The sequence below is a fragment of the Pelagibius sp. CAU 1746 genome (genome assembly GCF_039839785.1).
In the GTDB taxonomy this organism is placed as follows: domain Bacteria; phylum Pseudomonadota; class Alphaproteobacteria; order Kiloniellales; family Kiloniellaceae; genus Pelagibius.
Genome location: NZ_JBDOQT010000001.1, coordinates 1,172,476 through 1,227,597, shown reverse-complemented (window position 1 = coordinate 1,227,597; position 55,122 = coordinate 1,172,476). Strand labels below are relative to the sequence as shown.

54 protein-coding genes and 1 riboswitch (1 of these 55 only partly in view) are annotated in these 55,122 nt (G+C 67.4%); of the genes, 28 read left to right on the top strand and 26 right to left on the bottom strand.

Features of this window, described 5'->3' with window-relative positions; genetic code table 11:
• From AAFN88_RS05890 to AAFN88_RS05865, 6 genes are all read left to right on the top strand, one after another.
• Positions 1-970 carry the 3' portion of an SPFH domain-containing protein gene (locus tag AAFN88_RS05890; protein ID WP_347518974.1) on the top strand. Its footprint begins 86 nt before the window's first position, so only the last 970 of its 1,056 coding nucleotides appear in the window; its start codon lies off the left edge, out of view; its stop codon occupies positions 968-970.
• A complete protein-coding gene (locus tag AAFN88_RS05885; protein ID WP_347518972.1) occupies positions 967-1,413 on the top strand; it encodes an NfeD family protein in 447 nt (148 codons plus the stop codon). The genes AAFN88_RS05890 and AAFN88_RS05885 overlap by 4 nt, the downstream gene beginning before the upstream one ends.
• The gene (locus AAFN88_RS05880; RefSeq protein ID WP_347518971.1) at positions 1,413-2,927 is read left to right on the top strand and encodes a UbiD family decarboxylase; all 1,515 of its coding nucleotides are present in this window, start codon (positions 1,413-1,415) and stop codon (positions 2,925-2,927) included. The genes AAFN88_RS05885 and AAFN88_RS05880 overlap by 1 nt, the downstream gene beginning before the upstream one ends.
• 235 nt (positions 2,928-3,162) lie before the next feature.
• On the top strand, positions 3,163-3,639 hold the full coding sequence (locus AAFN88_RS05875) for a PAS domain-containing protein (protein ID WP_347518970.1): 477 nt from the start codon (positions 3,163-3,165) through the stop codon (positions 3,637-3,639).
• A gap of 469 nt (positions 3,640-4,108) precedes the next feature.
• Positions 4,109-5,827, top strand: coding sequence for a 2-isopropylmalate synthase (gene leuA, locus AAFN88_RS05870; protein ID WP_347518969.1), 1,719 nt, complete (start codon positions 4,109-4,111; stop codon positions 5,825-5,827).
• 271 nt (positions 5,828-6,098) lie between these two features.
• On the top strand, positions 6,099-6,680 hold the full coding sequence (locus tag AAFN88_RS05865; RefSeq protein ID WP_347518968.1) for a GNAT family N-acetyltransferase: 582 nt from the start codon (positions 6,099-6,101) through the stop codon (positions 6,678-6,680).
• A gap of 49 nt (positions 6,681-6,729) precedes the next feature.
• Here AAFN88_RS05865 and AAFN88_RS05860 read toward each other — a convergent pair whose 3' ends face one another.
• On the bottom strand, positions 6,730-8,115 hold the full coding sequence (locus tag AAFN88_RS05860) for a hypothetical protein (RefSeq protein ID WP_347518966.1): 1,386 nt from the start codon (positions 8,113-8,115) through the stop codon (positions 6,730-6,732).
• 80 nt (positions 8,116-8,195) lie between these two features.
• Positions 8,196-9,524, bottom strand: coding sequence for a DUF4365 domain-containing protein (locus AAFN88_RS05855; protein ID WP_347518965.1), 1,329 nt, complete (start codon positions 9,522-9,524; stop codon positions 8,196-8,198).
• A 301-nt stretch (positions 9,525-9,825) separates the two neighbouring features.
• Here AAFN88_RS05855 and AAFN88_RS05850 point away from each other — a divergent pair, with 301 nt between their 5' ends.
• From AAFN88_RS05850 to AAFN88_RS05830, 5 genes are all read left to right on the top strand, one after another.
• Entirely contained in the window at positions 9,826-11,169 is a 1,344-nt protein-coding gene (locus AAFN88_RS05850; RefSeq protein WP_347518963.1) for a TldD/PmbA family protein, read from the top strand.
• A 140-nt stretch (positions 11,170-11,309) separates the two neighbouring features.
• Positions 11,310-11,777: a GNAT family N-acetyltransferase gene (locus AAFN88_RS05845; RefSeq protein WP_347518962.1), complete on the top strand. Its 468-nt coding sequence runs from the start codon at positions 11,310-11,312 to the stop codon at positions 11,775-11,777.
• Positions 11,778-11,805: 28 nt separating this feature from the next.
• The gene (locus AAFN88_RS05840; protein ID WP_347518960.1) at positions 11,806-13,269 is read left to right on the top strand and encodes a RimK family protein; all 1,464 of its coding nucleotides are present in this window, start codon (positions 11,806-11,808) and stop codon (positions 13,267-13,269) included.
• Positions 13,270-13,398: 129 nt separating this feature from the next.
• The gene (locus AAFN88_RS05835) at positions 13,399-13,992 is read left to right on the top strand and encodes a DUF2239 family protein (RefSeq protein WP_347518959.1); all 594 of its coding nucleotides are present in this window, start codon (positions 13,399-13,401) and stop codon (positions 13,990-13,992) included.
• A gap of 184 nt (positions 13,993-14,176) precedes the next feature.
• Positions 14,177-14,692 (top strand): PAS domain-containing protein, encoded by a 516-nt coding sequence (locus AAFN88_RS05830; protein ID WP_347518956.1) that lies wholly within the window; start codon positions 14,177-14,179, stop codon positions 14,690-14,692.
• 37 nt (positions 14,693-14,729) lie between these two features.
• Here the strand turns inward: AAFN88_RS05830 and AAFN88_RS05825 are convergent, their stop codons facing one another.
• Positions 14,730-15,794, bottom strand: coding sequence for a hypothetical protein (locus AAFN88_RS05825; protein ID WP_347518953.1), 1,065 nt, complete (start codon positions 15,792-15,794; stop codon positions 14,730-14,732).
• A gap of 131 nt (positions 15,795-15,925) precedes the next feature.
• Positions 15,926-16,924: a diacylglycerol kinase family protein gene (locus tag AAFN88_RS05820; protein ID WP_347518952.1), complete on the bottom strand. Its 999-nt coding sequence runs from the start codon at positions 16,922-16,924 to the stop codon at positions 15,926-15,928.
• A gap of 182 nt (positions 16,925-17,106) precedes the next feature.
• Here AAFN88_RS05820 and AAFN88_RS05815 point away from each other — a divergent pair, with 182 nt between their 5' ends.
• Genes AAFN88_RS05815 through AAFN88_RS05800 form a run of 4 tightly spaced genes read left to right on the top strand, consistent with a single transcriptional unit; the run spans position 17,107 to position 21,595 of the window.
• Complete coding sequence (locus AAFN88_RS05815; protein WP_347518950.1) at positions 17,107-18,909, top strand: ABC transporter ATP-binding protein; 1,803 nt, start codon at positions 17,107-17,109, stop codon at positions 18,907-18,909.
• Between the two features lie 37 nt (positions 18,910-18,946).
• A complete protein-coding gene (locus tag AAFN88_RS05810) occupies positions 18,947-19,690 on the top strand; it encodes a lysophospholipid acyltransferase family protein (RefSeq protein WP_347518947.1) in 744 nt (247 codons plus the stop codon).
• Entirely contained in the window at positions 19,677-20,678 is a 1,002-nt protein-coding gene (gene lpxK, locus AAFN88_RS05805; RefSeq protein ID WP_347518945.1) for a tetraacyldisaccharide 4'-kinase, read from the top strand. The genes AAFN88_RS05810 and lpxK overlap by 14 nt, the downstream gene beginning before the upstream one ends.
• The gene (locus AAFN88_RS05800; RefSeq protein WP_347518943.1) at positions 20,675-21,595 is read left to right on the top strand and encodes a lauroyl acyltransferase; all 921 of its coding nucleotides are present in this window, start codon (positions 20,675-20,677) and stop codon (positions 21,593-21,595) included. The genes lpxK and AAFN88_RS05800 overlap by 4 nt, the downstream gene beginning before the upstream one ends.
• A gap of 127 nt (positions 21,596-21,722) precedes the next feature.
• Here AAFN88_RS05800 and AAFN88_RS05795 read toward each other — a convergent pair whose 3' ends face one another.
• Positions 21,723-22,544 (bottom strand): M23 family metallopeptidase, encoded by an 822-nt coding sequence (locus AAFN88_RS05795; RefSeq protein ID WP_347518942.1) that lies wholly within the window; start codon positions 22,542-22,544, stop codon positions 21,723-21,725.
• Entirely contained in the window at positions 22,541-24,067 is a 1,527-nt protein-coding gene (gene xseA, locus AAFN88_RS05790) for an exodeoxyribonuclease VII large subunit (protein ID WP_347518941.1), read from the bottom strand. Before xseA ends, AAFN88_RS05795 begins: the two co-directional genes overlap by 4 nt.
• A gap of 82 nt (positions 24,068-24,149) precedes the next feature.
• On the opposite strand from xseA, the gene purD reads away from it, so the two are divergent.
• From purD to AAFN88_RS05775, 3 genes are read left to right on the top strand one after another with little or no spacing between them, the layout of a single operon-like run.
• Positions 24,150-25,430 carry a phosphoribosylamine--glycine ligase gene (gene purD, locus AAFN88_RS05785; RefSeq protein ID WP_347518939.1) on the top strand — a complete coding sequence of 427 codons (1,281 nt, stop codon included), beginning with the start codon at positions 24,150-24,152 and terminating at the stop codon, positions 25,428-25,430.
• A gap of 10 nt (positions 25,431-25,440) precedes the next feature.
• Positions 25,441-26,076: a class I SAM-dependent methyltransferase gene (locus AAFN88_RS05780; protein ID WP_347518937.1), complete on the top strand. Its 636-nt coding sequence runs from the start codon at positions 25,441-25,443 to the stop codon at positions 26,074-26,076.
• A gap of 7 nt (positions 26,077-26,083) precedes the next feature.
• On the top strand, positions 26,084-26,620 hold the full coding sequence (locus AAFN88_RS05775) for a GNAT family N-acetyltransferase (protein ID WP_347518936.1): 537 nt from the start codon (positions 26,084-26,086) through the stop codon (positions 26,618-26,620).
• Positions 26,621-26,749: 129 nt separating this feature from the next.
• On the opposite strand, the gene speE is transcribed toward AAFN88_RS05775, so the two are convergent.
• Together speE and speD are read right to left on the bottom strand one after the other, a co-directional pair.
• A complete protein-coding gene (speE, locus tag AAFN88_RS05770; protein ID WP_347518934.1) occupies positions 26,750-27,598 on the bottom strand; it encodes a polyamine aminopropyltransferase in 849 nt (282 codons plus the stop codon).
• Entirely contained in the window at positions 27,595-28,083 is a 489-nt protein-coding gene (gene speD / locus AAFN88_RS05765; protein ID WP_347518933.1) for an adenosylmethionine decarboxylase, read from the bottom strand. Before speD ends, speE begins: the two co-directional genes overlap by 4 nt.
• A 194-nt stretch (positions 28,084-28,277) precedes the next feature.
• Positions 28,278-28,390, top strand: a riboswitch (yybP-ykoY riboswitch).
• 90 nt (positions 28,391-28,480) lie between these two features.
• Between speD and AAFN88_RS05760 the strand changes: the two genes are divergently transcribed.
• Positions 28,481-28,768 (top strand): TMEM165/GDT1 family protein, encoded by a 288-nt coding sequence (locus AAFN88_RS05760; protein ID WP_347518932.1) that lies wholly within the window; start codon positions 28,481-28,483, stop codon positions 28,766-28,768.
• Positions 28,769-28,896: 128 nt separating this feature from the next.
• Here the strand turns inward: AAFN88_RS05760 and AAFN88_RS05755 are convergent, their stop codons facing one another.
• The gene (locus AAFN88_RS05755) at positions 28,897-29,241 is read right to left on the bottom strand and encodes a DOPA 4,5-dioxygenase family protein (protein ID WP_347518931.1); all 345 of its coding nucleotides are present in this window, start codon (positions 29,239-29,241) and stop codon (positions 28,897-28,899) included.
• Between the two features lie 59 nt (positions 29,242-29,300).
• On the bottom strand, positions 29,301-29,771 hold the full coding sequence (locus AAFN88_RS05750; RefSeq protein WP_347518930.1) for a nucleoside deaminase: 471 nt from the start codon (positions 29,769-29,771) through the stop codon (positions 29,301-29,303).
• A gap of 169 nt (positions 29,772-29,940) precedes the next feature.
• On the opposite strand from AAFN88_RS05750, the gene AAFN88_RS05745 reads away from it, so the two are divergent.
• From AAFN88_RS05745 to rsmD, 4 genes are all read left to right on the top strand, one after another.
• Positions 29,941-30,384, top strand: coding sequence for a DUF3775 domain-containing protein (locus AAFN88_RS05745; RefSeq protein ID WP_347518928.1), 444 nt, complete (start codon positions 29,941-29,943; stop codon positions 30,382-30,384).
• Between the two features lie 75 nt (positions 30,385-30,459).
• Complete coding sequence (locus tag AAFN88_RS05740; protein WP_347518926.1) at positions 30,460-31,185, top strand: gamma-glutamyl-gamma-aminobutyrate hydrolase family protein; 726 nt, start codon at positions 30,460-30,462, stop codon at positions 31,183-31,185.
• 13 nt (positions 31,186-31,198) lie between these two features.
• Positions 31,199-32,368 (top strand): pseudouridine synthase, encoded by a 1,170-nt coding sequence (locus tag AAFN88_RS05735; protein ID WP_347518924.1) that lies wholly within the window; start codon positions 31,199-31,201, stop codon positions 32,366-32,368.
• A complete protein-coding gene (rsmD, locus tag AAFN88_RS05730; protein WP_347518922.1) occupies positions 32,343-32,909 on the top strand; it encodes a 16S rRNA (guanine(966)-N(2))-methyltransferase RsmD in 567 nt (188 codons plus the stop codon). Before AAFN88_RS05735 ends, rsmD begins: the two co-directional genes overlap by 26 nt.
• A 34-nt stretch (positions 32,910-32,943) precedes the next feature.
• On the opposite strand, the gene AAFN88_RS05725 is transcribed toward rsmD, so the two are convergent.
• Complete coding sequence (locus AAFN88_RS05725; RefSeq protein ID WP_347518920.1) at positions 32,944-33,150, bottom strand: hypothetical protein; 207 nt, start codon at positions 33,148-33,150, stop codon at positions 32,944-32,946.
• Between the two features lie 253 nt (positions 33,151-33,403).
• On the opposite strand from AAFN88_RS05725, the gene AAFN88_RS05720 reads away from it, so the two are divergent.
• The gene (locus tag AAFN88_RS05720; protein WP_347518918.1) at positions 33,404-33,871 is read left to right on the top strand and encodes an NUDIX domain-containing protein; all 468 of its coding nucleotides are present in this window, start codon (positions 33,404-33,406) and stop codon (positions 33,869-33,871) included.
• Here the strand turns inward: AAFN88_RS05720 and AAFN88_RS05715 are convergent.
• Positions 33,810-35,303 carry an inorganic phosphate transporter gene (locus AAFN88_RS05715; RefSeq protein ID WP_347518917.1) on the bottom strand — a complete coding sequence of 498 codons (1,494 nt, stop codon included), beginning with the start codon at positions 35,301-35,303 and terminating at the stop codon, positions 33,810-33,812. The two genes, AAFN88_RS05720 and AAFN88_RS05715, sit on opposite strands and share 62 nt — an antisense overlap.
• A gap of 438 nt (positions 35,304-35,741) precedes the next feature.
• Between AAFN88_RS05715 and AAFN88_RS05710 the strand changes: the two genes are divergently transcribed.
• Positions 35,742-36,035: a hypothetical protein gene (locus tag AAFN88_RS05710; protein WP_347518916.1), complete on the top strand. Its 294-nt coding sequence runs from the start codon at positions 35,742-35,744 to the stop codon at positions 36,033-36,035.
• A 93-nt stretch (positions 36,036-36,128) separates the two neighbouring features.
• On the opposite strand, the gene mutL is transcribed toward AAFN88_RS05710, so the two are convergent.
• Positions 36,129-37,967 (bottom strand): DNA mismatch repair endonuclease MutL, encoded by a 1,839-nt coding sequence (gene mutL / locus AAFN88_RS05705; protein ID WP_347518914.1) that lies wholly within the window; start codon positions 37,965-37,967, stop codon positions 36,129-36,131.
• 99 nt (positions 37,968-38,066) lie between these two features.
• On the opposite strand from mutL, the gene AAFN88_RS05700 reads away from it, so the two are divergent.
• Entirely contained in the window at positions 38,067-38,435 is a 369-nt protein-coding gene (locus tag AAFN88_RS05700; protein WP_347518912.1) for a VOC family protein, read from the top strand.
• A gap of 4 nt (positions 38,436-38,439) precedes the next feature.
• On the opposite strand, the gene AAFN88_RS05695 is transcribed toward AAFN88_RS05700, so the two are convergent.
• The 10 genes from AAFN88_RS05695 to AAFN88_RS05650 form a co-directional block, all read right to left on the bottom strand.
• Entirely contained in the window at positions 38,440-38,952 is a 513-nt protein-coding gene (locus tag AAFN88_RS05695; protein ID WP_347518911.1) for a hypothetical protein, read from the bottom strand.
• A gap of 443 nt (positions 38,953-39,395) precedes the next feature.
• On the bottom strand, positions 39,396-40,775 hold the full coding sequence (locus AAFN88_RS05690; RefSeq protein ID WP_347518909.1) for a pitrilysin family protein: 1,380 nt from the start codon (positions 40,773-40,775) through the stop codon (positions 39,396-39,398).
• Positions 40,776-40,836: 61 nt separating this feature from the next.
• A complete protein-coding gene (locus AAFN88_RS05685; RefSeq protein ID WP_347518907.1) occupies positions 40,837-42,219 on the bottom strand; it encodes a pitrilysin family protein in 1,383 nt (460 codons plus the stop codon).
• Positions 42,220-42,405: 186 nt separating this feature from the next.
• Positions 42,406-42,978: a DUF3035 domain-containing protein gene (locus AAFN88_RS05680; RefSeq protein ID WP_347518906.1), complete on the bottom strand. Its 573-nt coding sequence runs from the start codon at positions 42,976-42,978 to the stop codon at positions 42,406-42,408.
• 4 nt (positions 42,979-42,982) lie between these two features.
• Complete coding sequence (gene lspA, locus AAFN88_RS05675; RefSeq protein ID WP_347518905.1) at positions 42,983-43,486, bottom strand: signal peptidase II; 504 nt, start codon at positions 43,484-43,486, stop codon at positions 42,983-42,985.
• A gap of 17 nt (positions 43,487-43,503) precedes the next feature.
• A complete protein-coding gene (gene ileS / locus AAFN88_RS05670; RefSeq protein ID WP_347518903.1) occupies positions 43,504-46,359 on the bottom strand; it encodes an isoleucine--tRNA ligase in 2,856 nt (951 codons plus the stop codon).
• A gap of 13 nt (positions 46,360-46,372) precedes the next feature.
• The gene (locus tag AAFN88_RS05665; RefSeq protein ID WP_347518901.1) at positions 46,373-47,335 is read right to left on the bottom strand and encodes a bifunctional riboflavin kinase/FAD synthetase; all 963 of its coding nucleotides are present in this window, start codon (positions 47,333-47,335) and stop codon (positions 46,373-46,375) included.
• Positions 47,336-47,641: 306 nt separating this feature from the next.
• On the bottom strand, positions 47,642-48,133 hold the full coding sequence (locus AAFN88_RS05660) for a MaoC family dehydratase (protein WP_347518899.1): 492 nt from the start codon (positions 48,131-48,133) through the stop codon (positions 47,642-47,644).
• Between the two features lie 232 nt (positions 48,134-48,365).
• On the bottom strand, positions 48,366-49,649 hold the full coding sequence (locus AAFN88_RS05655) for an MFS transporter (protein ID WP_347518897.1): 1,284 nt from the start codon (positions 49,647-49,649) through the stop codon (positions 48,366-48,368).
• 151 nt (positions 49,650-49,800) lie between these two features.
• The gene (locus AAFN88_RS05650; protein ID WP_347518895.1) at positions 49,801-50,157 is read right to left on the bottom strand and encodes an ArsC/Spx/MgsR family protein; all 357 of its coding nucleotides are present in this window, start codon (positions 50,155-50,157) and stop codon (positions 49,801-49,803) included.
• 203 nt (positions 50,158-50,360) lie between these two features.
• Between AAFN88_RS05650 and AAFN88_RS05645 the strand changes: the two genes are divergently transcribed.
• Positions 50,361-50,774, top strand: coding sequence for a response regulator (locus AAFN88_RS05645; RefSeq protein ID WP_347518893.1), 414 nt, complete (start codon positions 50,361-50,363; stop codon positions 50,772-50,774).
• A 376-nt stretch (positions 50,775-51,150) separates the two neighbouring features.
• On the top strand, positions 51,151-51,831 hold the full coding sequence (locus AAFN88_RS05640; RefSeq protein ID WP_347518892.1) for a response regulator transcription factor: 681 nt from the start codon (positions 51,151-51,153) through the stop codon (positions 51,829-51,831).
• A gap of 106 nt (positions 51,832-51,937) precedes the next feature.
• On the opposite strand, the gene AAFN88_RS05635 is transcribed toward AAFN88_RS05640, so the two are convergent.
• From AAFN88_RS05635 to AAFN88_RS05625, 3 genes are all read right to left on the bottom strand, one after another.
• Positions 51,938-53,071, bottom strand: a complete 1,134-nt coding sequence (locus AAFN88_RS05635) for an ATP-binding protein (RefSeq protein ID WP_347518889.1) — start codon at positions 53,069-53,071, stop codon at positions 51,938-51,940.
• Positions 53,072-53,191: 120 nt separating this feature from the next.
• A complete protein-coding gene (locus tag AAFN88_RS05630; RefSeq protein WP_347518887.1) occupies positions 53,192-53,650 on the bottom strand; it encodes a hypothetical protein in 459 nt (152 codons plus the stop codon).
• Positions 53,651-53,992: 342 nt separating this feature from the next.
• Entirely contained in the window at positions 53,993-54,766 is a 774-nt protein-coding gene (locus AAFN88_RS05625) for an SDR family oxidoreductase (RefSeq protein WP_347518886.1), read from the bottom strand.
• Positions 54,767-55,122 lie beyond the last annotated feature (356 nt).

The window sequence follows — 55,122 nt, the reverse complement described above, 5'->3', positions numbered from 1 at the left end:
CGTGCCCCAGGGCTATGAGTATACGGTGGAACGTTTCGGGCGCTACACCAAGACCCTCGGCCCCGGCCTGGGCATGATCTTCCCCATCGTCGACCGCATCGGCGCGAAGATGAACATGATGGAAACGGTGCTCGACGTGCCCTCCCAGGAGGTCATCACCCGCGACAACGCCCTGGTGCAGGTCGACGGCGTGATCTTCTATCAGGTGCTCGAGGCCGCCGCCGCGGCCTACGAGGTGCGCGACCTGCAGCGGGCGATCCTAAACCTGACCATGACCAACATCCGTACCGTCATGGGATCGATGGACCTGGACGAGCTGCTGTCGCGGCGCGACGACATCAACACCCGCCTGCTGCAGGTCGTCGACGACGCCACCGAGCCCTGGGGCATCAAGGCGACCCGCATCGAGATCCTGGACATCACCCCGCCGGCCGACCTGGTGGACTCCATGGCCCGCCAGATGAAGGCCGAGCGCGACAAGCGCGCCACGGTGCTGGTCGCCGAGGGCGACCGCCAGGCCCAGGTGCTGCGCGCCGAAGGCGAGAAGCAGGCGCAGATCCTGGCCGCCGAGGGCCGCCGCGAGGCCGCTTTCCGCGACGCCGAGGCGCGCGAGCGCGAGGCGGAAGCGGAGGCCAAGGCGACCGCCATGGTGTCGGAAGCCATCGCCCGCGGCGACGTCAACGCGGTGAACTACTTCGTGGCGCAGCGCTACGTCGACGCTCTGGGTAAGTTCGCCGACTCGACCAACCAGAAGACCTTCTTCCTGCCGGTCGACGCCGCCGGGATCATCGGGGCGATCGGCGGCATCGCCGAGATCGCCCGCGATTCCATGGAGCAGCGGCAGGCCGCCAGAGGCCCCTGGGACGGCGGCGGCGGCACGCCCGGCGGCGGCGGCAGCGCGGGCGGCAGCACCGCCGGCGGCAGCACGGCCGGCGGCAGCTCCGCAGGCGATGGAGGCAGGCGCCCATGATCAGCTTCGAACAGATCGAATTCTGGAACTGGTGGGTCGTCGCCGTCTTCCTGATCGGCATCGAGATCTTCGCCCCCGGCGCCGTCTTCCTGTGGATGGGCATCTCCGCCGGCATCGTCGGCTTCGTGCTCATGCTGTTCCCGGAGATGACCTGGCAGATCCAGTTGCTGATCTTCGCCGTGCTCTCCCTGGTTTCCATCCTGGTCTGGCGCTACTTTCTGCGCGACCGCTTTCCCGCGCCGGTCCCCAAGCGCTTGCTGAACCGCCGCGGCGCCAGCTACGTGGGCCGCACCTTCACCCTGAAGGAGCCCATCGTCGACGGCACCGGCCTGCTGCACGTCGACGACTCGCGCTGGAAGGTGGAGGGCGAGGACCTGCCCGCGGGAACGAAGGTAAAGGTCACCGCCATCGACGGCACCGTGCTGAAGGTCGAACGCGCCTGATGCCTTTTTCCTCCCTGCGCGACTTCGTCGAGCGCCTGGAGCGCGCCGGGCGGCTGAAGCGCGTCTCGGCCCCGGTCTCGCCGGAGCTGGAGATGACCGAGATCCAGACCCGCCTGCTGGCCGAGGGCGGGCCGGCGGTGCTCTTCGAGAACGTGGTCACCGCCGACGGGCGCAAGGCGGAGATGCCGGTGCTGGTGAACCTCTTCGGCACCGTGGAGCGGGTCGCCTGGGGCATGGACCGCGAGCCCGGCCAGCTCCGCGAGATCGGCGAGACCCTGGCCTTCCTGCGCCAGCCGGAGCCGCCGGGCAGCCTGCGCGAAGCCTGGGAGCACCTGCCGCTGCTGAAGACCGTCATGGCCATGAAGCCCAAGACCGTGGGCAGCGGGCCCTGCCAGGAGGTGGTGCTGACCGGCGGCGACATCGACCTCGGCCGCCTGCCGGTGCAGACCTGCTGGCCCGGCGAGCCGGCGCCGCTGATCACCTGGCCGCTGGTGGTAACCCAGGGGCCCAATCCCGGCGGCGACAAGACCGACGACTTCAACCTGGGCATCTACCGCATGCAGGTGACCGGGCGCGACACCACCATCATGCGCTGGCTGAAGCACCGCGGCGGCGCCCAGCACCACCGGCGCTGGAAGCAGGAGAAGACGGCGCCGCTGCCCGCCGCCGCCGTCATCGGCGCCGACCCCGGCACCATCCTGGCCGCGGTGACGCCGGTGCCCGACACCCTCTCCGAGTACCACTTCGCCGGCCTGCTGCGCGGCAGCAAGGTGGAGCTGGTCGACTGCAAGACCCAGCCGCTGAAGGTGCCGGCCGAGGCCGAGATCGTCATCGAGGGCGAGGTCTCCCTGGAGGAGACCGCCGAGGAAGGCCCCTACGGCGACCACACCGGCTACTACAACGCCGTCGAGCGCTTCCCGGTCTTCAAGGTGACGGCGATCACGATGCGGCGCGACCCGATCTATCTCTCCACCTTCACCGGGCGTCCGCCGGACGAGCCCTCGGTGCTGGGCGAGGGCCTGAACGAGGTCTTCGTGCCCCTGATCCAGCAGCAGTTCCCGGAGATCACCGACTTCTGGCTGCCGCCGGAGGGCTGCAGCTACCGCATTGCCGTGGTCTCCATGAAGAAGGCCTACCCCGGCCACGCCAAGCGGGTGATGCTCGGCGTCTGGTCCTATCTGCGCCAGTTCATGTACACCAAGTGGGTCATCGTGGTGGACGACACGGTGAACGCGCGCGACTGGAAGGACGTCATGTGGGCCATCTCCACCAAGATGGACCCGGCGCGCGACATTACCCTGGTGGAGAACACCCCCATCGACTACCTGGACTTCGCCTCGCCGGAGGACGGCCTGGGCTCCAAGATCGGCCTGGACGCCACCGACAAGTGGCCGCCGGAGACCAAGCGCGAGTGGGGCCGCGAAATCCGCATGGACCAGGCCGTCATCGACCGCATCGACCGGCTCTGGCCGGAGCTGGGCCTGCCCGGCAGCGGCAAGAGCATCTGGAAGTAGAAGCCCGCTTCCCCGGGCGCCGGCCACGGGCGCAGGCCATGGGCGCCGGTCATGGGTGCCGGCCCTGGGTGCCGGGGCGCGAGTCGCCGTCCTGAAACAATTAATACGCGGCGGCGGCTGGAAACTGCCCGCCGATCCGCTAGACTGCTTCCCCTGAAAGTCATCACGTCGCCGCTTTTTGCACCGCCGGCTGTCCGCGGGCGGCGGAGGCTGGGTTATACGAAGACTGAGCGGCATGAACTTTGTGAGCGGTCCCCTTCCCCAAAACGCCTCCGCGCCCCTTCTGGCGCTGCGCTCGCCCATCAACCAGTTCGCCTACGACTACTGGAAGCGCAAGTGCGGGCAGCGGCGTATGCCGACGCGGGACGAGATCGTCCCCGCCGAGATCGTGAAGATCCTGCCGCACGTGTTCCTGCTGGACGTGCGGCAGAGCCCGCTGGACTTCCGCTACCGGCTGATCGGCACCAAGATGGACGAGCACATGAACGGCCGCTACACGGGCATGTGGATGAGCGAGATTCCCCACCAGGCCGCGCCCAGCCGGATCTGGGCCAACTGCCGCCAAGTGGCACTGGAGGGCGCGCCGCTCGCCGGCGACACCCCCTACGTCGGCCGCAACAAGGAGTTCCTCACCACCGAGGACCTCATCATGCCGCTTTCCGGCGACGGCGAGACCGTCGACATGCTCTTCGTCACGGTGGGGTTCGTCTAGGGGCTTGGCCTGTCCGCCCTGCCCTCGGGCCGCCTCCGCGGGCCACCCAAAAGCCTTGACCGCCGGGGGCCGGGTGCCTAGGTTTCCCGGGTTATGACGACCTTTCACGGACTCCTGTCGCTACGACTTATCGCCCCGGCCGCCTGAAGTGCGCGCCGGGTAAAGCCGTCGTCCGACAATCCAGTCCCTGAAAGAGGTTCGCTCCGATGAGCGACAGTTCGCGAAAAACCCCTGAATTCAGCCAAGTATCCTGCCATTCTCAGCAGTTCCACGCCTGCCTGAACCGTACCCTCGCGCCGGGTTTCGGCCTGCGACTTAGCCGCGGCCGCTGCGCCTTGCTGGCGCCGCAGCGGTCGTAGCCTGGCCACGCAAACCCCGAATTCACAAGACAGAGACCCGGCGGCGGCGGCACCCCAAGGGAACGATCCGCGAGGAGCGCCCCGCCCGGCAGAGCAAGGACCCGAGACCCATGAACAGCAAGAAACCGCAGGCCAATCCGGCCGAGAAGTACACCGCCTTCAAGCCCATCGACCTGCCCGACCGCCAGTGGCCCGGCCGCGTCATCACCGCGCCGCCGATCTGGTGCTCGGTGGACCTGCGCGACGGCAACCAGGCCCTGATCGAGCCCATGGACGGCGCGCGCAAGCGGCGCATGTTCAAGCTGCTGGTCGAGATGGGCTTCAAGGAGATCGAGGTCGGCTTCCCCGCCGCCTCGCAGACCGACTTCGACTTCGTGCGCGAGCTGATCGAAGAGGACATGATCCCCGAGGACGTCACCATCCAGGTGCTGACCCAGTCGCGCGACCACCTGATCGACCGCACCTTCGAGGCGATCCAGGGCGCCCGCCGGGCCATCGTCCACCTCTATAACTCCACCTCTACCCTGCAGCGCCGGGTGGTCTTCGGCCTGGACGAGGCCGGCATCGTCGACATCGCGGTGAAGGGCGCCGAGCGCATCCGCGACCTGGCGGCCGGGTTCGAGGGCGGCGAGATCGTCCACCAGTACTCGCCGGAGAGCTTCACCGGCACCGAGATGGACTTCGCCAAAGAGATCTGCGAGGCGGTGATGGACGTCTGGCAGCCGACGCCGGAGAAGAAGGTCATCCTGAACCTGCCGGCCACGGTGGAGATGTCGACGCCGAACATCTACGCCGACCAGATCGAGTGGTTCCACCGCAACATCAAGAACCGCGACAGCATCGTCTTGTCGCTGCACCCCCATAACGACCGCGGCACCGGCGTGGCGGCGGCGGAGCTGGGCGTCATGGCCGGCGCCGACCGCATCGAGGGCACGCTGTTCGGCAACGGCGAGCGCACCGGCAACGTCGACGTCGTGACCCTGGGCCTCAACATGTTCACCCAGGGCATCGACCCGGGCATCGACTTCTCCGACATCGACAAGGTCCGCGAGACCGCCGAGTACTGCAACCAGTTGCCGGTGCCCGAGCGCCACCCCTACGCCGGCGACCTGGTCTTCACCGCCTTCTCCGGCTCACACCAGGACGCCATCAAGAAGGGCATGGCGGCCATGAAGCTGAGCAACTCCGGCCTCTGGGAAGTGCCCTACCTGCCGATCGACCCGCAGGACGTGGGCCGCTCCTACGAGGCGGTGGTGCGCATCAACAGCCAGTCCGGCAAGGGTGGCGTCGCCTACATCCTGCAGGCCGAATACGGCCTGGATCTGCCGCGCAAGCTGCAGATCGCCTTTACCCAGAAGGTGCAGGAGCAGGCCGATACCTCCGGCAAGGAGATCACGCCGAAGCAGATCTGGGATCTCTTTGAGCAAACCTACCTGGCCCCGCGCCTGCCCTACGCCTTCGTCGAGCACCGCTCGGTGCCCGACACCCACGCTTCGGAGCTGCGCCAGCTCACCGCGGTGATCGAGGAGAACGGCGCGCGCCGCGAGATCCAGGGCAGCGGCAACGGCCCCATCGCCGCCTTCGTCGACGCCCTGAGCAAGGGCTGCGGCGTCAACATCAAGGTGCATGACTACCACGAGCACGCCGTGGGCGCCGGCGCCGACGCCAAGGCCGTGGCCTATGTCGAGGCGGAAGCCGCCGACGGCACGGTCTTCTGGGGCGTCGGCCAGCACCCCAACATCGTGGTCGCCTGCCTGCAGGCGGTGGTCAGCGCCGCCAACCAGATGGCCGCCGCGGCGGAGCCGGACAGCGCCGGCCAGGCCGCCTGAGCCTCCGGGTTCCACCCTCCTGCCTCCGCCGACGCGTGACCGCTTCGGCGACCCGCAGGCAGGTCGAGACGCGCGCCTTCGGCGCGCTCCTCAGGGTGAGGCCCAGCTCAGTCCTCATGCTGCGGAGCCCCGTGAGGGGCGTCTCGAAGCACGGGCCGCCTGACCCCATTTCGCCGAATACTCAGAGAGGGCCGGGAGGCAAGCGTCCCGGCCCTTTTTCTTGTGCGGCGGCACCGCTTCGACCGGCGGCTGAAACATTCGGCAGCATTTTGTGACTTCGCACACCGGGCGCGCGGAGCTACACCTGAAGCGGGGATGGAGCCATGATCGCGAGGCGCGCGCCATGAAGACCGGCGCCCGGATTTCCGAGCAAGACAACGGCGGCCGGCTGCTGCGGCCGGCAAGGCCCGAGGAATGCGGCACCCTCTCCGCCCTGGCCCTGCGCTCCAAGGCCTACTGGGGCTATGACCCGCACTTCATCCAGGCCTGCCGCGACGAACTGGCGGTCTCCCCGGCGAATATCGCCGCCGGGCGGGTCGTGGTGCTGGTCGAGGAGGACACCCCGCTGGGCTTCTACGCCCTGGACCCCGGCGAACGCCGCGACGAGGCGGAGGTCAGCCTGCTCTTCGTCGAGCCCGCCGCCATCGGCCGCGGCCTCGGCCGGACGCTGTGGGACCACGCCGTGGCCACGGCCCGCGCCCGGGGCCTGAAGCGCCTGAAGGTCTTGAGCGACCCCTTCGCGCTGGGCTTCTACCGCGCCGTCGGGGCGACACTCTCGGGCAAGGTGCGCTCCCCCGTGCGCGCGCCCGACGGCAGCGAGCGCTGCCTGCCCGTGCTGCACTACGATCTTTAATTCTCTCCGTCACCCGAGACCAGGATGTCGCGCCTGTCCGCTATGGCTATCACATGTAGAAGCTGTATCGAGGTGCAATAGAGCGCCCCTCTGGAACATACTTGAGGATGTCACCTACATAGCGTGCGGCCCGAACAGTAATTGGCTCGCCCCCATCAAACTGGGTGTTGTTCCAGTTCATTTTGGTGAGGGAAAGGAGCTCCTCAGCGAGGAACTTCAATGCTTGGTCTCTTCTCGCACACCTAAAGAGGAGAGGTCGAGGAACGTACATTCCCGGATAAGTACGAAAGAACTCTATACTCCCTTTCGCGTAGAGTATTGCCCGCTCGTCGTCGAGTCGCATCAGCGTGCCACGAAGAGGGGGATAACCGCCTTTCCGATAAAGGCGCGTAAACGACTTCGAAATTACAATCATATCTGCATAGTCGATGCTCCGCTCCTGAAGCGCGCTCGCAAATCCGGCGAGCTCATCGGTGTTGAAGTTCGACGTCTTATGCAGAACAACGCGAGCTGGAAAATGACCATGTTGTTGTCGGAAAACTGATAAAGAATTTGAGAGAAGACCATATGCATCCTCCTCAAGCAGATGTGGCCGGCGGTCATCTTTTGACTCGTGCGCCCGCGCTCCTCGCAATATCAAACCCTCTCCTCGCTCATCGAACATCTGCGCGGAACTTGAATGAACCAGCTCATTGTCAGCAGTGCGATAGAAGCTGATCCCAATGTAGGACGCCTTTAGCTGCTTCGGATCACGCACCATGCGCCACGGCAAACCATTAGCTTTGTAATAAAGCGCAGTGAAAAAGTTCCAAGCGCGCGTCGCATCATCCTGTACCCTTCTATCACTTACCACCTTTAGCTTTCGTGGGATGCGTATCGACGAATCGTAAGTAGTCGGCCACAATATTTGTATTGGCAACCGAAGTTCCATACACGCCGCCTTGAGCATGCCCCTTAGATTCAACGCTGATTCTCCAGTCGAGCTCTCTCCCTCAGATTGATCATCGAGATCATCGTCAGCAACTCCAGCATTCACCGTTGCTTGGATGACCTCGAGAGGCAAAGCGCAAAGGATCACGTCTGGAGGAGTGTTTTGCTCAGCTAACGCTCTTATCTCGTCGAGGAACAATGATACTGCCTCACGGGTAGCTTGATTGCTGTCGTCTATGGCGGAGATCCGCAAAAGCTCGCGAGACGGAACTACTCTCGTCATTTCGCTAGCGGCAACAAAATCACAGCGGAAAGTCACATCTTCCCCCCAACCGGGAAAAGGTGGAAAGAGGTTTGGTTGGCGACTTTCCTTTGCTTCTAATCCGCATTGGCACCTTTCAATCCAGCGTGCCGTCCCTTCGACAGTTTGAGCGCTACCAACAATGCCAATTCGCACTCGCCGTAGCGATTCACTGTGAGTAGCGTCGAATGGACCGTAGTCCATTAACCCAAATCGAATATCCTGATGTCGACTACCACCCCCAAACTCGAGCTCAGGCTCGGCCAAGTGAGAGACTTCAAACATCAGACAATCAGATCATCGCCAAAGAGTCCGGCACGCTGCCGAGATTCTCTTGACCGCCAGAGTTCGTCAGGAACCCCTTGTTCGATTGGGAAATCTTCCAAAACGTCGAATCGCAGAAATGGGTACTCGGGAGAGAACATGTCGCCGCGGTGACACCTAGTTAGGTAATGTCGCCACATGGCGAACTGCCCCACCACAGCAGCGTTGTTTTCAAACTCCTTTATCTTTTTTAGATGCTCCGCAGCGAAACGGTCTTCGCGGAAGCCGTCACGGGTGAAATGGTATGTGGGCGTAACTTCCAAATACCAAACGTCGCCGAACCTATGAAAACGAGCACGAAATGCTGAATGTCTAAAATATGCGGTTTCGGTAGGTGATTGCTTCTTCGAATAGCGCCTGACAACATCACGCGAGGTGCGCTTCTCAAACCCTCGATAATAGTATATGCGCCGCGTCTTCTCTGGAATGCATTTGAAATAATGCGTTTTATCTTCTCTATCGAATCTTAGCGCCTCACCTGTCATACCACTCAGAGAACGGTTCAGTAGCTGAACGAAATCTCGCTGCTGATCTTCATCTGTCGAACTTGCCCATTCTTCAATTGGAAATGATTCAATCGTGCCAACATCGCAGAGTCTGTTCCAGGGGTGTTCATCGAGATCATGAAACGACAGAATCCGACCACCCTTTACTATCCATTCTCCATGGCCATCATCCACCAAATCTCTAAGCGCAGCACCAAACTCCTTATTCGTTCGGTAGTCTGTCTCAGCAAGAAACAAGCGCTTACTCACAAATGTGACGGGCAGTAAATTGGAAACTAGTTGCTCAGATATCCTAGCCGGAGGAGCAATTGCCCCTGGCCGAACGCTAGCTGCTATCGTTGATATAGCCGGCTTCGCAGCGAGATCAAAACTGTCTACCTTCTTGTTAAAAACTACCCGACGACTCTCTATTGCTTTGGGGTCGTCGAAATAATCCTTAATCGATTTCCAGTATGCACGATTGAATTTCGTCTGCACGATGATCAAAAGAACAGGTGCCGTTCCCTGTCGCCAGTAGGCAATATCTTCTTCTTTACAAGGCCATTCAAAGCTCTCCATCGTTTCAGCGGGAAGCTGTTCCTTTGCTGTAGCTTTGCCTTGCACCTGAAGAAGAAGATTTGTCACCTCTCCGGTTTCGTCGTTTCTAAGTTCGATAAAACCATCAATTCCCGCTTCGACCCCCCCGGTCTCATAAAAGAGATGCCCCATGTCGAGCACAACCTTGCGAATATGCGCTATCCCTTGCTCGCCAATTATGTCCGATTTTCCGATACGCTTCGGCACTTACGTAAATCTCCCAGCAGGGAATAAAGACGACTCCAATTAGACTGTTTATTCTATCAAGTCTCTCCAAGGTCACATAATACTACAACTTGATAATTTCTCGCCTTGGTTGTGGGGCCAAGGGAGATTTACGTAGGCAGGCCTGTTTCAAGCGGCTTGGCGTCGCTGAGTCCTATAGCGGTCCGTGGGTGCGACCTGACAGCGGGTGCAAGGCGGGCCCTGAGACCCTATATTCCTCCCCAAGATCGAGACCGACGCACCTTCGTTCTCCTTGAAGCCGTTCTCCTTGAAGCGAGGCCCGATGACCGCCACCGACGACTCCCTCTCCCTGCTCTCCGGCCTGGTCGCCAAGGCCAGGAAGGCCGGGGCCGACGCCGCCGACGCCGTGCACTTCCGCTCCACCGGCCTGTCCCACGCCCAGCGCCTGGGCGCGCCGGAGCGCCTGGAGCGCGAGGAGAGCCAGGACGTCGGCCTGCGGGTGCTGCTGGGCAAGCGCCAGGCCATCGTCTCCTCCACAGATCAGGCCCCGGACAGCCTGGACGAGCTGGTCGAGCGGGCGCTGGCCATGGCGAAAGTGGTGCCGGAAGACCCCTACTGCGGGCTGGCCGAGGCCGGGGAACTGGCCGCGACGGTGCCCGACCTGGACATCCTGGACGCCGAGGAGCCGGCGCCCGAGGTGCTGATCGAACGCGCCCGCGCCTGCGAGGAGGCCGCCCGCGCCGTCGCCGGCATCACCAACTCCGAAGGCGCCGAGGCGAGCTGGAGCCGCATCGACATCGCCCTGGTCACCTCCAACGGCTTCGCCCGCGGTTATGCACGCTCCAGCCATTCGGTCGGCGTCTCGGTCATCGCCGGCGAAGGCCTGGGCATGGAAAGCGACTACGACTTCGCCACCGCCGTCTACGGCAAGGAACTGGAAGACGCCGGCGCCGTCGGCCGGCGTGCCGGCGAGCGCGCGGTCCGGCGCCTGGGCGCCGAGAAGCCGGCGACCCGGCGCCTGCCCATCGTCTTCGACCCGCGGATCTCCAACACCATGCTGCGCCATCTGGCCGGCGCCGTTTCCGGCCCCGCCATCGCGCGCGGCACCTCCTTCCTGAAGGACAAGCTGGAGGCCCAGGTCTTCGCCGAGGGCATCACCATCGTCGACGATCCGCACCGCCCGCACGGCCTCGCCTCCAAGCCCTTCGACGGCGAGGGCCTGGCCAACCGGCGCCTCAGCCTCATCGACGGCGGACGCCTGACGACCTGGATCATGGACCTGAGCTCGGCGCGGCAACTGGGCCTGAAGTCCACCGGCCACGCGGCGCGCGGCACCTCCAGCCCGCCCTCGCCCAGCACGTCAAACCTCTACATGGAGCCGGGCAGTGCCACCCCCGCCGAACTGATGGCCGACATCGAGGACGGTTTCTACGTCACCGGACTGATGGGCATGGGCATCAACGGCGTCACCGGCGACTACTCGCGCGGCGCCCACGGTTTCCGCATCGAAAAGGGCGAGCTGACCACGCCGGTCAGCGAGGCCACGGTGGCCGGCAATCTGAAGGACATGTTCCTGAACCTCACGCCGGCCAACGACCTGGTCTTCAAGTACGCGGTCAATGCCCCGACCCTGCGCATCGACGGCATGATGCTGGCCGGCAACTAGGCCGCGTCGAGCGGGTTTCCCGGGGCGCTCCCCGGGGCGCTCCCGGGCGCGCTATTCGCATTGCCGCCGGCGCGGCTTCGTGGCTATATCTTCGGCCTCAACCGTTGGCCGGGATCACCGGCTGCGCTCTGGCCGAAGACATGATCCGCTCCGCGACGCCTGAAGACCTCTCCGCGCTCTTCGAACTCGAAGAGACGGCCTTTTCCCATGACCGGATCTCGCGCCGGAACTTCCGCCACATCCTGAACGGCGCCAATGCCGCCACCTTTGTCGCGTCGGACCGCCAGGGCCTTTGCGGCTACGTGACCGTGCTGTTCCGCAGCGGCACCCGGCTGGGGCGGATCTATTCGCTGGCGGTGGCCCGGCGCTGCCGCGGCCGCGGCCTGGGCCGCAAGCTGCTGGCGGCCGCCGAGGCGGCCTGCCGGGAGCGCGACTGCCGCGCCCTGCGCCTGGAGGTGCACCCCCGCAACGCCAGGGCACGCCGGCTCTACAAGCAGGCCGGCTACAGCGTCTTCGGCCGCTACGACAAGTACTACGAGAACGGCGCCGACGCCGTCCGCATGGAAAAACCGCTAGCGCCGCGCCGGTCATACCGGCGCAGGTCCTGAGCCCCCAGGCAAACACCGCGGGTCCCGCATGGCCAAGCACATCGTCGTCATCGACCAGCCCAAGGACTTCAAATGGCCCGACCCGGCCATCGAGGTGATGACGCCGCGCGATTTCATCACCCGCCCCTCGCTCTCCGGCGGCAAGGTCCGGGTCATCAATCTCTGCCGCGACACCAGCTACCTCAGCCTGGGCTACTACTGCTCGCTGCTGGCCGAGGCGCGCCGCCAGAAGGTCATCCCCGCCGTCGAAGTGCTGCTGGAGCTGAACTGGAAGCGGCTCTACCGCACCCACCTGCCGGAGCTGGAAGCCGAGTTCGCCAAGGCCCTGCAGGATGAGAGCGACCTGGACGACCGCACGATCTTCTTCTTCTTCGGGCGCAATCCCGACGAGCGGCTGGCGGAGATCGGCCGGCGGCTGTTCGACCTCTTCCGCTCGCCGATCCTCGCGGTGGAATTGCGCTACAAACGCGACTGGCGGATCCGCTCGCTGGGCACCGAGTCGCTGCGCGATGTCCCGGCGGAACTGGGTGACGCCTTTGCCGACGCCCTGATCCGCTACACCAAGGCGGCCTGGCGCTCGCCGCGCCAGAAGGCGCCCAGCAAATACGATCTCGCGATCCTCTACGACCCCGAAGAGGCCATGGCGCCCTCCGACCCCAAGGCCCTGGAGAAGTTCGCCGAGGCCGGGCGGTCGCTGGGCATCGCGGTCACCCTGGTGACCCGCCGGGACCTGGGCAAGCTGGCGGAATTCGACGCGCTCTTCATCCGCGAGACCACGCGCATCGACAACCACACCTACCGCTTCGCCAAGAAGGCGGCGGCCGAGGGCATGCCGGTGATCGACGACCCCGGCTCCATCCTGCGCTGCACCAACAAGGTTTACCTGGCCGAGCTGCTGCAGGCCCACAAGATCCCGGCGCCCAAGACCATGCTGGTCGACAGCAACACCCTGGGCCAGCTCGATCGGGCCATGCCCTATCCCATCGTGCTGAAGATCCCCGACGGGTCGTTTTCCCGCGGCGTCCACAAGGCGGAAAACCGCGAGGAGTTGGAGGCCACCGCCAAGGACCTGCTGAAACGCTCCGACGTCATCCTGGCCCAGGAGTTCATGTACACCGAGTACGACTGGCGGGTCGGCATCCTGAACCGCAAGCCGCTCTACGTCTCGCAGTACATGATGGCGCGCAAGCATTGGCAGATCGTGCAGCACGGTCCGGCGGGGAGGGTCGTCGAAGGCGACTCCAAGACCCTGGCCGTCGCCGACGCCCCGCCGGCGGTGGTGGAGACGGCCTTGGCCGCCGCCAATCTGATCGGCGACGGACTCTACGGCGTCGACCTGAAGCAGAACGAGCGCGGAGTTTTCGTCATCGAGATCAACGACAATCCGAGCCTCGACGCCGGGATCGAGGACGCGGTGCTGAAGGACGGCCTCTACACGACGATCATCCAGGACTTCATCCGCCGCATCGAGGGCCGCACGGGCGGGACCTGACGGCCAGGGATCACGGGCAGCGGCGGGTCTCGGGGCCTGCCCTCTTAATTTTTTTACCCGGATATAATTGACAGGCCAATTTTATCCGGGTAAATACCTCGGCACCACCAGGGCCGAGGAGAAGAAGCCGTGACCAACCCTACCCAATTCACCGTTTTCGAGGGCTACCAGCGGCTCGCCCAAGGCGACCTCGCCGAGGCGACCCTTGCGGTCAAGGCGGCGGAGGAGCAAGGGGTCGAAGCCCCCCTCCTGGTGTTCGACGACACCACCGGGCGGGTGGTCGACGTGGACACCCGCGCCAGCGCCGAAGACATCCTGGACCATCGGCTTTCGGCGCCGACCAGCGGCGCGGAGGTTGCGCCGCGCGGCCGCGGGCGCCCGAAGCTGGGCGTCGTGGCGCGCGAAGTCACGCTGCTGCCGCGGCACTGGGACTGGCTCAACCGCCAGCCCGGCGGCGCCTCCGCGACGCTGCGCCGGCTGGTCGAGGCGGCCCGGCGCAACGGAAAGGGAGATCACACCGCGGCACGCGATGCGGCCTATCGTTTCATGTCCGCCCTGGCCGGCGACCTGCCGGGCTTCGAGGAGGCCTCGCGGGCGCTCTTCAGCGGAAAGCGGGATCGGTTCGGCGCAGTGATCGCGGACTGGCCCCGCGACGTCCGCGATCACTGCACCAAGATGACCGCCGGGGCCTTCCCCCAATCAGGCAATCCGGCCGCCAAGTGAGAAGCGGCGTTTGCCACGTCGCCCCGCAGCGACGCCTGGAAGCGAGTCGGCCGTGGGTCACATCGGTTGTTCGCCGGTGCAGGGGTGCTGTAAAGTCCGGCCCGTGACTGCGGCGGCCCGTGACTGCGGCGGCCCGTCGCCGGCCGGGCATGGACGCCCATTGCACCCAAAGCGAACCAACGCAATGAATTCTGACTTACTTGCGCCGGGGCTGATTCCCGGCCCCTCCGTCGAGGACATCCTGGCAGGTGCGGACACGACCGAATTTCGTCGCCTGGTCGGCAACGACAGTGCGCTCCAACTTTTCAACTACTGGTCGCGGTTGCTGCGGGAGCACGGTCTCGCGATGAAGCAGCAGTTCGATCCGCTGGAGGTACCGGCGCTGCTCTCCAACATCTACATCGAGGAATGGGACCCGGAAGAGCGGCAAAGCCGGATGCGCCTGATGGGCGAGGACCTGAAGGCCGTGTGGAACGAGGACGTCATCGGCCTTCGCACGGACGACTTTGTGCGCGGCGACGTCAACGCGCTATGGAAGCAATCGGACCGGATCGTCTACTTCGAGAACCGCACCGCCATTCTGGCCTACAACATGGAATACCTCGACCGGCCCCACTGCGTGCTCCGCGACCTGACCCTGCCGATGCAGGACCACCAGGGGAACCGCTTCGCCATCGGCTACATCTGGCAGGAGCACTAGATCCGATCACGATTGGAGGGCAAACGGCAGCGGCTCCCTACACGGTGTTCAGCACCACGAAAACCAGCGCCGCGTAGACCGCGACGAAGACGATGACGCCGGCCCGGCGCACCACCGCCAGACACCGCCAGATCGCCCAGCCCAACGCCGTGACGGCAGCGGCGGCCAGAAGCCAGACCGCCCAGGCGACATTCGACAGGACCCCCAGCATCCCCGCGCCGTCGCTTCGCGGCAGACCGGAGGTCGCGCCGGTGAGAATGAAAGACCGGATCGACTTCCTGTTCTGCGGCGACTCCAGCGCGGCGCTATGCCCGCCGGCCAGCATGCCGACGTACTGGTGCCCGGCGGTTTCGATGAATCCGTTGAAGCCGCCGCTGCCGAGGTTGAAGAACACGGTATTCTCGAGGCCGAAGAGGTTCTTCACCTGCTGGTAGAATTTCGGCCCCAGCGCAACCACCCAGTCGCCCTGGGCGATATCGTTGCGCAGAACGCCGATACGCCGCGCCCTCAGAAGCTCGTTCCAGCCGAAATCCGACGGCACCACGCTCCCTGCGAAATAAACCCGGTCGAAATAGATGGCTTGATAGTTCTGCAACGCGCTCGCCAGCAGATAGGTGCCATTGCTGTGCCCGATGAAGCTTCGTCGCTCCGCATTGGGATAGAGCGCCAGGGTTTCGATATATTGATCGACGAACCAGCGAACGTTCTCCTCGCGGTCGTCGAAGAGCAGAAAGCGGAACATCGGGAAGTACCCGTACTTCGAGGTGACGACCCTGACCGTGGGATCCTGCGCCTCGAGCTCCTGCTTGAACTCGCCCATCCAGCCGCCCCAGTCGCGTATGCCGTGAACGACGAAGACCACATGCTTGGTCTTGGCGCGATCGCTGTCGGCGCGGTCCAGAAAGGCCTCGTTGGTCCGGTTGGAAGTGAAGTCCCGCCGCAGCTCCGGGATGCTGCGCGCCAGCGCCAGCTTGAAGAGCCGTTTGCGTTCCGCGCGCGCTTCGGCCTCGGCCCTGTCTTTCGTGGCGTCCGCGGCGAAGCGGATGACGTTCCCGTGCCCCGCGTCGGCGACCGGCAGGAAGATGAAGTTGGGCGTCGCCATCAGTTCCTTGTTGTCATCGGGGCGTACGCGGATGTCCTCCTTTCCGAGCAACTGGATGACCGGCGCGATGCGGCCGTCCTCCCGGTTGGCGAGTCTTATCCACTCCGCCGGCGCGGCAGCGCCGCAGGGCGCTAAACCTCCGCCGCCGCCATGCGCAGGCCATGGGGCAGCACGCCGATCCGCGCGGGCAGCCGGCCGATGATGTCGCCGTCGGCCTGCAGCGGCGCGCCGGGGCCGCCTTCGATGCGGATGTCCCGGCCGGTGACGATCCGGAAGCCCGCCATACCGGGCAACCGGCCGCGCTGCAGCGCCGCGGCGTAGCGCAGGATGCTCAACGCATCGCCGTGGCGGAACAGGCAGACGTGCAGCAGCGGGTCCGCCAGGCGCGCCTCGGGCGCCAGCAGGTAGCGTCCGCCGTAGAAGCGCACCTTGCTGACGACGACCGACGCCGCCTCGTGGACTTCGCCGTCGACCGTGACCCGCATCGGCGGCGGCTTCTTCAGGGACATCTGGCGGAAGCCCTCCAACAGGTAGGCGCCCTTGCCGAGCAGGCGCTTCATGCAGAGGTCGACGCCATCGACGACGCGCGCGTCGAAGCCGGCGCCGGCCATGAGGGAGAAGTGCCGCAGCGGCGCGCCGGGCACGCTGGCCTGGCCCAGGCAGACGCTGCGCAGCGGCCCGCCGGCGATGACCCGGGCGATGTTCGCCGGCACCAGGTCGAGGCCCAGCTCGGCGGCCAGCACGTTGGCCGTGCCCAGCGGCAGCACCGCAAGCGGCAGAGGCCCCCGGCCGGCGGCGTCCGCGCCGACCTGGCCGCCGACCTGGCCGCCAACCTGGCCGCCGACCTGGCCAGCGACCAGGCCGTTGATCACCTCGTTGATGGTGCCGTCGCCGCCGGCGGCGACCACCAGGTCGCAGCCCGCAGGGTCGGCCGCCCGCGCCAGGGCGGCGGCGTCACCGGGCCCGCCGGTCGGGCGCACGTCCAGTGAACAGCCGAATCCGGCCAACTCCGCCAGCACGGCTTCAAATCGCTGACGGCGGCGCCCCCCGGCGGTGGGGTTGTAGATGACCAGCAGACGCCGCGGGGCGCCGCCGTTTTCCGGCGTATCGACCATGATTTGGCGGATCATAGCGCCTCGGCCTGCGAAATCCACGCCTATGGCAGCCGCAAAGCCCCGGCGGCAGCGGCTTTTGGCCGCGTGACGCAGCACCGGGCGGCATGGTAAACTTCCGCCCTCATTAACGGCTGATGGGGCCTCTCGGCGCTCCCCCGAACAATTTGTCGGACCAACGTAAATCTTCCAAAAAGAAGGTGGACCTGCGCGACGAGCACACCAAGGTGCTGGTTCGCCGGCTGCTGCGCGACTACATCGCCCGGCACAAGGGCCGCATCGCCCTGGCGCTCATCGGCATGGGCGTCGTCGCCGCCACCACCGCCGCCTTCACCCAGCTCATCAAGCCGGTGGTGAACGAGATCTTCATCGCCCAGCGCGCCGAACTGCTCTACCCCATCGCCATCGCCACCGTCGCGGTCTTCACGCTGCGCGGCTTCGCCGCCTACGGCCAGGCGGTGCTGATGAGCTTCGTCGGCCACCGGGTGGTGGCGCGCATCCAACAGCAGCTCTTCGACAAGCTGATCGGCGCCGACCTGGCTTTCTTCCACCACAATTCGCCGGGCACGCTGATCTCCCACTTCATCAACGACGTAAACCTGCTGCGCAACATGGCCTCCTCGACCTTGACCGCCATCGGCAAGGACAGCCTGACGGCGATCTTCCTGGTCGGCGTCATGTTCGCCGAGGACTGGCTGCTGGCGCTGATCACCACGGTGATCCTGCCGCTGGCGATCCTGCCCTCGGTGCGCATCGGGCGGTCCATGCGCAAGGTTTCCGGCAAGAACCAGCAGCAGATGGGACGCCTGACCACCCTGCTGGACGAGGCCTTCCAGGGCATTCGCCACGTCAAGGCCTATGTCATGGAGCGCTACGAATCCCAGCGCGCCGACGCGGCCATCGAGGAAGTCTTCCGCCTCAACCAGAAATCCGCGCGGGTCAGCAACATCATCCATCCGGTGATGGAGGCACTGGGCGGCTTCGCCATCGCCGCGGTAATCCTCTACGGCGGCAGCGAGGTGATCACCGGCGAGCGCGACGCAGGCTCGCTCTTCACCTTCATCTTCGCCCTGCTGCTGGCCTACGAGCCGCTGAAGCGCCTGAGCAAGCTGAACGCGCAACTGCAGAACGGCCTGGCCGCCGCGCAGCGCGTCTTCGCCCTGCTGGACATGCCGCCGCAGATCACCGACACCCCCGGCGCCGAGCCGCTGCGGATCGGCCTGGGCGAAGTCCGCTTCAACGACGTGCATTTTTCCTATGACGACGCCAAGGCGGCGCTGCACGGTGTCAGCCTGGAAGCGCCGGGCGGCAAGACCGTGGCCCTGGTCGGACCCTCGGGCGCCGGCAAGTCGACCATCCTGAACCTCATCCCGCGCTTCTACGACCCCTCGGGCGGCAGCGTCACCATCGACGGCCAGGACCTGCGCGGCGTGACCCTGGACTCCCTGCGCCACGCCATCGCCCTGGTCAGCCAGGAGATACTGCTGTTCGACGACACGGTGCGCGCCAACATCGCCTACGGCCGCCCCGGCGCCGGCGAGGCGGAGATCGAGGAAGCCGCGCGCATGGCCGGCGCCCACGACTTCATCCTTGCCTTCCCCCAGGGCTACGACACGCCGGTCGGGCCGCGCGGCAGCAACCTCTCCGGCGGCCAGCGCCAGCGCATCGCCATCGCCCGCGCCATGTTGAAGGACGCGCCGATCCTGCTGCTCGACGAGGCCACCTCGGCCCTGGACAGCGAGTCCGAACGCCACGTGCAGCGCGCCCTGGGCCAGCTCATGCAGGGCCGCACCACCTTCGTCATCGCCCACCGCCTCTCCACGGTCGTCGACGCCGACCTGATCTACGTGATCGAGGAAGGCCGGATCATCGAGCGCGGCAGCCACGCCGAACTGCTGGCCCGCGGCGGCCACTACGCGCGGCTCTACGCCATGCAGTTCGCCGAACAGGAAGACGGCGGAACCGCGAAGGGCACCCCCAAAGACCTGCGCGTCCAGGCCTGACCTGCAGCCCCCGAGAGCCGCGGAGCGCCCTCCCGCCGTGAAAATCCTCTCCACATGGATCAAGTCGGAACCGGCGCAGAAGCTCTTCGGCTACGGGATCGCCGGCCTCATGTGGCTGTTCCACCTGACGGTGCGCTGGGAACGGCGCATCGATCCGGAGACCCGGGCCCTGCTCGACGCCGGCAAGCCGATGATCCTCTGCATGTGGCACGGCCGCATGTTCTTTCTCTCCGGCGGCTGGCCGAAGCCGCCCAAGCTTATGGGCGTGGTCGCCTCCGGCCACCGTGACGGGCAGCTCATCGCACGCGGCGCCCGGGCCTTCGGCTACGAGACGATCGCCGGCTCAAGCCGGCGCGGCGGCGCCACGGCCCTGCGCGGCATGAGCCGCCTGCTGAAACAGGGCACCACCGTGGTGATCACCCCCGACGGCCCCAAGGGCCCGCGCATGCGCTTCAAGTCCGGCGCCGTGAAGGCGGCCCAGATGACCGGCGCGCCGCTGGTGGCGCTGACCGGCAGCGCCCGGCCGCGCAAGCTTTTCCGGACCTGGGACCGCTTCTGCCTGCCGCTGCCTTTCGCCCGCGCGGTGATACATTTCGGCCCGCCGATCACGGTGCCGCGCGAGGCCGACGCCGAGACCCTGGAGCGCTGCCGCCGGACGGCTGAGGATTGCCTCAACAGCCTGACCAACGAAGCCGAGCGCGCCCTGGGCCAGGAAGAGATCGAGGCCGCCGCCCCGGAAGTCGCGGCGGGCAAAGCGGAAGACCGCCATGCAAGCGCCTGACTTCTGGCACCGCGACGGCCTGTTGGCGCGGTTGCTGAACCCGCTGGGCGGCATCTATCACCTGGCCGGCGTGGCCCGCCGCGCCGCCGCCAGGCCCTGGCAGGCGGCCGTTCCGGTGATCTGCGTCGGCAACCTGGTGGCTGGCGGCGCCGGCAAGACGCCGGTGGCGCTCTCCCTGCTCGAAATCCTGAAAGACCGTGGCCTGAGGCCCGCCGCCCTGACCCGCGGCTACGGCGGCGCGGCGGCGGGGCCGCTGCGCGTGGTGCCGGGCGAGCACGACGCGGCGGACGTCGGCGACGAGGCTCTGCTGCTGGCCGCGGCCGCGCCCACCTGGGTCTCGCGCGACCGGGTCGCCGGGGCCAGGGCCGCGGCGGAGGCCGGCGCGGACATCATCGTCATGGACGACGGTTTCCAGAACCCGAGCCTGAAGAAAGACCTTTCGCTGCTGGTGGTCGACGCGGGCTACGGCCTGGGCAACGGCCGGGTCATGCCGGCGGGCCCGCTGCGCGAAACGGCGGCCAGCGGCCTTGCCCGCGCCGACGCGCTGGTCATCGTGGGAGAGGGCTATATCGGCGAAACCGAAAAGAACCTGGCGAAAGACCTGGCGGTTCTGCGCGCGCGCCTGCAGCCCAAGGACGACGCGCTGCGGGGGCAGCGCGTCTTCGCCTTCGCCGGCATCGGCCGCCCGGAGAAGTTCTTCGAGACCCTGCGCGGCCAAGGTGCAGAACTGGCGGGAACGGAGTCCTTCCCCGACCACCAGCCCTACACGGCGGCGACCCTGGCGCGCCTGCGCAGCGCCGCCCGGGCCGCCGGGGCGCAACTGGTCACCACCGCCAAGGACGCGGCCCGCATGGGTGCGGCGCGCCCGGGGGCCGGCGCGCCGGACATTGCCGTGCTTGACGTGGACCTGGCCTGGGACGACAAGGAGGCCCTGCTCCGGCTTCTGGAGCGCCTGCCCGAACTGCGCGCAAGGACCTCCCCTCCATGACCGGCTGGGCCCACAAGCACCGCCCCTGGCGCAAGGCCCTGCGCTCCCTCCGCCATGCCGTCGAAGGGCTGGCGCAGTTCCTGCTGCTCGGCATCTTCTGGCTGCTGCCGGTCGACTGGGCCTCCAACCTGGGCGGCTGGCTGACGCGGCAGATCGGCAGCCGCCTGGCGGTCAGCCGCCGCGCCATGGAGCACCTGGCCATCGCCTTTCCGGAGATGCCGGAGGCCGAACGCCGCCGCATCGTCGCCGGCATGTGGGAAAACCTGGGGCGTATGATCGCCGAATACCCGCACCTGGGCGCCATCGCCGACCCCGCCTCGGGGCGCATCGAGGTAGCCGGCGCCGAGCGCCTGGCGGCGGTCCGCAACCGGGGCAAGGCCTTCATCGTCATCTCCGCTCATATGGCGAACTTCGAGCTGATGCCGATTGCGGCCTACAAGCATGGCCACAACATGACGGTGGTGTCCCGCCCGGTGAACAACCCCATCATCCAGCGCATTCTGCTGTTCTTCCGCCAGCGCCCGACCGGCGACTGGGGCAAGATCCCCAAGGGCGTCAGCGGCGCCCGCCAGGCGGTGAAGCTGCTGCAGCAGGGCCAGAACCTGGGGGTGCTGGTCGACCAGCGGGTCAGCCAGGGCGTGCCCCTGCCGCTCTTCGGCAGGCCGGCGCGTACCAATCTGGGCATCGCACGCTTGGCCCTGGACCACGACGTGGAGGTTTTCCCGGCGCACCTGGAGCGCCTGGGCGGCGCCCGCTTCCGCCTGACGGTGGAAGAGCCGCTGGCCCGCCCCGCCCTGGAGGACAGACAGGAAGCCGCCAAGGCCATGATGACCGAGGTGAACCGGATTCTGGAACGCTGGATCCGCCGGCGCCCCGAGGACTGGCTGTGGCTGCACCGCCGCTGGGACCGGCCTTAGACGACCTAGACCGAGAGCCACCCCCACCCCATCCCTCCCCCATCAAGGGGGAGGGGGAGAAGAAGCGCTCCGCCACAATCCCCTCCCCCCTTATGGGGGAGGGTTAGGGTGGGGGGTATGTGCCCGCCTACTCGCTCTTCGGCATCGGCGGGACCAGCAGGGCCGGGTCGATGCGTTCGCCGCGCCAGTTCATGCGCCAATCCAGGTGCGGGCCGGTGACGCGGCCCGACTTGCCCATCAGGGCCACCACCTCACCTTGCTTCACCCGCTGGCCCACTTGCACCAGGATTTCCTCCAGGTGCAGGAAGGAGGAACTGAGACGGTGACCGTGGTCGATGATCAGCGTAGCGCCGGAGAAGTACATATCGGGGTGGGCCAGCGTCACCACGCCGTTGGCCGGCGCCATGACCGGCGTCCCCACGGGGCCCGCCACGTCGACGCCGTAGTGCGGCTGGCGCGGCTCGCCGTTCAGGATGCGCTGCGAGCCGTAGACGCCGGAAATCGGCCCGGTGGCGGGCCAGATGAAGCCCGAGTCGAAATCGCTCTCCGGACGGTCGGCGGTGCGCGCCTCGGCCGCCGCCGCCGCGTCGGCGCGGATGCGCGCCAGCACCTCCTCGGGCGGGCTCACGTAGTCCTTCTTGATGCCGTCGATGCGCTGGATGTCGTACGCGCGCTGCGCCACCTCCAACTCGCGGGTGATCACGGCGCCGCCGGGCACGGTCACCGTTAGCGTCGCCCTGGGCGCGTGGTCGCGCCCGAAGCCGAAGATGAAGCGCCCGTCCGGGGTCACGCGCAGCGCCTCGCCGTCCAGGCTGGCCGTGGCGCCGGGAAGTGTCTTGCCGAAGACGAGGCCGCCCTGGGTGAACTGGCCGTCCAGGGTCAGCTCCTCCGCCCGGGCGGAGGAGACCGCAAGCAACAGGACGATGGCGCTCAACAAAGCTCTGGTCACAACAGGGACCCCTGTGGATCGTCGGAGGACGGCGTCTTCTTTTCACCCTTGCGGGCCGCCGGCTTATTGGCCGCCGGCTTATTGGCCGCCGGCTTCTCGGCGGATGCCGGGGCCTCTGCCGATTGGGAAGCCGGCTGGCCGGCCCCGCCGGTGGCCGCCGCGCTGCCGGAGGCGAACCGCAGCTCCAGGGCCAGGCCCGGCGTGACCTCCTCGGGCTTGGTCACGACACCTTCCGGGCCCATCACCACCGCGTAGCCGCGTTTCAAGACATTGGTATAGGAGATACTCTCCAACACCCGGTTAAGACCGTCGACTTCGCGCCGCCGCTCGGCCAGCAGGCGCGGGCGGATATAGTCGAGACGGCCCGCCGGGCCGGCAAGCTGCTCGGCCTTCACCGCCAAGAGCTGGCGCGGATGCGGCAGGCTGGCCTGCAGGCGGTCGAGGCGCGCCTGCCAGTCGCGCAGCAGCCCATTCCACGCAGCCTTCAGGCGCTCGGCGCGCTCGTCCAGGCGCTGGCTCATTTCCTCCACCAGGCGCTTGGGGTCGACGAGGCCGCGGCCCAGCCCCTCCAGCCGCTCCCGGCGCTCCGCCACCAGCCGCGTCGTGGCGGCCAGCAGACGGCGCTCAAGATCGCCGGCCTGGATCAGCAGGTCGCGGCGCACCGGCACCGCCATCTCGGCCGCGGCGGTGGGCGTCGGCGCGCGGCGGTCGGCGGCGAAGTCGATGAGGGTGGTGTCGGTCTCGTGGCCGACGGCGGAGATCAGCGGAATCCGCGACTCGGCGGCGGCGCGCACCACGACCTCCTCGTTGAAGGCCCAGAGATCCTCCAGGGAGCCGCCGCCGCGCGCGACGATCAGAAGGTCCGGCCGCGGCAAGGGGCCGCCCGCGGCCGGGAAAGCGTTGAAGCCGCGGATCGCGGCGGCGACCTGCTCGGCCGCACCCTCGCCCTGCACCAGCACCGGCCAGACCAGCACCCGGCGCGGAAAGCGGTCGGCCAGGCGGTGCAGGATGTCGCGGATGACCGCGCCGGTCGGCGAGGTGACCACGCCGATGACCTGCGGCAGGAAGGGCAGTCCCTGCTTGCGCTCCTCGGCGAAGAGGCCCTCTTCGGCCAATTTGCGGCGCCGGTCCTCCAGCAGTTTCAGCAGCGCGCCCTCGCCCGCCAGTTCCAGCGAATCGATGACGATCTGGTACTTGGAGCGGCCCGGGTAGCTGGTGATGCGCCCGCTGGCGATGACCTCCATGCCGTCTTCCGGCTTGATGGAGAGCCTGCCGGCGGTGCCGCGCCAGCAGACGGCGTCCAGCACCGCGTTCTCGTCCTTCAGCGCCATGTAGAGATGGCCCGAGGCCGCGCGCTTGAACCCCGAAATCTCGCCGCGCACGCGCACCCGCTCGAAGGTGCCTTCGAGGGTGCGCTTCACCGCCTGGGAAATCTCCGAAACCGAGAATTCCGGGACATTCCCTGGTGCGTTCCCCGCGAAGCCGCCGCCTGCGGGGCCTGATTCTGGATAAAAATCGCTCATGGTCCCTGGCCGCTATGCTACAAGAGCCCCGCCGTGCAGGCCATGGCGCAGACAGCTAATTTCTGAGGATAACGGGGGCAGCATGAAGGTACTGGTTGTGGGCGGCGGCGGGCGCGAGCACGCGCTGTGCTGGACCATCGCGGCCTCTCCCCTCTGCCACAAGCTCTTCTGCGCGCCGGGCAACGCCGGCATCGCCGAGGAAGCCGAGTGCGTGCCCATCGCCGCCGAGGACGTCGAGGCCCTGGTCGCCTTCGTGCAGAAGGAGGCCGTCGACTACGTGGTGGTCGGCCCGGAGGCGCCGCTGGTCCTGGGCCTGGTGGACCGCCTGGATGAGATCGGGGTCAAGGCCTTCGGCCCCTCGGCCGCCGCGGCCCAATTGGAGGGCTCCAAGGGCTTCACCAAGGACATCTGCGCCAAGTACGGCATCCCCACGGCCGCCTATGGGCGCTTCACCGAGGCCGCCGCGGCCAAGGCCTACGTGCGCGAGCAAGGCGCCCCCATCGTGGTGAAGGCCGACGGTCTCGCCGCCGGCAAGGGCGTCACCGTCGCCATGACCGAGGACGAAGCCCTGGCCGCCATCGACGAGGCCATGGCCGGCGGCGCCTTCGGCGAGGCCGGCGCGGAACTGGTCATCGAGGCTTTCCTGGAAGGCGAGGAAGCCAGCTTCTTCGCCCTGGTCGACGGCGAGACCGCCCTGCCGCTGGTCACCGCCCAGGACCACAAGCGCGCCTTCGACGGCGACGAAGGCCCCAACACCGGCGGCATGGGCGCCTACTCCCCCGCCCCGGTGATGACCCGGGACCTGATCGACCAGACCATGGAGCGCATCATCCTGCCGACCGTGGCGGCGATGAAGGCCGAGGGCATGCCCTACAAGGGCGTGCTCTACGCCGGCCTGATGATCACCGGCAAGGGGCCGGAACTGATCGAATACAACGTGCGCTTCGGCGACCCGGAATGCCAGGTGGTGCTGATGCGCCTGATGTCGGACCTGCTGCCGGCCCTCATCGCCAGCTCGGACGGCCAACTGTCCAGCTTCGATCTGCGCTGGTACGAGGACGCGGCGCTGACCGTGGTCATGGCCGCCAAGGGCTATCCCGGCGCCTACGAGAAGGGTTCGGTGATCCGCGGCCTGGAGACCGCCGGCGGCAACTCCGACGACGTGAAGGTCTTCCATGCCGGCACCAAACCGGGCCCCGAGGGCGAGATCCTGGCCAACGGCGGGCGCGTCCTTAACGTCACCGCCATGGCGCCCAGCATCAAGGAAGCCCAGGAACGCGCCTATGCCGCCGTCGACAAGATCGACTGGCCGGAAGGCTTCTGCCGCCGCGACATCGGCTGGCGCGCCGTGCGGCGCGGCTAGGCGGCCCCCCATGGAGGCGACCAGCGAGTCCTCCCGCCGCTTCTGGGACCGGACCGCCGAGCGCTACGCGCGCCGGCCGGTCGCCGACGAGGCCGCTTACCGGACCAAGCTGGCCAAGACGCGGGAGTATCTGCGCCCCGAGATGGAGGTACTGGAGTTCGGCTGCGGCACCGGATCGACGGCACTGACCCTTGCCCCTCATGTCAGGCGCATTCTGGCCACCGACATCTCGGCGAAGATGCTGGAGATCGCCCGCGGCAAGGCCGCCGCCGCCGGGATCGGCAACGTGAGCTTCGAACAGGCGGCCATCGACGATTTCGAGACGCCGGACGAGAGCTTCGACGTGGTCCTGGGACACAGCATCCTGCATCTGCTGCACGACAAGGATGCGGCCGCCGCGAAGGTCCATCGGATGCTGAAGCCCGGCGGCGTTTTCGTCTCCAGCACCGTCTGCATCGCAGACATGTCCTTCCTGCTGCGGCCGTTCCTGGCGGCCGGGCACTTCCTCGGCTTTTTCCCGCCGGTCAATATCTTCACCGAACGAGGCCTGCTGGACGCCCTGGCCGCCGCCGGCTTCGCCATCGACCATCAGTGGCGGCCGGGCAAGGGCAAGGCGGTGTTCATCGTGGCGCGGAAGCCCGCGTAGCGCCGCCATGACAGCGCATCACGACATTCCCGTCCTGACCACCGACCGCCTGATCCTGCGCGGCCACAGGCTCGACGACTTCCCGGACTATGCCGCCCTGCGCGCCGACCCGGAAGTCGCCCGCTACATCGGCGGCAAGACCCGCAGCCCGGCGGAGAGCTGGTCGCGGCTGCTGCACAGCGCCGGCCACTGGTCCCTGCAAAGCTTCGGTTTCTGGATGGTGGAGGAACGCGGCAGCGGCCGCTTCGTCGGCGAGGTCGGCTTTGCCGACTTCAAGCGCGGCATCGGAGCGGACTTCGACGGCACGCCGGAGGCCGGCTGGGTGCTGGCCTCCTGGTCGCACGGCAAGGGTTACGCCACCGAAGCAGCCGAAGCCGCCCTCGCCTGGGGCGAGCGTGAACTGGGCATGACCCGCTTCGTCTGCATGATCGACAAGGCCCACGCCGGCTCCCTGCGCGTCGCCGAGAAGTGCGGCTTCAGGAAATTCGCCGAGACCGAGTTCATGGGCGACCCCGTCATCCTGCTGGAGCGGGTGAGAACGTAAGCCCCCAACGGCCAACGCGCACCCAACTGCCCGCTTTCTAGAATGTCACCCTCGGGCTTGACCCGAGGGTCCATCATGGATGCTCGGGTCAAGCCCGCGCATGACAGACTGAGATAAGGGAACGTCGCTTTAGGGAATCAGCTCTTTGATGTAGTTCGGCAGGGCGAAGGCGCCGCGGTGGACCGCCGGGTTGTAGTAGCGGGTTTCGATCCCCGCCGCCTCATAGCGCCGCTCCAGCGTCTCCTGGTCGACCTGCCGCCTGGCCGGGTCGTCGCAGCCCCAGCCGAAGGCCATGGGCCCGCCGGCATAGGTCGGCACCGTCGCCAGATAGCAGGCGGCATCGGCGAAGAGCGCCTTGAAAGCCCGCATCGTGTTCGTCAGCTCGCCGCCCTGCAGGAAGGGCACACCGTTCTGCGTGACCAGGATACCGCCCGGCGCCAGGCAGGTCTTCGCCTTGCCGTAGAAGGTATCGGTGAAGAGTACCTCGCCCGGCCCCAGCGGATCGGTGGAATCGACGATGGCCACGTCGTAGCGCTCCGTGCAGTTAGCGACGAAGTCGGCGCCGTCGGCGATCACCAGGTCGAGGCGCGGGTCGTCGTAGGCCTGCTTGCAGATCGACGGCAGGTACTGCTTGGAAAAGTCGATGACCCCGGCGTCGATCTCGACCTGGGTCACTTTCTCGACGCCCGCGTGCTTCAGCACCTCTTCCAGCATGCCGCCGTCGCCGCCGCCGACGATCAGCACCTTCTTCGCCGCACCGTGGGCGAGGATCGGCAGATGGGCGAGCATCTCGTGATAGATGAACTCGTCCTTCTCGGTCGTCTGCACCACGCTGTCCAGGGTCAGTACGCGGCCGAAGGTCCTGTTCTCGAAGACAACGAGACGCTGATGGTCCGTCTCGCTGTCGTAGAGAACCTTGTCGGCCTTGAGGCCAAGCTGGAAGTCGGCGTGAAGCTGTTCGACGCGCCAGCGGCTCACAGGCCGCGGCCCCGCCGATGCTCCTCGACCACGACGCGCGAGGGCTTGAAGCGTCTGCGCAGCACCTCCACCGCCTGCTCCGGCTTGGCCGCGCCGCACATGAAGATATCGAGCGCCGCGTAGCCGGTTTCCGGCCAGGAGTGGATGGAGATGTGCGATTCCGCCAGCACCGCCACGCCCGAAATTCCGTCGTTCGGCGTGAAGTGATGCAGGTGGATGTGCAACAGCGTGGCCTCGGCGGCGTCCACGCACTCGCGCAGCGTCTCTTCGACGTAGGCGAGGTCGTTGATCCCTTCGGCGCCCCACAGATCGACGATCAGATGTGTGCCGGCAAAGCGCTCGCCATCGCGCTCGATGAAAAAGTCCTTACGCTCCTCACCTTCTACGAAGGCGGGAGTGATGTCGTTCTGTTCTTCCGTTTTGGAGGCGCTTGGGTTCTCGTCCAAGTCGATCCCCAGTTGGAAGAGGGCGCGTGCCTGTGCCATCGGTCCTCCAACGCAACCAGTAGATTGACCCAGCTAAAAACTGAGGCGCGCGTTGTCGGTTTTTTAGCGCCTCAATGCAAGGGAAAAGTTGGGATGCCCGCCGGATAATCAAGAGCGGCGGATTTGAGCCGCCGGACCGCGCGCCCGTTAACCCTGACGCGGCCTCTTGCCACCGCCGCTCGGATCGCCTATTACCGGCCCGTTCGTAGGGGAGTAGCCGCCCCGGCTCAAACGGGGGCCCGTATCAACAGACTTGGCGCCGGGACGCTGTCCCAAGGGCCATGGTGCGGGCGGATCCTTTGGATTTGGCGAGACCTATGACGTTCCGTGGGGCAGCAGGAGCCGGCCCGCACGGCGCGTCATAGTGGGATGCCGGCTCCGGAGAGATCGAAAAACAATGAGCGAAATCCTCGTCATCTTCACCACCGTCTTTCTGGCCGAACTGGGCGACAAGACCCAGCTCGCGACCATTCTCTTCGCCGCCGAGCGGGAGTCCTCGCCGCTGCTGGTCTTCCTGGCCGCCGCCGCCGCGCTGGTCTGCTCGACGGCCCTGGCGGTCGCGCTGGGCGTCGCCGCGGAGCGCTGGCTGACCATGCTGCCGCTGAAGCTGCTGGCCGGCCTCGGCTTCGTCGCCATCGGCCTGTGGACGGTGTGGGATCATTTCCAGGCCGCCCCGGCGGCATAGCTGTGTGGGGCTGCCACATGCTTCGAGACGGCTGCTGCGCAGCCTCCTCAGCGTGAGGTGAGGTTTTGCCTGCCTCATCCTGAGGAGCCGCCGTCAGGCGGCGTCTCGAAGGACGAGGCGAGGCCCCGCTATTTCAGGGCGTCGAAGTCGAGCTCGGCCTTCTCGCCGAGCCAGATCGCGTGGTCGCGGTGGTCGGGCAGGGCCTCGCCGGTCTCAGGATGGACGAAGACCGTCAGGCCGCCGCGATTGAGCGCCAGCCAGGGCACCAACTCGGCGAAGAGCGCCGGCGTGAAAGCGATCTGGTAGCTCCACTGCGGATGCGGGCCCACCGGACGGTCGTGCCAGCGCCCCAGGCGCACCTCGAAGCGTTCCTCGATGGCCGCGCGCAGCACCTCGGCGGCCGGCTTGCTGGCGGCGTCGTAGTAGACGTGGGCGTGGTAGCCTGTGATGGAGCTGGTGTCTTTCGCCGTCATGACGCCCCCAATCCTTTTAATGCCGTTCTCTGCCTGCCGTCCTCATTCACATATAGATCTCAGCGGCGCTCACGGAAGAAGTCCTGCAGCAGGGCGCCGCAAGCCTGCTCCTGCACGCCGCCGACCACCTCCGGGCGGTGGTGGCAGGTCGGCTGCTCAAAGATACGCGGGCCGTGGTCGACGCCGCCGCCCTTGGGGTCGTAGGCCCCGAAGACCACGCGGCGCAGGCGGGCGAAGGAGATCGCCGTCGCGCACATGGGACAGGGCTCCAGCGTCACGTAGAGGTCGGCCCCGGTCAGGCGCTTGGCTCCGAGATCGGCGGCGGCGGCGCGGATGGCCAGCATTTCCGCGTGGGCGGTGGGATCGGCGTCGCGCTCCACCCGGTTGTGGGCGCGGGCCAGAACCTCGCCGCTGGCCGCATCCACCAGGACGGCGCCCACCGGCACCTCGCCGCCCGCCGCCGCCAGGCGGGCTTCCGCCAGGGCCGCGGCCATGTAGTCCTGCCGCGCAGCGTTTAGGGATTTGGTCATGGCGCGAGAGCCTGCCCGGCGCTGGACGCGCGGTCAAGCATGGGGGGCAAGCGCCCCAAAAACCCCGCGAGTCCGGCTTGCCGGTGAATTGCTTTAGGTCAATGTTCAAGCTTCGCCCGAGCGCCTAAGCTTCCACCCAAGTGGAGTGACGTTTCAAGGAGTGAACCCCATGGCAGGACCGAAGACGGTTGATGCGGAACCCGTGGTCATCCCCCTGGAGGTCGAGCCGGCCACGGTCGCCTATCTGATCACCAAGGCCCGCGCCTTCGACGCCAAGGTCGCGCCCGCCGACCGGGACACCGTCTCGCAGCCCGGCGAGGACGAGGATCACGATGCCCTGGAGGACCACGGCGACGACCCCGTGGCCGCCGAAATCACGGAGACCATCGCGGATCTGAACGACGACGAGCAGGTCGAACTGGTGGCCCTGACCTGGGTCGGGCGCGGCGACTTCTCCGCCGAGGAATGGAGGGATGCGGTCGAGGCGGCCGTGGAGCGCAAGACCGGGCCGACGGCGGACTACCTGCTGGGCATGCCACTGCTCGGCGACCTGTTGGAAGAAGGCTTCGTGGCGCTCGGCTATTCCTGCGAGGACTACGAGAGCGCGATCTAGGCGCCCTCCCGCGGCGGCCCTTGGCCTGCCCATTCCGCAGTTGTCGGGGGCCCCGGGGATGCCTAGATTGCGCCCATGGCAACACGACGCAAGGCCCTTCCTCTGGTCGGCATCACCCTGGATTCCGAGACTCCGGGCGGCTGGTCCAACTATCCCTGGTACGCCGTCCGGCAGAATTACTGCGACGCGGTCCTGGCGGCCGGCGGCCTGCCGCTGCTGCTGCCGCACCAGCCGGACGAGGCCGAAGCCTACCTGGAACGCATCGATGCCCTGCTGATCACCGGCGGCGCCTTCGACCTGGACCCGGCCCTCTTCGGCGCCAATACCCGCCACGAGAGCGTGCGCACCAAGGACCGCCGCACCGAATTCGAAGCCGCCGTGGCCCGCGGCGCCCTGGCGCGCGACCTGCCGCTGTTGGGCATCTGCGGCGGCCAGCAGCTCCTCAACGTGGTGCTGGGCGGCACCCTCATCCAGCACATCCCCGACGAGGTGGACAACGCCCTGGCCCACGAGCAGCCCAACCCGCGCCACGAACCGGGCCACGCCGTCGCCGTGACCGGCGGCAGCCTGCTGGGGGACATCTGCTCCAGCGCCGAGATGGCCGTGAACTCGGCCCATCACCAGGCGGTGAAGGACGTCGGCCCCGGCGTCACGGTGAACGCGGTGGCGCCGGACGGCGTCATCGAGGGCATCGAGGCCAGCGACTACCGTTTCTGCCTGGGGGTGCAGTGGCACCCGGAATACTTGATCGGCCCGAGCGACGGGGCCATCTTCCGCGCCTTCGTCGCCAGCGCCAGCTAGGAACCGCACAATCATGGCCGAAATCGAAGCAGGCGCCCAACCACAGGCAGGCGAACGCATCGCCAAGGTCATCGCCCGCGCCGGGCTGTGCTCGCGCCGCGACGCCGAGACCTGGATCCGCGCCGGACGGGTGAGCGTCGACGGCCAAGTGCTGACCAGTCCCGCCGCCGTAGTGACCGGCGCCAGCCGCATCGCGGTGGACGGCGAGCCGCTGCCCGCCGCCGCGCCGCCGCGCCTCTTCTGCTACCACAAGCCGCGCGGCGAGATTACAACCGCGCGCGACCCCCAGGGCCGCCCCACGGTCTTCGACCAGCTGCCCGGCGGCTTGCCGCGCCTGCAGGCGGTGGGGCGTCTGGACATCAACTCCGAAGGGCTGCTGCTGCTGACCACCGACGGCGGCCTGAAACGCCAGCTGGAACTGCCAAGCAGCGGCTGGCTGCGCCGCTACCGCGTGCGCGCCCAGGGCCACGTCCACCCGGACCGCCTGGCGGCCCTGGCCAAGGGCATCACCGTCGACGGCGTCGACTACGGCCCGGTGGAGGCGGCGCTCGACCGCCAGTCGGGGGCCAATGCCTGGCTGACCTTCGGCCTGCGCGAAGGCAAAAACCGCGAGGTGCGCAAGATCTGCGCCCACCTCGGCCTGCGCGTGAACCGCCTGATCCGCATCGCCTACGGCCCCTTCAAGCTGGGCAAGCTACCCAAGCGGGCGCTGGAGGAAGTGCCGCCCAAGCAGCTCCGCCAGGCCCTGGGCGAGGAAGACCCGGAGAAGAAGAAGAAGGGCAAAGGCTTCGCCAAGGCCAAAGCGAAACCCAACCGCCCCGGCTCCAAGCGCGGCTTCAAGCACCAGCGCGAGGCGGAGCAGAAGGAAAAGCGCCAACGCCGCAGCCCCAAGCAGGAGGCCGCCAAGAAGCAGGCCGCCGCCAAGAAGACCGCAGTCAAGAAAACCGCCGTCAAGAAGGTGGCGGTGAAGAAGGCGGGGGCGAAGAAAGCCGCCCCTAAGACGTCCGGACTTAAGAAGCCCGCGGCGAAGAAGACCGGAACGAAGAAGGCTTTTGCCAAAAAGCCGTTCTCCAAGAAGCTCGGCGTGACGAAGGCGCCCGCAAAGCGCGGCGCGCCGAAGCGCGCCGTCTCGCGAAAGGCCGGCGGCCCAAAGAAGCATGCGCATCGTCGCCGGCCGTCATAGGGGCCGCAGCCTCAGGACTCCCGAGGACTTGGCCGTGCGTCCCACCGCGGACCGCACGCGCGAGGCCCTGTTCAACATCCTGACCCGCGGCAAGCTGGCCGCGGAAGGCCAGCAGCGCCTGCCCGGCGCCAGGGTGCTGGACGCCTTCGCCGGCACCGGGGCGCTGGGCCTGGAGGCCCTGTCGCGCGGCGCCGCCGAGGCGATCTTCATGGAGAACTACGCCCCAGCCATCGAGATCTGCCGCGCCAACATCAAGAACCTGGGCGAGGAAGAGCGCAGCGACCTCATCGCCTGCGACGTGCTGCACCCGCGCCCGGCCCCCGCCCCTTGCGACCTGGTCTTCCTCGACCCGCCCTACAACCAGGGCTTCGCCGAGAAGGCCGTGGCCAGTTTGTTGAAGGCCGGCTGGATCGCCGAGGGCGCCCTGGTCTCCGTCGAGCTGATGAAGAACGAAGCCTTCGAGATTCCCGAAGGCTTCAGCGAACTGGACGCCCGCAGCTACGGCAAGGCCAAGCTGGTTTTCCTGAAATACGGGGGCTAGGTCGGAAGCGGCCGCAGGAGGCGCCGCGCCGGCTTCACTGGCGCTTCCAGCCGAAGAAAGCGACGGCGAGGCCGAGCGCGAAGGGCAGCCAGAACCACAGCAGCGCCTCCTTGTTCAGCCAGTTGATCGACGGCTTGGCGTTGCTCGTGTTCCAGCCGGCCGCCAGCGCATTCAGGTAGAGCCAGACGAGCAGGGCTCCGGCGGAAATGAGGACTCCCAACACGACCAGGAAAATGCGCACCCTTCGACCATCCCGTTCAGTGACCTGAAAACGCCAGCCTGCGGCGCGCCCGCGGGCGGCTTGCGGCCTGGCTTCACGATAGCCTTTCTTGCGGCTCGCGCCTAGCCGGTGGCGGACTCCCTGGCGCCTGCCCCGCCCCCGCGAACTCAAGGCTTGATCCGGAAATCTCCATGGCTGACTATCTTATCCCGGCGGCCCAAACGGCCCGCGTCACGCCGAAACCGCTCAGACGCCGGAAACGGAAGCAACCTCTATGCATCGCGTGGGTATCATCCCCTTCGACACGAGAGACAGCGACGTGGCGCTGCTCTTCGTCACCTCGCAGACTCGCGGGCGCTGGATCCTGCCCAAGGGCAAGATCAAGCCGGAAGAAACCCATATCCAGGCCTGCCATCGCGAGGGTTTCGAGGAAGCCGGCGTGAAGGGCGTGGTCCTGGAAGATTTTCCGATGACGGTGGTGGTGACCAAGCAGACCGAGAAAGGCAAGCGCGAGGTCCCCGTCACCTACTACCCTTTCCTCGTCACCGAGCAGGTCGACGACTGGCCCGAGAAGGACAGGCGCCAGCGCCATTGGGCGCTGATCGAGGATGCGCCCCGCGTCGCCTACCGCGAGGACCTGCTGCCGCTGATCAAGCAGTTCGACGACCTGAGGACCTGGATCACAGAAGCTGCAGACCGCTGTAGACCAGAGCGGCAAGAAGCGCTGACGCCGGCACCGTGATCACCCAGGCGGAGGCGATGGAAAGCACGAAGCGCCGCCGCACCAGCAATCTCACCGAGCGGAAGCCGCGGCTGTTGAAGGCATCGTCCGCGGTCGCGTTCAGCTTGTGCCCGGGGCGGAGCTTGCGCTTGTTCGGGTTCTCCAAGAACTCGCGCAGGAAACCGACGCCGAAGACGGCGCCCACGGCGATGTGCGTGGAGCTGACCGGCAGCCCCAGTGTCGTCGCGATCAGCACCGTCACCGCCGCCGAGAGGGCGACGCAGTAGGCCCTGGCCGAGTTGAGGCGGGTGATCTTCTCCCCGACCACCGCGATCAGCTTCGGCCCGAAGAGCCCGAGCCCCAGCGCAATGCCGAGCGCACCGACGGCCATGACCCAGAGTGGAATCGCGACTTCCCTGGCGATCCCCGACTGCTGCTGCACCGTGGAAACGATGGCAGCCAGCGGCCCGACGGCGTTGGCGACATCGTTGGCGCCGTGGGCGAAGGACAGCAAGGCCGCGCCGGCGATCAGCGGCAGGTTGAACAGCCGGTTGATGTCGCTGCGCCGGTTGGCCATCTCGCGCACGCGCGCGGCGATGTAGGGGCGCGAGGCGGCGTAGGCGACGGCAAACGCCAGGCCGGAGAAGAAGACGATCTCCAGCGGGCCCGGATGCCAGATCTTCTTCAGGCCCTTCAACAGCATATAGGCCGTGAAGGCGCCGGCCATCAGAGCGATGAGCAGGGGCACCCATTTCCTGGCGGCGGTGAGCCTATCCTCGACGTAGAGGATTTTCATCTTGATGAAATAGAGAATCAGGGCGGCCAGGCCGGCGCCAATGATGGGAGAGATCACCCAACTGGCAGCGATCGCCGTCATGGTGCCCCAGTTGACCAGCCCGAAACCGGCCACCGCGATCCCCGCCCCCAGAACGCCGCCGACGATGGAATGGGTCGTCGAGACCGGGGCGTTGAGGATGGTCGCGAGGTTGATCCACAGGGCCGCGGCGAAGAGCGCGCTGAGCATCAGGTCGCGGAAGGCCATGACGCTGACCTCGGGGCCCGGCGAGATGATGCCTTTGGAGACGGTCTTGACCACGTCGCCGCCCGCCAGCAGCGCGCCGGCGGCCTCGCAGACCGCGGCGATGAGCACGGCCGCGATGATGGTCAGGACCTTGCCGCCGACGGCGGGCCCCATGTTGTTGGCGACGTCGTTGGCGCCGATGTTGAGCGCCATGTAGCCGCCGACCACCGCGGCGACGGCGACGATCAGCCAGTCTTCGCTGATGGAGCTCTGGTATCCGGCGACGGCGCTGCCGACGATCGCCAGGAAGATGACCGAGAGGCCGAGGGGCACGATGACCCCGCGCAGGCCGAAGAAGACCGACTGCACATAACCGTAACGCCGAAGATCGTTGACGTAGCGGTTCTCGCGTTTCTTTTCGGAATATGCCAAGCGACCGGACCGTGCTCTTGGAGACTTAGCGGTGGAGCGGAGGGCACATGGGTCGCAGGTTGCCGCGCAAATCGCAAGCCCCTTCTCGGGGTGCCCGAACGGCTTCCCGGTCTTGGCCAGCCTCAGCACCAGCCGGGTGGGATGCCCCCTGTCTCGCTCGCTGGGCAAGCCCGCTGCTCTGCCAAGGCCGCCGCTTGGGCAATCGTCCGGCCGTCACGGCAGGCATACCGCTATAAATTGCCTTTCGAACGATATCGCAATCTTGAGCGCAGCACCTCCGCGCGAATACGGCCCGCTTCCGAACTTAACCATATTTGACAGTTGCTTACAGGAAAACCCAAGGCAAGCATTGGGCATAAGCGCCCACAAGAAGAGCGCTCCCGCAGATCGTTGCCGGGATGACGAACCAGGGTTCATAACCAAGGGGAGAATCATCCGATGAGTAAGGTCTTGATGGGTTTGGTCGCCGCTTTGGGTCTCACCTGGGCGGGCAGCGCCTGGGCGCAGGGCGCGCCGAGCGACCACGGTCTCAGCGGCAGGGACTTCGGCGGCGCGGTCAGCGGTGCGGCCACGGAAGGCCCGGCTTCCGACGCGGCCAACGGGGACTCCGTCGGCGGACACGCCAGTGGCGGCGCCAACAGCGATTCTCAGGGTGGCGATCATGGGCGGAGCGGCGACGGCGGTGCCGGCAACTCCAACGGACAGGGCACCGGCGTGCCTGTCCCTGACTAAGAGAACTCTCTCCGCACCAGATGGATTTGAACCGACCCCGGCGCGGCTCCCGCGTCGGGGCCGGCCCTTGAGCGGATATCGTTTCGAGAGGCCTTACCGCCGCCCGAAGAGCTTTTCGATATCGGCCAGCTTCAGCTCGACGTAGGTGGGGCGGCCGTGGTTGCACTGGCCGCTGTGGGGCGTCGCCTCCATCTGGCGCAGCAGGGCGTTCATCTCCTCGGCATTGAGGCGGCGGCCGGCGCGCACCGAGCCGTGGCAGGCCAGGGTTCCGCAGACGTGCTCCAGGCGCTCCCGCAAGGCCAGGGCCTCGCCCAGCTCGGCCAGCTCGTCGGCCAGGTCGCGGATCAGCCCGGCCACGTCGACCTCGCCCAGCAGCGCCGGGACCTCGCGCACCACCACGGCGCCGGGACCGAAGGCCTCCACCACCAGGCCCAGCTCCTCCAGCTCGGCGGTACGTTCGGCGATGCGCGCGGCGGCGCTCTCTTCCAGCTCCACCACCTCGGGCAGCAGCAGCATCTGGCGCTTCACGCCGCTCTCCCCCAACTGCTGCTTCATGCGCTCGTAGACCAGGCGCTCATGGGCGGCGTGCTGGTCGACGATGACGATGCCGTCTGCCGTCTGCGCCACCACGTAGGTGCCGTGCAACTGGGCGCGGGCGGCGCCCAAAGGGAAGCGCTCGGCCTCGGGCTCGGCCGCTCCACGTGCCAGGGTCTGCGCCGCGGCTGCCGCCGCTGCCGGTGCCGCATCCAGGCCCGGCAGGCTGCCGCCCGGCTGGGGCGCGTACAGCGGCGCGGCGTAGGCCGCCGTCGCCTCGGCCAGGCCGCGCGGCAGAGTCGTGCGCTGGCCGCCCCAGTTTCCTTGATAGCTCGCCGGCCCCGACTGCGGCCGGAAGGCACCCAGTGCCGTCTCGGAGACCGTGGTCGAGGCGCGGTGTCCGGCCTGGGCCAGGGCGTGCTTGCAGGCCGAGACGATGAGGCCGCGCACCAGCCCCGGATCGCGGAAGCGCACCTCGGCCTTGGCGGGATGCACGTTCACGTCGACCTGCTCGGGCGGCAGCTCGACGAACAAGGCCACCAGCGGATGGCGGTCGCGGGCCAGGAAGTCCTGGTAGGCGCCACGGAGGGCCCCGTACAGCAGCTTGTCGCGCACCGGGCGGCCGTTGACGAAGAGGTATTGATGCTGGGCGTTGCCGCGGTTCAGCGTCGGCAGGCCGACGTAGCCCGTCAGACGAATCCCCTCGCGCTCCGCGTCGATGGCCAGCGCGTTGTCGGCGAAGTCGCGGCCCATGAGCGCCGAGAGCCGCTTCAGGCGCCCCTCGAAGAGCGCACCCTCGGCGGGGGCGAGGCCGATCAGCTTCCTCTCCCCGTCGGACAGCGTGAAGCCGACCTGCGGATGGGCCATGGCCAGGCGGTTCACCGTATCCTGGGCGTGGGAAACCTCGGTGCGCGCGGTCTTCAGGAACTTGAGCCGCGCCGGGGTGGCGAAGAAGAGGTCGCGCACCTCCACGCGGGTCCCCTTGGGATGGGCGGCGGGCTGCGGCTTGCCGAGCTTGCCGCCCTCGACGCTCAGCGCCCAGGCCTCCTCGGCATCGGCCGGGCGGCTGGTGACGGTCAGCCGCGCCACGGCGCCGATGGAGGGCAGCGCCTCGCCGCGGAAGCCCAGGGAGGAAATGTGCACCAGGTCGTCGTCGGGCAGCTTGGAGGTGGCGTGGCGCTCCACCGCCAGGGTCAGCTCCTCCGGGGTCATGCCGCAGCCGTCGTCGGTGACGGCGATCAGCGCCCGCCCGCCGTCGCGCAGCACCACGTCGATGTGGCGTGCCCCGGCGTCCAGGGCATTCTCGACCAGCTCCTTCACGGCAGCGGCCGGGCGCTCCACCACCTCGCCGGCGGCGATCTGGTTCACCAGGGTCTCGGGAAGGCGGCGAATCGGCATGAAACGGGCGACTCCTGTTGATTTACCGGCAGAGACTAGCAGACGCGGCGGAGTCGCGAAAAGCCGCAGGAAAGTGGGAAAATCCGCTAGACTGGCCCCATGATCAGCCACATCGACCACGTCGTCCTGACCGTCCGCGATGTCGAGCAGGCGGTCGCCTTTTACACCCGGGTCCTGGCCATGGAGGCGGAGACCTTCTCCGGCGGGCGCCGGGCGCTGAAGTTCGGTAGGCAGAAGATCAATCTGCAGACTCTGGGGATGGAGACCCGCAACTTCGCGGGCATCGGCTCCGGCGATCTCTGCCTCATCACCGGCTGGGAACCCGAAAAGGTGGTCGCCCATCTCGAGGCCGAGGGGGTCGAGATCGTCGAGGGGCCGGTGGAGAAAACCGGCGCCATGGGGCCCATGATCTCCGTCTACTTCAACGACCCGGACGGCAACCTCATCGAGGTCGCCAGCTATCCCTGAGCGGCTACCAGCGGCGGGCGCGGGCGATGAAGTCGGTGATACGCTGCGAGCCGAGGATGAGGCCGATCCCGACGCAAGCCTGCACGATCTCCGAGACCAGGTAGTGCACTTGGAAGGTCTGGGCTTCCAGTGCGCCGTCGGCGATGTAGAGCAGATAGAGGACGATCTGCGGCAGCGCGAAGCTGATGAGAATCAGCCCCAGCAGGACGACCCCAACCGACAGCAGGGAGCGCGGCGACCAGTCTGACACCGCTTCCGGCGCCCCTGCGGCGACCTCTTTCGAAAGCCAACCTGCACCGAACCACAGCAGCAAGACCATCGCCAGGTTCAAGATCGGCATCGCCAGCACCAGCCACAGGCTCGCCTCGTAGATAAGCTGCCAGCCCTGCGGCCGGCCCACCCCAAAAGCACTGGAGAGGGAAAAGAGGCCCTGCGGAATGCTCAGCACCGCGAGGTAGAGGAAATAGAGCGCCAGCAGGCGGCAGCCGATGAAAGCGATGTCTCTGGCGGACGGCATGGGCGCAAATCCCGGAAGATGGCGAACAGCCGACAGGCTAAACCATCTTCAGGTTGTGCGCAAAAAAAGCTGTTCTTTGAGCCGTCAACGGCAGCCTGCTAGAGCAGATCAGGGTTGGCTGAAATCGCCCAAGGCGATCCACCGGCCCTGTGAATCTGCTCTATACCTTTGAGATAGATCGGATTCACACGATTAGACGGGACCGCATTGCGGTTCCGTCTAATCGTGATCCGATCTAGAGATCAGCAGATATCCCGGAGCGGCGGAAAGAAACGCTGGATCGCTGCCCTGCGTGCTTCGAGACGCCCGCTGGCGCGGGCTCCTCAGCATGAGGTGCTTTTCTTGGGGGCCATCCTCCAGCGACGGCCTCATCCTGAGGAGCCCGGCCGGGCGTCCGTCCGGACGGGCATCTCGAAGGACGCAGGGCGCTGAGGCAGCCGTCTTCAGCTCCCCCCGCTGGGGGCTTCCTGGGTCGGGGTGATGCCCTCGGGCGCGCCGACCACGACGACGCTCAGTTCGTCGGGCCGGTAGATCCGCTTGGCGACGCGCCTGGCGTCGTCCAGGGTCACCGCCTCGATGTAGCCGTTGCGCTTTTCCAGGTAGTCGATGCCCAGGTCTTCCATCTGCATGCCGACCAGCATGCCGGCGATGTTGTCGGAGCTGTCGAAACGCAGCGGGAAAGAGCCGGTGAGGTAGCGCTTGGCGTCGTCCAGTTCCTCCGCCGTCGGCCCCTCGGCGGCCATGCGCGCCCACTCCTGGCGGATGAGATCCAGCGATTCGCCGACGCGGGCGTTCTGGGTGGCGGTGCCGCCGGCGACGATGGAACCGTGATCCAGCGGCGCCAGGTAGGCATAGACGGAATAGGCCAAGCCGCGCTTCTCGCGCACCTCCTCGACCAGCCGCGAGGAAAAGCCGCCGCCGCCCAGGATGTAGTTCACCACGTAAGCGGCGTAGTAGTCCGGGTCGTCGCGCATGATGCCCTGATGGCCGAGGGCCACCACCGACTGCGGGATCGGCTTGTCGATCACCACCACGGCACCGGGATTGGCCATTTGGGCCTCGGCCAGCGTGAAGGGCGACGCCTTCTCCGGCAGCGCGCCGAAGGTCTCGTCCAGCACCTTGCCCAAATCCTGCGGCGTGATGTCGCCGACGACGCCGACGAAGAGGCGGTCGCGGCCGAAACGCCGCTGCACGAAGCCGCGCAGGTCGGCGGCCGAGATGGCGGCGATGGAGGTTTCGGTGCCGTTCACCGGCCGGGCATAGGGGTGCTCGCCGAACATGAGGCGGCGCAGGGTGCGGCTGGCGATGGTGTTGGGGTCTTCGGAGTCCCGCGACAGGCGAGCGATGAGCTGGCTGCGGATGCGCTCCACCGGCTCCTCGTCGAAGCGCGGCTCGGTCAGCGCCAGGCGCAACAGCTCGAAGGCGCGCTCGCGGTTCTCGGTCAGGGTCGCCAGCGAACCGGAGAAACTGTCGAGCCCGGCGTCGAAGCGCAGAGAGATGGAGAGGTTGTCGAGCTCGCCCTGGAAGGCCTGGGAGTCGAGCGGCCCCGCACCTTCGTCGATGAGGCTGGACACCATGGTGGCCAACCCCACCTTGCCCTGGGGGTCGAGCGCGGCGCCGCCCAGGAAGGCCAGCTCCAGCGCGATGATCGGATTGGTGTGATCCTCGACCAGCCAGGCCTCGATGCCGCCCGGCGAGACCACGCGCTGCACCTCCACGGCGCGCGCCTGGACGGCGGAAAAGACAATCGAGACGGCGACCGCCGCCGCAACCAGCAGCGCCATCGCCGGATTGCCCGGAATCCGGCTGCTCGGGCTTCGCATCAAGACGATCCTTTCCCTGATTTCTCGAGTCTCAGACAGCTTCGTTTTCCCCGCCCGCCGTTCAACTCGTCGGCTCCGGCAGCAGATAGCTGGTGACCGACTGCGCGTCGCGCAGCACGTCCTTCATGGCACGGTTCACGTCCTCGACGGTGACCTCGGCGACGCGCTCGGGCCAGGCCTCGACGTCCTCCAGGCTGCTGCCGGTGGTCAAGGCCGCGCCGATCACTCGCGGTGCCGTCGCCAGGCTGTCGCGCGCGAAAACGGCGGCGGCGACCAGACGCTTCTTGGCTGCGGCGACCTCTTCCTCGCTGACGCCGCTTTGCAGCAGTTCGGCGATCTGCGCGCGCAGGGCCGCCTCGACCGGCGCCACCTCGCCGCCGGGGCGCGGCGCGACGTAGAAGGTGAAGGTCGAGTAGTCGTAATCGTTGGGGCTATACCCGGCCCCGGCGGAGCCGGCGATGCCCTGCTCCACCACCAGGCGGCTGTAGAGGCGCGCCGTGGCGCCGCCGCCGATGATTTCCGAGAGCACCTGCAGGGCGTAGGTATCGTTGCGCAAGCCCTGCTCGACCGCCTGGCGGTGACTGGGAGCGAGATAGGTGACGCGGACCTGCGGCTGGCGCACCCGCGGGCTTTCCAGCGTTACCTCGCGCGGCGCATTCTGCGGCGGCTCGACCACGCGCTTGCGCTGCGGCACGTCCTTGCGCGGGATGACGCCGTAATACTTCTCCGCCAGGGCGCGCACCTCTTCGGGATCGACGTCGCCGGCGACGATGAGGACGGCATTGTTGGGCGCGTACCACTTGTCATAGAAGGCGACCGCCGCCCCGGTGGAGAGCTGTTCGATCTCGTGGTCCCAGCCGATGATGGGAATGCGGTAAGGGTGGTTGAGGAACAGCACCGCGCGGCTGATCTCGCCGAGTTGGCTTCCCGGCTCGTTGTCGATGCGGCTGCGGCGTTCCTCGCGCACCACCTCGCGCTCCGGCAGCACCACGTCGTCGGTGAGCATCAGGTTGGCCATGCGGTCGGCCTCGTTCTTCATCATGATCTCCAGGCGGTCGGCCGCGACCGTCTGGTAGTAGGCGGTGTAGTCCCAGGAGGTGAAGGCGTTCTCGCGCCCGCCGTTGGCGGCGATGATGTCGGAGAACTCGCCGGGGGCGAGGCTTTCGGTGCCCTTGAACATGAGGTGCTCGAGAAAATGCGCGAGACCGGATTCCCCCGCCTGCTCGTCCGCGGCGCCGACCCGGTACCACACCGAGTGATGGACGATGGGGGCGCGGCGGTTGACGACGACCACCACCTGCAGACCGTTGTCCAGGGTGAAGCTGACCGGATCGAAAACCTTGGCGCCGGCATTGCCCGCAAGCCCGGCAAAGCCTGCCAGGAAAACGGCCAGGGCCCCGAAAAGCGGGGCGGCCAGACGGACCGGACGGCGGAGAACTGCCATTTCCAGGACCTCCCTCCAGCGGTGCAGGGCCCAAGCGACGCGCACGGGCCTGCCGCTAAAACAGAATGATTCTATTGAGCATCTATATGGCACGAAACCGGACGCCCGCAAGCGGACGTCCGGTCGCATTATGGTGAACAATCGTTAACGTCCGGTCAGCAGACCGGCGCGCGCGGCGTGAGACGGCTAGAAAATGCCTTCCAGCGGCGCCTGGCGGCGGCGCTCGATCTGCGGCGTCGGGCCGGTGGTGACCGGCTGGCCGAGGGCCGCGTTCTCCTGCAGGCGGCGGCGTTCGGCCACCGGATCGACGACGGTGCCGGTCGGCGGGACGTCGTTCCAGAAGACCAGGCGATCCACGAAATAGTCCGACTCTTCGTTGATCTGCTTGGTTTCGCGGTTGACGATCAAGCGGATGTTCGGATCGGCCGCCTGCGCGCCGGTCGCGCTGAGCAGGGCCTGCTCGCCCACGGTGACGCGCCGCGGCGCCGCGTTGGCGGTCTGCTGGGCACCCTGGCTGTTGCGGAACACGGCCCGTTCGGCCTGCTGCGCCGGCGTGCCGACCTGCGGGCGCGGCGCGCCGGGCTCGGGCGGGCGAAGCTGGAAGTCGGGCGGCACCGTCAGCGGCGCGCGCGAAACGACCCGGAATTCGTCGGGCGACTGCTTGTTCATGCCCAGGCTCTCGCGGAATCCGCCGCAGGCGGAAAGGCTCAAGGCCAGCCCGGCAAACATGAGAAGTCTAAAGGTCATGCTGCGATCCATTCGACTACCTCCCTATCCCCGCCTCTTTATTACCCTTCCTGCCGGGCTGGAACAAGCCATCCGCGATCAGCAGGATCACGCCGCCAACGATGGCGCTGTCGGCGACATTGAAGGCCGGCCAATGCCAGCCGGCGAGGTGAAAGTCCAGAAAATCAACGACCCCCGGCAGATGCAGCCGGTCGACGGCGTTGCCCAGCGCCCCGCCGACGACCAGGCCGACGGCCCAGGGCAGCAGGCCCGCACTACCCCCTTTGTGGGTCTCCCGGTGCAGCCAGATCAGCAGGCCGGCGGAGACCGCCAGGTTGAGAAAAACGAGAATATAGGGCTGCCAGGCCGCGTCGCCCTGAAACAGGCCGAAGCTGACACCGGTGTTGTAGGTCAGCACCAGATTGAAGAAGCCCGTCACCTCGATGACCCGCGGCGGATCCATCACGCGCAGCAGGATGACCCACTTGGTGAGCTGGTCGAGCAGCAGGATCGCCGCGCCGATATAGAGGGAAAGCTGCATCGGGTTCCGGAAGCCGCCTACTGCGCCGCGGCGCCCAGATGCTGCACCGCATCGGCGCAGCGCCCGCAGGTCTGCGGCGCCTCGGCCACCCGCCCGACCTCCGGCAGCACCTTCCAGCAGCGCTCGCACTTCTCGCCCTCGGCGAGCTGAGCGACCACAGCCACCCCCGGCACCTCGGCAAGGCGGAAGGCATCGTCGGGCGCCGGCGCGCCGGTCAGCGCGACATCGGAGGTGATGGCGACGTCCGCCAGTTCCACCGCGGCCACGGCCGCCATCAGCTCCGGCCGCTCGACATGCACCACCGGCCGCGCCTGCAGGCTGGATCCGATGCGCTTGGCGGCGCGCTCCAGCTCCAGGGCGCCGGTGACCACGCGGCGCACCTCGCGCACCTTGGCCCACTTGTCGGCCAGGTCCCTGTCGAGCCACTCGGCCGGCACCTCCGGGAAGGTGCGCAGATGCACCGAGGCCTCGGGCCCGCTGCCGCGCGCCCACCAGGCTTCCTCGGCGGTGAAGCAGAGGATCGGCGCCAGCCAGGCAGTGAGGCAGGAAAAGACCTCGTCCAGCACCGTGCGGCAGGCGCGGCGGCGCAGCGCGTCCGGGCGGTCGCAATACAGCACGTCCTTGCGGACGTCGAAGTAGAAGGCCGAGAGGTCGATGGCGCAGAAGTTATAGACCGCCTGATAGAGGGCGTGGAAATCGAAGTCCCCGACGTTGCGGCGCACCTGCGCGTCCAGTTCGGCCAGGCGGTGCAGCACCCAGCGCTCCAGCTCCGGCATCTCCTCCGCCGCGACCCGCTCGGCCTCGGTGAAGCCGTCCAGGTTGCCCAGCAGGTAGCGCAGGGTGTTGCGCAGCCGGCGGTAGGAATCGCCCTGGTGCTTCAGGATATCCGGGCCGAAACGCAGATCCTCCTCGTAGTTCGAGGCGACCACCCAGAGGCGCAGGATATCGGCGCCCTGGGTGTCGACGACGTCCTGCGGCGAGAGGGCATTGCCCTTCGACTTGGACATCTTCTCCTTGCCCTGCTCCTCCAGGATGAAGCCGTGGGTCAGCACGGCGTCATAGGGCGCGCGCCCGCGCGTGCCCGAGGACTCCAGCAGCGAGGAGTGGAACCAGCCGCGGTGCTGGTCGGAGCCTTCCAGGTAGAGATCGGCGGGCCACTTCAGTTCCGGGCGCGCCTCCAGCACGAAGGCATGGGTGGAGCCGGAATCGAACCACACCTCGACCACGTCGGTGATCTGCTCGTAGTCGTCGGCGTTGTAGTCGTTGCCGAGGAAGCGCTGCGGGTCGCTGGAGAACCAGGCGTCGCCGCCCTCCGTCTCGAAGGCCTCGGCCACCCGGTCGATGACGCCTTGATCGCGCAGGGGCTCGCCGGTCTTCTTGTCGACGAAGATCGGCAGCGGCACGCCCCAGAGGCGCTGGCGCGAGATGCACCAGTCCGGGCGCTGCTCGATCATGGAGCGCAGGCGGTTGCGCCCGGTGGCGGGCACGAAGCGCGTGTCGTCGATGGCCTTCAGGGCCTTCACCCGCAGATCGTTGGTCTCCATGGAGATGAACCACTGCGAGGTGTTGCGGAAGATCAGCGGCGCCTTGGAGCGCCAGGAGTGCGGATAGCTGTGCTTCAGCTTGCCCTTGGTCACCAGGCGCCCGGCCTCGGCCAGGTACTTGATGACCTTGCCGTTGGCGTCGCCCGGCTTGCCGTTCTCGTCGTAGACCACCGCGCCGGCGACCAGCGGCACATGGTCGTAGAAGTAGCCGGCGCCATCGACGGTCTGCGGGATCTCGATGCCGTGCTGGCGGCCCAGCGCCCAGTCGTCGGCGCCGTGGCCCGGGGCGATGTGCACGAAGCCGGTGCCCTGCTCGGTGGTGACGAAGTCGCCGGCCAGCAGCGGCACGTCGAAGTCGTAGCCGCCCTGGGCCGGCGCAAAGCCGTTCCAGGGGTGACCGCAGACCGTGCCGGCCAGCGCGCTCACCGTGCCCAGTTCGCGCCAGGCCTCGATCTTGGCATCGGCCTTCACCTGCTCGGCCAGGTCCTTGGCCAGCACCATTTTCTCGCCGACCTCGGCCGCGCTGCCCTCGGCCACCGCCTCGACCTGGAACACGCCGTAGGCGATCTCCTCGCCATAGCCGATGGCGCGGTTGCCGGGGATGGTCCAGGGCGTGGTGGTCCAGATGACGACGGAGGCGCCCTCCAGCAGCGGGGCTGGGCTCTTCACCACCGGAAAGCGCACCCAGATGGTGGTCGAGGTGTGGTCGTGGTACTCGACCTCCGCATCGGCCAGGGCGGTCTTTTCGACCACCGACCACAGCACCGGGCGCGAGCCCTTGTAGATGCCGCCGTTGGTCAGGAACTTGCCGATCTCGCGCACGATCTGCGCCTCGGCGTCGAACGACATGGTGGTGTAGGGCCGCTCCCAGTTGCCGACCACGCCCAGGCGCTTGAACTCCTCGGTCTGGATCTTCACCCACTTCTCGGCGAAGTCGCGGCATTCCTTGCGGAACTCCAGCACCGGCACAGCGTCCTTGTCCTTGCCGGCGGCGCGGTACTGCTCCTCGATCTTCCACTCGATGGGCAGGCCGTGGCAATCCCAGCCCGGCACGTAGTGCGCGTCCTTGCCCAGCATCTGATGGGCGCGGTTGATCAGGTCCTTGAGGATCTTGTTCAGCGCGTGGCCGATGTGCAGGTGGCCGTTGGCGTAGGGCGGGCCGTCGTGGAGGATGAACTTCTCGCGGCCCTCGGAGGCCTCGCGCAGCCGGGCGAAGAGGTCGAGCTCGTTCCAGCGCGCCAGGGTCTCCGGCTCGCGCTGGGCCAGGCCGCCGCGCATCGGGAAGTCGGTCTTCGGCAGGAAGACGGTGGGTCGGTAATCTACGCTCATCGCGTGGTTCTTCTCAGCTCGAGCTTGTTTGGGCCAGGATCTCGCGGGCCTGGCCGCAATCGAGGGCGATTTGTGCCTTTAAAGCGTCGAGGCCGTCAAACTTCTTTTCCGGGCGGATGAAGTCCATGAGGCGCACGCGCAGGGTCTCGCCGTAGATGTCCCCGGCGAAATCGAAGAGGTGAACCTCCAGGCGCACGTCCTCGCCGCCCACGGTGGGCCGCCGGCCCAGGTTGGCCACGCCCGCCAGCCACTGGGTTTCCTCGCCGTGCTCGACGCCGGGATCGCGCCCGGCCAGCACCGCATAGACCCCCAGCGCCGGGCGGAGATAGTCGCCCAGGCCGATGTTGGCGGTGGCGAAGCCGATGGTGCGCCCGCGCTGATCGCCCTCCTCGACCCGGCCCTCGATCTCCCAGGGCCGGCCCAGCAGTTCGGCGGCCTTGGCCGGGCGCCCCTCGCGCAGGTGGTCGCGGATGATGGAGGAGGAATAGACCTCCCCGTTGCCGGTCATGACCGGATCGACCGCCGTGACGCCGAAGCCCTGCTTGGCGCCCATCGACTTCAGCAGCGCCACGTTGCCGCCGCGCTTGTGGCCGAAGCAGAAATCCCAGCCAACCACCACGTGGCGGGCCGCCAGGTCGCCGACCAGGATCTCCTCGACGAAGGTCTCCGCCGGCTTCAGCGCGAAGCTGCGGTCGAAGTGCAGCACGAAGAGGTGGTCGACCCCGGCTTCCTGCAGCGCGTGGGCCTTGGCCCGCAGCGAGGTGAGGCGGAAGGGCGGCCGCTCCGGCAGGAAGACCGAGCGCGGGTGCGGCTCGAAAGTCAGAACCGCCATGGGCGCGCCCAGCTCGTCGGCAAGGCGGCGCGCGTCGGCCAGCAGCAGCTGGTGGCCGCGGTGGACGCCGTCGAAATTGCCGATGACCACGACCGCGCCCCGGGCGTCGTCGGGAAGGTCGCTGCTGTGCCGGAATATCGCCATAGGAACGGCTGGTCTGACGCCTTAGGCCGGGAGTGTCAACGAAAGAAGCCCGCCGCCGCCGCGCGGCGCCCGGCCGGAGGGCCGTGTAGCCCGGCAAGATAGCGCAGGAAGCGCCGCCGGGCCTAGATCGGATCACGACCAGACGCAACCGCGCGAGGGGCCCATTGACCGTGTGAGTCCGCTCCAACTCATGAGCCCAGAGCCGCTTCACGGGGCCGAGGAGCCACCGGCGGCGGCGCCTTCCGGCCCTGATCCGCTCAGGGACAGCGAAGCTGAGAAGGGTTGGCCGGCGGCCGGGCTGTGGCCCTATTCGGCAGCTTGAACCGGCGCGGCAACGTCGTTGCCCGGAGCCTCGGGCTCGCCGAGGACATCGCGGCGGCGGTGCACCATCAAGGTCGCCTCGCCTTCCAGCACCACGGTGTCGCCAACGCAGCAGACGGTGTCGAAAACAACACGTTTCTTCTCGGCCTGGATTTCCTTCACCGTGACCCGCGCCTCCACAGTGTCGCCAACCTTGACCGGCGCCTTGAAGCGCAAATCCTGGCGCAGGTAGATGCAGCCCGGTCCCGGCAGGCGGGTGCCGAAGACCGTGGAAATGAAGCTGGCGGAGAGCATGCCGTGGGCGATGCGCCCGGCGAACATGGTCTTCTCCGCAAAACTCTGGTCGAGGTGGACCGGATTGGTGTCGCCGGAAATGCCGGCAAACATGGTGATGTCGGCCTCACTGACGGTCTTCGCAAAGACCGCCGTCATCCCGACCTCCAGATCCTCGATGAAGTAACCGTGCTTTTCCTTCATCAGAACATTTCTCTCTGCCGCCGAAATTATGTTACGACTAAACGTCTAATCGCGTAATTTTATTCTGAAAAACATTAGAGGAAAGCCAATCTCTTCGCAAGTGCGATTTCGCGGCTGCGAAGACCTTCAAGCATGGCACTTTTCGGTAAATTTTGACTTAGCGAAAGCCCTCTATTGCGGCAGCGCAGTGGCCCCTGCGGGGCGCCGAAGGCCCACAGCGGTCGAGGGGGAGCTACCGCCGCCGCAGCCGCGGGCCGGCCAGGGCCGCCAGATCGCGGTCCATTTGATCGCGAATGGCCTCAACCGGCAGGGTTGCGGTCGGCGCACTGACGCTGCTGGCCAGCGGCACGCTGGCACCCTGCTCATCCAGCGGCAACGGCGCCCGGCGCAGCATGCGGTAGAGGGCGAAGACGCCGATGGCGGCGTGGACCGCGCCGATGCAGGCGAAGAAGCCGTCGCTGCCCATCTCGCCCATCAGCAGCGACACGCCGATCGGCCCGAAGATCGCGCCCGCACCCCCCACCATCATCAAGGTGCCGCTGGCCGAAACCATCTGCTTGGGGGTCAGGTAGTCGTTGGTGTGGGCGATGCAGAGCGAGTACATGGGCAGGCTCATGCCGCCGACCAGGAACATCGTGGCGTAGAGGGCGATGGGTTCGCCGCGCGCGGCAAACGCGGCGGCCAGCGCGGCCAGGGCCGCGGCGAAGGTGACCACGGTCAACACCTGGCGGCGGTCCAGCTTGTCGGAGAGGCGCCCGATCGGCCATTGGAAGGCCATGCCGCCGACGATGCTTGCGCTGACGAAGACGGCGATCTGCGCGACGCTGAGGCCGAGGGCGCCGGCGTAGACCGGGGACATGGCATAGATCGCCGCGTTGGCCATCCCGGTGCCCAGCGCCCCGATCATACCCAGCGGCGAAGTCTGGTAGAGGGCGCGCAGCCCCAGCGGTTCAGGCGCCGTGAAGTCCGGCGCCGGCGTCACCGAAACCGAGATCGGCACCAGCGCCATGGAAACCAGCACCGAGGCGAGCACGAAGAGCACATAGCTGTTCGGGTCGGCGAGGTTCAGCAGGAACTGGCTGGCCGCCATGCCGCCCAGCAGCACCACCATGTAGACCGACAGCAGGGTGCCGCGGGTCTCGTTGGTGGCGCGGTCGTTGAGCCAGGACTCGGCGACGACGTAGAGGCCCGCATAGCAGAAGCCCGTGACCATGCGCATGGCGCCCCAGGCCCAGGGATCGACGAAGACAGCGTAGATCAGCGCCGCGGTCGAGGCGGTCGAGGCCAGCGCGGCGAAGGTGCGCACATGACCGACATTGCCCACCACCTTGGGCGTGACGATGGCGCCGGCCAGCAAGCCGACATAGTAGGCGGCCATGATGAGGCCCGTCGCCTCGGTGGTGAAGGCCTCCGCGCCCGCGCGAATGCCGAGCAGCGAGTTCTGCAGGCCGTTGCCGAGCATCAGCATGCCTAGCCCGACGAAGAGTGCCCAAGCGGACGTAATCGCTGCGAACATCAGAAAGATCCAAAACCCGGAACCGCGGTCTCCCGCCCCGCCTTATGCATTGGCGGGAGAGGGCTTGCTATCGGATTTGCGCCGCCGATCCGGCGCGAACTGACTGAAATGCCTTGCGTTCTGAGCCAAGGCCGCAGCCTGCGGGAGGCCGCTAGCCCGCCGCCAAAGCCTTCAGAGCCGCCTCTTGAGGCGGCGCCAGGCCGACGATCGGCTGGTCCCCGCCTTCGACCACCGGCCGCTTGATCAGCGCCGGATGGCGGGCCAGCAGATCGGCGGCGCGCGCCGCGTCGAGATCCGCTTTCTCCGCCTCCGGCAATCCGCGCCAGGTGGTGCTGCGGCGGTTGAGCAGCGCTTCCCAGCCAGGGCTTTCCAGCCAGGCGGCGAGCCGTGCCGCCGGCAGGCCGTCGGCGCGCAGGTCGTGGAAGCGGTAGGGGCGGCCGCCCGCTTGCACGAGCTTCACCGCCTTGCGGCAGATATCGCAGTTCTTCAGTCCATAGATCACGATCATCGGGCGGCCTCGGGAGACTTGACGGAAGCGGCGGCGGCGCACTCCTGCGGTGGAGGCGCGCCCGCCCCTAATAGCCAATGCGGCCGTGCCGCGTCGACTCCTTCGCGCCGCCGCGGCGCGCCCGCCGCCGGCGGTCCAGAGCGCTCCCCCCCCCCCGCGCCAGGGGCGGTTGACAGCCCGGCACCGGAGGACTCTCATGAGGCATGCCGTCTGCGCCCGACAGCAAAAACCGCGACCACGCGACGTCTCTCGCCGGCAAGGTGATCGTCCTGCTGGAGGACGACGAACTGATCCGGCGGGCAACGGAACGCATGCTCAGCCGTTTCGGCGCCGAGGTCGTGACCGGCGCCGGCAGCGCGGAAGTTCTGGCTGCAATCTCCGACAGAAAATTAACCCCGAGCTGCATCGTCGCCGATTACTGGCTGAACCGCGACGAGGACGGCCTGACCGCCGCCAAGGCGGTGCGCGCGGCGGCGGGCACGCCGCTTCAAGGGCTGATCATCACCGGCGACCCTTCCGACGAAGTGGCCAGCAACGTTGCCAAAGCCGGCTTCCGCCTGATGCGTAAACCGGTCAACGTCGACTCCTTCCTAGACGCCCTCTCAATAAACAGCTAAACAAAGCAGCAGGCTTATCTGCCTCTGCCGAACGGGCGCCCGGAAAAAGCAACCGGCGGCTGTATACCGTTGAGATTGAATTCGCAGAGCCCCGCTCCGCTCCACTTCCGGATGCGAGAGAGAGCGCCGCCGAAGACCGGGAACAGCACCTGGGCGCACTCGTTTTGTAGTTGAAAAGCCTGCGAAAATTCGGATTATACGTAGCGTAGAGAGCTGTCAGTTGATTTGCTTATTCCGACCTTGCCGACCGGTCTTCGGGTCGTCGCGGAATGAGGCCAAAACCGCGGAGGGGGTGCGGAAGCTGCAGTTCGATACCAACGAACACCGGCCTCTGACGGGGCCGGTAAACGCAACGAATTTCAGGGTTCTCTAAATTATGAAAGTCCTCTACGCCGACGATCATTGGATCACACGTAGTGCCGCCAGGCATTTGATTGACCGGCTGGAGCGTGGGAGTGAGCTGCTCGAAGCCGCCGACTTTCGGCAGGCATTGGAGATTGCGTCCAACAATCCCGATCTGGATCTGATTCTCCTTGATCTGCTGATGCCCGGCATGAAGCGCTTCGAAGGGCTTCGCGCCATGCGCGAATGCCTGCCGCAGGTACCGGTCGTCGTCATGTCGGCTATCGAAGACCGCGAGGAAATCCTCCGGTGCATCGAAGCCGGCGCCATGGGCTACATTCCGAAATCGGCCCAAAGCGACGAGATCGAATCCGCGTTACAGACCGTTCTGGCCGGTGGCGTCGCTTTCCCGCGACGCCTGCTGGAACAAAGCAATCCGGCGAAGAAATCGCAGGTTTACGCCTTCGGCAGCGAGAAATCGCTGGAGGACGTCGCCAACGCGCTGACCAAGCGCCAGCTCCAGGTCTACAAGCACCTCGGCCAGGGGATGTCGAATGCTCAGGTCGCGGAGTCGCTGGGCCTTTCCGAGCACACGGTACGGGTCCACGTCTCGGCCATCGTCAAACGGCTGAATCTCGACAGCCGCACCCAGGCCGCCATCAGCGCCGCGGCGCAGGTGCGGGCGCTGGAAGAGGCCGAAGCCGCCAACTTTTAACTCCGACGGCGGCCCCGCGCTTCGACGCAGATCGGGCGCGGGCTGGGATCGGGCGCGGGCTGGGATCGGGCGCGGGCTGGCCGGGGTGCGTGCGGTCTGCGGCGCCTCAGGGGTGCGCCGGCCCGGAGTCCGCGAGCGCGTAGTGGCAAAGCGCGCGGAGCCGTGCCGCCTTCACCGGCGCGTGCAGGCAGTGTATCGCGGCATCCAACTCTTCCCCCGCCGGCGGACTGCCGGGCGCGCAGATCAGTACCACCGCCGCCCGCGACGCGGCCTGCCGCAAGTCCTCCGCCCTCTCGAAGGCCCGGCGCTCGGCGATGACCAGCGCCGGCGCCCCGGCCAGCGCCGCCGCGAGTCCGCCCGGCGGCGCCAGCGTCACGAGGGCGCCCCAGTTTTCCAGCATGGCCTTCAGTCCGGCCGTGGCCTCTCCCTCGACCAGCAGCACCGCCGAACCGGCTAAGGGGTTGCCCATGGCGTCCGAGGGACGGCCGCTGAGCAGACCGGCCTCGAAGCCTTCCCCCGCCTCCTCCGCGAAGCCCGCCGGCAGCGCCGCGGGAGAGGCCGCGCGATGAAGCGTGAGCGCGAAGCAGGATCCGCGGCCAGGGCGCGAGCGCAGCGTCAGCGCCTCGCCCAGAAGCCCGGCCAGGCGCTTGGCATAGGTCAGTCCCAGGCCGAGACCGCGCTCGCGCGGGCGGACCTCGTTCTCCAGCCGGAAAAAAGGGTCGAAGAGGCGCGCCGCCTCGGACGCCGCCACCCCGGGGCCGGTATCCCAGATCTCCACCCGCAGGGCACCGCCGGCGCGGCGGCACCCCAAGAGAACCTTGCCGTCGCGCGTGAACTTGGCGGCATTGTCCAGCAGGAGGGAGAGCAGGCGCCGCAGCACCACCGGGTCGGCGTGCACCGCGGCGCGCGTCGGCACGACGCGGAAGTCGATCCCCAGGTGGGTGAAATGCGCCAGGAACTCGTCGTGCAGGCGAGCGAAAACCTGCTGCAGTTGCAGCTCCTGGGGCCGCAACTGCAGCAGGCCCCTTTCCGCTCTCTCCAAATCGGCCAGAGAATCGAGCCAGGCGTTCGAGAGATCCAGCGCATAGCGCATGTCGTCGACGATCGCCTCGCGGTCGCCGCTCTCCACCGACTGCCGCAGTTCGCCGATCAGCAGGCTCAGGGCGTTCAAGGGCTGACGGAGCTGGTGTTGCGCCTCCAGGAAATAGCTGCCGCCAAGCACTTTACCCGCCTGCTTCAAGACACGCCCTCGCAGATAGATTGATCGATCTGCGAGCATAGGCCGAATGGCCGCGGGAATGAACGATGAAAAACCTCAAAATACAACTAAAAGTGGCGAACTGCGGCAGACCCGGCGCGGTCAGCGGAAGAGGTAGCGGCGCGCCTCATGGCCCCACTCGCGGCGGCTCCAATTCCGGTCATGGCGCCACTGGCCCCGCTGAGCGTGTGGGCCGCGGTCGTAACGGCGCCAGTCGTGGCGTTTGGCGTAGTGGCCGTGCCCGCGGCGCCAGTCGTGGCGTTTGGCGTAGTGGCCGTGCTGGCGGCGCCAATCATAGCGCTTGGCGTGATGGCGGCCTCCGTGGCGCCGCCACTCACGCTTCACGATGTGGCGGCGATAGTGCGTCCTGTCGCCGTCGCGCCGGTACTCGCGGCGCGAATCTATCCGCACCATCAGGTCGCTGCTCTGCACCGCCAGCGGTTGCTGGCGCAGCGGCCCGGCCGCCGCGGGCGCCGCGGTAACGCCGCCGGCCAGTATCAGCACGGCAAGGGCGGCCGTGCCGAGAGGGAAGCTTCCACGGGTGAAAGTGACTTTGAACATAAGGGCCTCCTCGCTTTGGTGGTCGGAGTCTGCCCGGCAGACTCCAGCTCGCCGCCCGCCTGGTGTCCGCTTTCGCGAGATCACCCCTTGGCCCTGGGATCGGATGCGGCCCGATAGGAGGGTTACGCAAAGGGACCGTGCTTCATCCCCGCGGACGCGCGGGACGCCGCCCCGGCCGGCCCTGGAACCGGCGCCGAGTGCGCAAAGCGTGCTTGAAAGGCGACGGGAAGTGCGCCGAGAGCAGATCAGGGTCGGCTGGAATTGCCAAAGGCGATCCGCCGGCCCCGTGAATCTGCTCCGTGAATCCGCTCTATATCTCTGGAATAGATCGGATTCACACGATTAGGGGGCGTCGGCGCCTTCGGGACGGGTGGTGCCGGCTGCCGGCTGCGCGCGGCTCAGGTGGTCGCCGCCGTCCAGACCGATCATCTGACCGGTCACCGAGGGTGCGGCGATGAGGAAGCGCAGCGCGGCGCAGATTTCCGCCAAGCTCGCGCCGTCGCCAAGCGGCAGACCGGCGCGGCGCGCGGCGAAATCTTCCTCGCTTTGGCCCTTGGACGGCAGCGTCGGTCCGGGGCCGATGGCGTTGACGCGGATGCGCGGCGCCAGCGACTGGGCCAGGGTATGGGTGAGCGTCCAGAGCCCGGCCTTGGAGAGCGTGTAGCTGAGATAGCCGGGCGACAGGTTCCACACCCGGGTATCGAGCAAATTGACCGCCAAGCCGCGCGCACCGGCCGGCAGGGCCCGGGCGAGGTGTTGGATCAGCACGAAGGGCGCGCGCAGGTTGGTGTCGAGGTGGGCATCCCAGCTTGCCCGGTCGCAGCTCTCGTGATCGTCGAATTCGAAGATCGAGGCGTTGTTGACCAGCAGGCCGAGTGGCCCCAGTTCCGCCGCGGCCGCTTCCATCAGCCAGGCCAGGGCCGCCTCGTCGCGCAGGTCGGCCGGCAGCGCCACGGCGCGCCCGCCTGCCGCCGCGATCTCCGCTGCAAGCTCCCGCGCCGCGGCTTCGGAGCTGTGATAATGCAGCGCCACCGCCCAGCCGTCGGCCGCCAAGTCGCGGGCCAGGGCCGCGCCGATGCGCCGCGCCGCGCCGGTGACCAGCGCCGCGCGCGGCATCGGCTCCGCGGGAAAGGAACTGCTTTGGGCAGATATCATGAAGCCAAGAACCGAGATGGACCGGGGGCGGATTGCGAATCAGCGGGCAGCTTATCAAAGCCCGGCGCTTAGCAAAGCCCCCAGCTCAGAAACGGCCCGGGCTCAGAAACGGCCCGAGCTCAGAAACGGCCCGAGCCCAACAATCGCTTGAACCCAGCGACGGCCCGCACTCAACAAGGCCCGCCCGGGCTTCACCCGGCCGCAATACCGTCAAAGATCTCGGCCAAATCTTAAGGGTCAGGTCTTGCAGCATCCAAGCCCGACCCGCGTGACCAGGTGGACGAGGCGCCGCGGGACATCCGCGCGGTGCCGGCGTC

What these genes read in the sequence shown, in the direction of transcription:
- AAFN88_RS05885 (WP_347518972.1), top strand. Translation starts at nt 967, where the DNA reads ATGATCAGCTTCGAACAGATCGAATTCTGGAACTGGTGGGTCGTCGCC.
- AAFN88_RS05880 (WP_347518971.1), top strand. Translation starts at nt 1,413, where the DNA reads ATGCCTTTTTCCTCCCTGCGCGACTTCGTCGAGCGCCTGGAGCGCGCC.
- AAFN88_RS05875 (WP_347518970.1), top strand. Translation starts at nt 3,163, where the DNA reads ATGAACTTTGTGAGCGGTCCCCTTCCCCAAAACGCCTCCGCGCCCCTT.
- leuA (WP_347518969.1), top strand. Translation starts at nt 4,109, where the DNA reads ATGAACAGCAAGAAACCGCAGGCCAATCCGGCCGAGAAGTACACCGCC.
- AAFN88_RS05860 (WP_347518966.1), bottom strand. Translation starts at nt 8,115, where the DNA reads ATGGACTACGGTCCATTCGACGCTACTCACAGTGAATCGCTACGGCGA.
- AAFN88_RS05850 (WP_347518963.1), top strand. Translation starts at nt 9,826, where the DNA reads ATGACCGCCACCGACGACTCCCTCTCCCTGCTCTCCGGCCTGGTCGCC.
- AAFN88_RS05845 (WP_347518962.1), top strand. Translation starts at nt 11,310, where the DNA reads ATGATCCGCTCCGCGACGCCTGAAGACCTCTCCGCGCTCTTCGAACTC.
- AAFN88_RS05840 (WP_347518960.1), top strand. Translation starts at nt 11,806, where the DNA reads ATGGCCAAGCACATCGTCGTCATCGACCAGCCCAAGGACTTCAAATGG.
- AAFN88_RS05830 (WP_347518956.1), top strand. Translation starts at nt 14,177, where the DNA reads ATGAATTCTGACTTACTTGCGCCGGGGCTGATTCCCGGCCCCTCCGTC.
- AAFN88_RS05825 (WP_347518953.1), bottom strand. Translation starts at nt 15,794, where the DNA reads ATGGCGACGCCCAACTTCATCTTCCTGCCGGTCGCCGACGCGGGGCAC.
- AAFN88_RS05820 (WP_347518952.1), bottom strand. Translation starts at nt 16,924, where the DNA reads ATGATCCGCCAAATCATGGTCGATACGCCGGAAAACGGCGGCGCCCCG.
- lpxK (WP_347518945.1), top strand. Translation starts at nt 19,677, where the DNA reads ATGCAAGCGCCTGACTTCTGGCACCGCGACGGCCTGTTGGCGCGGTTG.
- AAFN88_RS05800 (WP_347518943.1), top strand. Translation starts at nt 20,675, where the DNA reads ATGACCGGCTGGGCCCACAAGCACCGCCCCTGGCGCAAGGCCCTGCGC.
- xseA (WP_347518941.1), bottom strand. Translation starts at nt 24,067, where the DNA reads ATGAGCGATTTTTATCCAGAATCAGGCCCCGCAGGCGGCGGCTTCGCG.
- purD (WP_347518939.1), top strand. Translation starts at nt 24,150, where the DNA reads ATGAAGGTACTGGTTGTGGGCGGCGGCGGGCGCGAGCACGCGCTGTGC.
- AAFN88_RS05780 (WP_347518937.1), top strand. Translation starts at nt 25,441, where the DNA reads ATGGAGGCGACCAGCGAGTCCTCCCGCCGCTTCTGGGACCGGACCGCC.
- AAFN88_RS05775 (WP_347518936.1), top strand. Translation starts at nt 26,084, where the DNA reads ATGACAGCGCATCACGACATTCCCGTCCTGACCACCGACCGCCTGATC.
- speD (WP_347518933.1), bottom strand. Translation starts at nt 28,083, where the DNA reads ATGGCACAGGCACGCGCCCTCTTCCAACTGGGGATCGACTTGGACGAG.
- AAFN88_RS05760 (WP_347518932.1), top strand. Translation starts at nt 28,481, where the DNA reads ATGAGCGAAATCCTCGTCATCTTCACCACCGTCTTTCTGGCCGAACTG.
- AAFN88_RS05755 (WP_347518931.1), bottom strand. Translation starts at nt 29,241, where the DNA reads ATGACGGCGAAAGACACCAGCTCCATCACAGGCTACCACGCCCACGTC.
- AAFN88_RS05750 (WP_347518930.1), bottom strand. Translation starts at nt 29,771, where the DNA reads ATGACCAAATCCCTAAACGCTGCGCGGCAGGACTACATGGCCGCGGCC.
- AAFN88_RS05745 (WP_347518928.1), top strand. Translation starts at nt 29,941, where the DNA reads ATGGCAGGACCGAAGACGGTTGATGCGGAACCCGTGGTCATCCCCCTG.
- AAFN88_RS05740 (WP_347518926.1), top strand. Translation starts at nt 30,460, where the DNA reads ATGGCAACACGACGCAAGGCCCTTCCTCTGGTCGGCATCACCCTGGAT.
- AAFN88_RS05735 (WP_347518924.1), top strand. Translation starts at nt 31,199, where the DNA reads ATGGCCGAAATCGAAGCAGGCGCCCAACCACAGGCAGGCGAACGCATC.
- rsmD (WP_347518922.1), top strand. Translation starts at nt 32,343, where the DNA reads ATGCGCATCGTCGCCGGCCGTCATAGGGGCCGCAGCCTCAGGACTCCC.
- AAFN88_RS05720 (WP_347518918.1), top strand. Translation starts at nt 33,404, where the DNA reads ATGCATCGCGTGGGTATCATCCCCTTCGACACGAGAGACAGCGACGTG.
- AAFN88_RS05710 (WP_347518916.1), top strand. Translation starts at nt 35,742, where the DNA reads ATGAGTAAGGTCTTGATGGGTTTGGTCGCCGCTTTGGGTCTCACCTGG.
- mutL (WP_347518914.1), bottom strand. Translation starts at nt 37,967, where the DNA reads ATGCCGATTCGCCGCCTTCCCGAGACCCTGGTGAACCAGATCGCCGCC.
- AAFN88_RS05700 (WP_347518912.1), top strand. Translation starts at nt 38,067, where the DNA reads ATGATCAGCCACATCGACCACGTCGTCCTGACCGTCCGCGATGTCGAG.
- AAFN88_RS05695 (WP_347518911.1), bottom strand. Translation starts at nt 38,952, where the DNA reads ATGCCGTCCGCCAGAGACATCGCTTTCATCGGCTGCCGCCTGCTGGCG.
- AAFN88_RS05690 (WP_347518909.1), bottom strand. Translation starts at nt 40,775, where the DNA reads ATGCGAAGCCCGAGCAGCCGGATTCCGGGCAATCCGGCGATGGCGCTG.
- AAFN88_RS05685 (WP_347518907.1), bottom strand. Translation starts at nt 42,219, where the DNA reads ATGGCAGTTCTCCGCCGTCCGGTCCGTCTGGCCGCCCCGCTTTTCGGG.
- AAFN88_RS05680 (WP_347518906.1), bottom strand. Translation starts at nt 42,978, where the DNA reads ATGGATCGCAGCATGACCTTTAGACTTCTCATGTTTGCCGGGCTGGCC.
- lspA (WP_347518905.1), bottom strand. Translation starts at nt 43,486, where the DNA reads ATGCAGCTTTCCCTCTATATCGGCGCGGCGATCCTGCTGCTCGACCAG.
- ileS (WP_347518903.1), bottom strand. Translation starts at nt 46,359, where the DNA reads ATGAGCGTAGATTACCGACCCACCGTCTTCCTGCCGAAGACCGACTTC.
- AAFN88_RS05665 (WP_347518901.1), bottom strand. Translation starts at nt 47,335, where the DNA reads ATGGCGATATTCCGGCACAGCAGCGACCTTCCCGACGACGCCCGGGGC.
- AAFN88_RS05660 (WP_347518899.1), bottom strand. Translation starts at nt 48,133, where the DNA reads ATGAAGGAAAAGCACGGTTACTTCATCGAGGATCTGGAGGTCGGGATG.
- AAFN88_RS05655 (WP_347518897.1), bottom strand. Translation starts at nt 49,649, where the DNA reads ATGTTCGCAGCGATTACGTCCGCTTGGGCACTCTTCGTCGGGCTAGGC.
- AAFN88_RS05650 (WP_347518895.1), bottom strand. Translation starts at nt 50,157, where the DNA reads ATGATCGTGATCTATGGACTGAAGAACTGCGATATCTGCCGCAAGGCG.
- AAFN88_RS05645 (WP_347518893.1), top strand. Translation starts at nt 50,361, where the DNA reads ATGCCGTCTGCGCCCGACAGCAAAAACCGCGACCACGCGACGTCTCTC.
- AAFN88_RS05640 (WP_347518892.1), top strand. Translation starts at nt 51,151, where the DNA reads ATGAAAGTCCTCTACGCCGACGATCATTGGATCACACGTAGTGCCGCC.
- AAFN88_RS05630 (WP_347518887.1), bottom strand. Translation starts at nt 53,650, where the DNA reads ATGTTCAAAGTCACTTTCACCCGTGGAAGCTTCCCTCTCGGCACGGCC.
- AAFN88_RS05625 (WP_347518886.1), bottom strand. Translation starts at nt 54,766, where the DNA reads ATGCCGCGCGCGGCGCTGGTCACCGGCGCGGCGCGGCGCATCGGCGCG.